39 protein-coding genes and 1 pseudogene (1 of these 40 running past the window's edge) are annotated in these 57,671 nt (G+C 68.3%); 19 read left to right on the top strand and 21 right to left on the bottom strand.

The genetic code is table 11. The features are described 5' to 3' along the window. The 4 genes in view from LLH23_11870 to LLH23_11855 are tightly spaced (at most 31 nt apart) and all read right to left on the bottom strand, a layout consistent with a single transcriptional unit that may run on beyond the window. On the bottom strand, positions 1 to 323 hold the start of the coding sequence (locus LLH23_11870; GenBank protein ID MCE5239171.1) for a metal ABC transporter ATP-binding protein. 490 nt of this gene lie to the left of the window's left edge; the window shows 323 of its 813 coding nt (coding positions 1-323); the start codon lies at positions 321 to 323; its stop codon lies beyond the left edge, outside the window. Next, positions 320 to 871: a hemerythrin domain-containing protein gene (locus tag LLH23_11865; protein MCE5239170.1), complete on the bottom strand. Its 552-nt coding sequence runs from the start codon at positions 869 to 871 to the stop codon at positions 320 to 322. The genes LLH23_11870 and LLH23_11865 overlap by 4 nt, the downstream gene beginning before the upstream one ends. A 14-nt stretch (positions 872 to 885) precedes the next feature. Beyond that, entirely contained in the window at positions 886 to 1,824 is a 939-nt protein-coding gene (locus tag LLH23_11860) for a DUF4349 domain-containing protein (protein MCE5239169.1), read from the bottom strand. A 31-nt stretch (positions 1,825 to 1,855) separates the two neighbouring features. Next, positions 1,856 to 2,587, bottom strand: coding sequence for a hypothetical protein (locus LLH23_11855; GenBank protein ID MCE5239168.1), 732 nt, complete (start codon positions 2,585 to 2,587; stop codon positions 1,856 to 1,858). 291 nt (positions 2,588 to 2,878) lie between these two features. Here LLH23_11855 and LLH23_11850 point away from each other — a divergent pair, with 291 nt between their 5' ends. The 5 genes from LLH23_11850 to LLH23_11830 all read left to right on the top strand — a co-directional run bounded on the left by LLH23_11850 (position 2,879) and on the right by LLH23_11830 (position 9,828). Further along, complete coding sequence (locus LLH23_11850; GenBank protein MCE5239167.1) at positions 2,879 to 3,442, top strand: hypothetical protein; 564 nt, start codon at positions 2,879 to 2,881, stop codon at positions 3,440 to 3,442. Positions 3,443 to 3,502: 60 nt separating this feature from the next. After that, complete coding sequence (locus tag LLH23_11845) at positions 3,503 to 4,468, top strand: hypothetical protein (protein MCE5239166.1); 966 nt, start codon at positions 3,503 to 3,505, stop codon at positions 4,466 to 4,468. Between the two features lie 21 nt (positions 4,469 to 4,489). Beyond that, positions 4,490 to 5,356 (top strand): copper amine oxidase N-terminal domain-containing protein, encoded by an 867-nt coding sequence (locus tag LLH23_11840; protein ID MCE5239165.1) that lies wholly within the window; start codon positions 4,490 to 4,492, stop codon positions 5,354 to 5,356. Between the two features lie 138 nt (positions 5,357 to 5,494). Next, positions 5,495 to 8,245, top strand: coding sequence for a hypothetical protein (locus LLH23_11835; protein MCE5239164.1), 2,751 nt, complete (start codon positions 5,495 to 5,497; stop codon positions 8,243 to 8,245). A gap of 161 nt (positions 8,246 to 8,406) precedes the next feature. Continuing rightward, positions 8,407 to 9,828 (top strand): hypothetical protein, encoded by a 1,422-nt coding sequence (locus tag LLH23_11830; protein MCE5239163.1) that lies wholly within the window; start codon positions 8,407 to 8,409, stop codon positions 9,826 to 9,828. 141 nt (positions 9,829 to 9,969) lie between these two features. Here LLH23_11830 and LLH23_11825 read toward each other — a convergent pair whose 3' ends face one another. The 5 genes from LLH23_11825 to LLH23_11805 form a co-directional block, all read right to left on the bottom strand. Next, positions 9,970 to 10,638: a prepilin-type N-terminal cleavage/methylation domain-containing protein gene (locus tag LLH23_11825; protein MCE5239162.1), complete on the bottom strand. Its 669-nt coding sequence runs from the start codon at positions 10,636 to 10,638 to the stop codon at positions 9,970 to 9,972. 91 nt (positions 10,639 to 10,729) lie between these two features. Then, positions 10,730 to 10,984, bottom strand: coding sequence for a GlsB/YeaQ/YmgE family stress response membrane protein (locus LLH23_11820; GenBank protein MCE5239161.1), 255 nt, complete (start codon positions 10,982 to 10,984; stop codon positions 10,730 to 10,732). Positions 10,985 to 11,043: 59 nt separating this feature from the next. Next, on the bottom strand, positions 11,044 to 12,942 hold the full coding sequence (locus LLH23_11815) for an acetylxylan esterase (GenBank protein MCE5239160.1): 1,899 nt from the start codon (positions 12,940 to 12,942) through the stop codon (positions 11,044 to 11,046). Positions 12,943 to 13,155: 213 nt separating this feature from the next. Next, positions 13,156 to 13,971 carry an MBL fold metallo-hydrolase gene (locus LLH23_11810; protein ID MCE5239159.1) on the bottom strand — a complete coding sequence of 272 codons (816 nt, stop codon included), beginning with the start codon at positions 13,969 to 13,971 and terminating at the stop codon, positions 13,156 to 13,158. A 40-nt stretch (positions 13,972 to 14,011) separates the two neighbouring features. Next, positions 14,012 to 16,762, bottom strand: coding sequence for a class I SAM-dependent DNA methyltransferase (locus tag LLH23_11805; protein ID MCE5239158.1), 2,751 nt, complete (start codon positions 16,760 to 16,762; stop codon positions 14,012 to 14,014). Positions 16,763 to 16,898: 136 nt separating this feature from the next. Here LLH23_11805 and LLH23_11800 point away from each other — a divergent pair, with 136 nt between their 5' ends. The 4 genes from LLH23_11800 to LLH23_11785 all read left to right on the top strand — a co-directional run bounded on the left by LLH23_11800 (position 16,899) and on the right by LLH23_11785 (position 26,887). Next, positions 16,899 to 20,024 carry a DUF6259 domain-containing protein gene (locus tag LLH23_11800; GenBank protein MCE5239157.1) on the top strand — a complete coding sequence of 1,042 codons (3,126 nt, stop codon included), beginning with the start codon at positions 16,899 to 16,901 and terminating at the stop codon, positions 20,022 to 20,024. 106 nt (positions 20,025 to 20,130) lie between these two features. Further along, positions 20,131 to 22,464, top strand: a complete 2,334-nt coding sequence (locus tag LLH23_11795) for a heparinase II/III family protein (GenBank protein ID MCE5239156.1) — start codon at positions 20,131 to 20,133, stop codon at positions 22,462 to 22,464. Between the two features lies 1 nt (position 22,465). After that, entirely contained in the window at positions 22,466 to 24,931 is a 2,466-nt protein-coding gene (locus LLH23_11790; GenBank protein ID MCE5239155.1) for a right-handed parallel beta-helix repeat-containing protein, read from the top strand. A gap of 3 nt (positions 24,932 to 24,934) precedes the next feature. Beyond that, entirely contained in the window at positions 24,935 to 26,887 is a 1,953-nt protein-coding gene (locus tag LLH23_11785) for a hypothetical protein (GenBank protein ID MCE5239154.1), read from the top strand. A gap of 1 nt (position 26,888) precedes the next feature. Here the strand turns inward: LLH23_11785 and LLH23_11780 are convergent, their stop codons facing one another. Next, the gene (locus LLH23_11780; protein MCE5239153.1) at positions 26,889 to 27,830 is read right to left on the bottom strand and encodes a hypothetical protein; all 942 of its coding nucleotides are present in this window, start codon (positions 27,828 to 27,830) and stop codon (positions 26,889 to 26,891) included. A gap of 8 nt (positions 27,831 to 27,838) precedes the next feature. After that, complete coding sequence (locus LLH23_11775; GenBank protein ID MCE5239152.1) at positions 27,839 to 28,315, bottom strand: hypothetical protein; 477 nt, start codon at positions 28,313 to 28,315, stop codon at positions 27,839 to 27,841. Between the two features lie 174 nt (positions 28,316 to 28,489). On the opposite strand from LLH23_11775, the gene LLH23_11770 reads away from it, so the two are divergent. Together LLH23_11770 and LLH23_11765 are read left to right on the top strand one after the other, a co-directional pair. After that, a complete protein-coding gene (locus tag LLH23_11770; protein MCE5239151.1) occupies positions 28,490 to 29,347 on the top strand; it encodes an HAD hydrolase-like protein in 858 nt (285 codons plus the stop codon). Between the two features lie 154 nt (positions 29,348 to 29,501). Then, positions 29,502 to 30,170 (top strand): annotated as a pseudogene (locus LLH23_11765) (bifunctional 4-hydroxy-2-oxoglutarate aldolase/2-dehydro-3-deoxy-phosphogluconate aldolase). Positions 30,171 to 30,658: 488 nt separating this feature from the next. Here the strand turns inward: LLH23_11765 and LLH23_11760 are convergent. Further along, positions 30,659 to 33,058, bottom strand: a complete 2,400-nt coding sequence (locus LLH23_11760; protein ID MCE5239150.1) for a family 10 glycosylhydrolase — start codon at positions 33,056 to 33,058, stop codon at positions 30,659 to 30,661. A 112-nt stretch (positions 33,059 to 33,170) separates the two neighbouring features. On the opposite strand from LLH23_11760, the gene LLH23_11755 reads away from it, so the two are divergent. Beyond that, a complete protein-coding gene (locus tag LLH23_11755) occupies positions 33,171 to 33,992 on the top strand; it encodes a sugar phosphate isomerase/epimerase (protein MCE5239149.1) in 822 nt (273 codons plus the stop codon). A gap of 156 nt (positions 33,993 to 34,148) precedes the next feature. Here the strand turns inward: LLH23_11755 and LLH23_11750 are convergent, their stop codons facing one another. From LLH23_11750 to LLH23_11710, 9 genes are all read right to left on the bottom strand, one after another. Beyond that, entirely contained in the window at positions 34,149 to 34,682 is a 534-nt protein-coding gene (locus tag LLH23_11750) for a sigma-70 family RNA polymerase sigma factor (GenBank protein MCE5239148.1), read from the bottom strand. Between the two features lie 431 nt (positions 34,683 to 35,113). Further along, positions 35,114 to 35,998 (bottom strand): cysteine hydrolase, encoded by an 885-nt coding sequence (locus LLH23_11745; GenBank protein ID MCE5239147.1) that lies wholly within the window; start codon positions 35,996 to 35,998, stop codon positions 35,114 to 35,116. Between the two features lie 141 nt (positions 35,999 to 36,139). Beyond that, positions 36,140 to 37,180, bottom strand: a complete 1,041-nt coding sequence (locus LLH23_11740) for a PfkB family carbohydrate kinase (GenBank protein MCE5239146.1) — start codon at positions 37,178 to 37,180, stop codon at positions 36,140 to 36,142. 239 nt (positions 37,181 to 37,419) lie between these two features. Beyond that, the gene (locus LLH23_11735; protein ID MCE5239145.1) at positions 37,420 to 38,376 is read right to left on the bottom strand and encodes a hypothetical protein; all 957 of its coding nucleotides are present in this window, start codon (positions 38,374 to 38,376) and stop codon (positions 37,420 to 37,422) included. Between the two features lie 65 nt (positions 38,377 to 38,441). Beyond that, positions 38,442 to 38,822: a DMP19 family protein gene (locus tag LLH23_11730; GenBank protein ID MCE5239144.1), complete on the bottom strand. Its 381-nt coding sequence runs from the start codon at positions 38,820 to 38,822 to the stop codon at positions 38,442 to 38,444. 183 nt (positions 38,823 to 39,005) lie between these two features. After that, entirely contained in the window at positions 39,006 to 41,738 is a 2,733-nt protein-coding gene (locus LLH23_11725) for a heparinase II/III-family protein (protein ID MCE5239143.1), read from the bottom strand. A 36-nt stretch (positions 41,739 to 41,774) separates the two neighbouring features. Further along, positions 41,775 to 42,779: a Gfo/Idh/MocA family oxidoreductase gene (locus tag LLH23_11720; GenBank protein ID MCE5239142.1), complete on the bottom strand. Its 1,005-nt coding sequence runs from the start codon at positions 42,777 to 42,779 to the stop codon at positions 41,775 to 41,777. 151 nt (positions 42,780 to 42,930) lie between these two features. Then, positions 42,931 to 43,947, bottom strand: coding sequence for a M56 family metallopeptidase (locus tag LLH23_11715; protein ID MCE5239141.1), 1,017 nt, complete (start codon positions 43,945 to 43,947; stop codon positions 42,931 to 42,933). A gap of 60 nt (positions 43,948 to 44,007) precedes the next feature. Further along, complete coding sequence (locus tag LLH23_11710; protein MCE5239140.1) at positions 44,008 to 44,454, bottom strand: BlaI/MecI/CopY family transcriptional regulator; 447 nt, start codon at positions 44,452 to 44,454, stop codon at positions 44,008 to 44,010. A 421-nt stretch (positions 44,455 to 44,875) separates the two neighbouring features. Here LLH23_11710 and LLH23_11705 point away from each other — a divergent pair, with 421 nt between their 5' ends. From LLH23_11705 to LLH23_11675, 7 genes are all read left to right on the top strand, one after another. After that, entirely contained in the window at positions 44,876 to 48,994 is a 4,119-nt protein-coding gene (locus LLH23_11705; protein MCE5239139.1) for a hypothetical protein, read from the top strand. Positions 48,995 to 49,170: 176 nt separating this feature from the next. After that, complete coding sequence (locus LLH23_11700; protein ID MCE5239138.1) at positions 49,171 to 52,692, top strand: hypothetical protein; 3,522 nt, start codon at positions 49,171 to 49,173, stop codon at positions 52,690 to 52,692. A gap of 368 nt (positions 52,693 to 53,060) precedes the next feature. Next, on the top strand, positions 53,061 to 53,660 hold the full coding sequence (locus LLH23_11695; protein MCE5239137.1) for an endonuclease domain-containing protein: 600 nt from the start codon (positions 53,061 to 53,063) through the stop codon (positions 53,658 to 53,660). A gap of 20 nt (positions 53,661 to 53,680) precedes the next feature. Next, entirely contained in the window at positions 53,681 to 54,586 is a 906-nt protein-coding gene (locus tag LLH23_11690; protein MCE5239136.1) for a fructose-bisphosphate aldolase, read from the top strand. A 57-nt stretch (positions 54,587 to 54,643) separates the two neighbouring features. Continuing rightward, positions 54,644 to 55,240: a flavodoxin family protein gene (locus LLH23_11685; GenBank protein ID MCE5239135.1), complete on the top strand. Its 597-nt coding sequence runs from the start codon at positions 54,644 to 54,646 to the stop codon at positions 55,238 to 55,240. A 183-nt stretch (positions 55,241 to 55,423) separates the two neighbouring features. After that, positions 55,424 to 56,332 carry a cation diffusion facilitator family transporter gene (locus tag LLH23_11680; GenBank protein MCE5239134.1) on the top strand — a complete coding sequence of 303 codons (909 nt, stop codon included), beginning with the start codon at positions 55,424 to 55,426 and terminating at the stop codon, positions 56,330 to 56,332. Between the two features lie 184 nt (positions 56,333 to 56,516). Continuing rightward, entirely contained in the window at positions 56,517 to 57,644 is a 1,128-nt protein-coding gene (locus LLH23_11675; protein MCE5239133.1) for a hypothetical protein, read from the top strand. The last annotated feature ends 27 nt before the right edge of the window (positions 57,645 to 57,671 follow it).

Below are 57,671 nucleotides of genomic sequence, written 5' to 3'. Positions count from 1 at the left end.
TCGCGCACCCGCACCGGCACTTGCCGGTTCACCGTGCGGTGCTGGGGCACGTAGCCGAAGCAGTGGTGGATGCCGCCCTGGGCATCGTACGCCGGGCGCCCGTGCAGCAGCACCTCGCCGTCCGTCGGCCGCAGCAGCCCCAGCAGGAGCTTGACGAAGGTGGTCTTGCCCGAGCCGTTGGGGCCGATGACGGCCACGAACTGCCCGCGCTGCACCTGCATGGTCACCCCGGACAGCGCCGACGTCGGCGGCTGGGGATAGGTGTATCCCAGGTCGCGGGCCGTAATGAGGGCGCCTTGCGGCGGGCACGGTTCGTGCGTCATGGCCGGTGTTGTGCTCCCTCCCACTGACCCACCAGATGGCGGTAGTGCTCGTGGAACAGTTGTCGGTCGAACTCCCCGAACTGGTCGAGCATGGCGGCCAGTTCGGGCTGACTGAAGCGCTGCTGGGCAGGCACGAAGAAGCGCTTGTCTTCCTTGGCGATGTGCTGAGGATAGAGCGACACGAGTTCCGCCAGGCGCTGCTCGATCTCGGCCAGCGCCCCCGCCTCGCCCTGTCGATAGCGCTCGCCGGCGTCGGCAAGCCGACCCGTCGCCCGGCGGCTGCGAACGTGCTCGTCAATCAGTTCCTGCAGGACGGTCTGCAGCGGCTCATCCAGCGGCTGTGCTGCCAGGGCCCGGAAGAGGATGTCCTCTTCCTTCCCGTGATGGCAGCGATCGGCATAGCTGCGAGTGAAGTCCACTGCGGCGCTGATGAAGTCCGGGTCGCAGTCATGCCGGCCCCGCACCCGCGCAAGTTGCTCTTCCATGAGCGCCACCATGCGCTCGATGAGGCGATGCTCGATCATCAGCGCTCCGGCAGGGGTCATCATGTTGTCCACCTCACCTACGCTGTCGTGTCGGGCGGCGGTGGTACCTGGGCGCGCCGCGCCCGGGCCCGCCGGCGCAGCCAGCGGATCAGCAACAACAGAGGCACCCACACGATGGCGCCGGGCAGGGCCACGTAGATCAGGGCGATGAGGACAGCCCGGACGGCGCTGACCAGGGCGTGCACGGCGTTCACGACGTGATAGCCCAGGTTCCACGGGCCCACCTTGCCGACGCCCGCCGGGACTTCCTCACGCAGCGTGACCGTCAGCGTCGCGAGCGTCACCTGGTCGCGCAGCACCCGCAACTCGCCCTGGGCCTGCTCGATCTGCTCGCGCACTTCCCACAGCCGCTTCTCCACCTCGAGCAAGTCAGCCAGGCGCCCCTGCCGTGCCATCAACCGCACCAGCGCCTGTTCCTCGGCCTGGCGGATCTTGATGCGGGCCTCCAGGTCCTGCCACTGCTTGGTGACGTCCTCGCCCTGCTGCTCGTCGCGCGTGACGGTCCCCAACGCGCGGGCACCGTCGTGGAGCTTGCCGAAGCTGTCGGCCGGGACGCGGATCGTCAGCTCGGCGTGCCGCCAGTCCTCTTCGACCGACACGGTCTTGTTCGCGAAGAAGCCGCCAGCCTGCGTCACCAGCCGGGTCAGCTCGCCCACGGCCCGGTCGAGGTCCCGCACCTCGATCGTCATGCTGCCGGTGGTGATGATCTTGCGGTTGGCGGCGGCGTTTGCGGTCGGAGCCGAGGCGCCGGAAGTCCCGGCAACCTGCTTCTCGTCCGAGGCGCCTCTCCCGGCGGCGTCGGCCTCACCGGCGGGGGTTGCTGCCATCTGGGCCGGCGCTGGCGGCGCTGCGCCCGGTTCAGACAAGCGCGCGGCCATCTTGGTCGCGCAGCCACAGCACCACACCAGCACCAGCAACACGACCAGCAGCAATGCGACAGTGCGCGTTCTCTTCATCGCCCATCACCCTTCCTGGCTTTCTGCCTGCTTAGGTGATGCCTGGACCGGCCTTTCTTCCTGCCCCCGGGGGCCGCAGCAGCTCGCCCGGGTTGGTCAGTGTCAGTGCCTCGAACAGCTCGGCGGACCGGAGCAGACTGCGCGCCCCGGACAGCAGCGGCTTGCGCCGCCTCGTGTCGTGGCCATCGCTGGCCAGGATGTCCACCAGGCCCTCTCGCAGCAGCCGTCGGGCATAGCGGCGCGTGGTGAAGCCCGACGAGAGGCTCGACACGTTCATCTGCAGGCGGTAGCCGCGCTCGTGGAAGTCGCGGAGCATGTTGGGCTGCACGCGGAAGATCGCGGCGCGCTCGACATGGGCGACGACGGGCGTGTAGCCCGCCAGTTGCAGGCGGAAGAACAGCTCGGGGGCGTAGGTGGCCGGGGCGTTGGTGGGCAGCTCCACCAGCACATGCCGCCCGCGGTCGCCGACGGTCAGTACCTGCCCGGCCTGCAGCGCCTCGAGCAGCTCCGGCTCAGCCGGGGCTTCGGCGCCGGGCAGCACGCGTAGCGGCAGCCCTTCGGCCCCCAGGGCCCGATTCAGGCTGACCACCAGCCGCCGCACCAGCTCCGGGTCCGGCTCCCGGAACTCCCGGTCCACGTGCGGCGTAGCGACGATGATGCGGACACCGTCGGCCGCGGCCATACGGGCCATGGCCAACGACTCCTCCATGGTGGCCGGGCCGTCATCCAGCCCCGGCAGGATGTGGCAATGCAGGTCAATCACAGGCGGCAACTCCGAACATGTACCGATTATAGGATGCGACAGCAGCGGAGGCAAGGAAGCGTGGGCAGACACAGGTCACCCGGGCGTGACCGCAGGTCGTCGGCAGTCTGTCAGGGATCATCAGGGCGGGGGCTGCTGTCAGGTCACACCCCGACAGACCACGAGCTTGACGGACCAACGCGTTGCTACTATACTCCGTAGTGGATCGTTGCCACGGCCATACGTCCCCACGTGTCTTCCGGCCTCTGGCTATCGCATTGCCGCGCATCTCTCCGCAGAGGGGTCACCACCATGTCGCGTCGAACCGCCACCGCCGCTGCCTTCGTCGGGGTCATGCTGGTTGGTCTCATCGCCTATGGACTGGCGCAGGATGGGGAGCGATCTCTGCCGCTCCATGAGTGTCCGACGCTGGAGAACTGCAGTTGGAGCGGCCCGGAGGAGTTCCAGGTGCGCGGGCGGATCATTGCCGACTCGTGGTCAGTGGCCTGGCCCACCGACCGCCAGGTGACGTTCCGTCTGGGCGGAGCCTGGGACCTGCTGCAGATGCGGCTGGCCCATGATTCCGAGCACCCTATCTGCTTCCTGGTCTACATGGACGGTCAGTATGACCGGAAGGTCACCATCAACCCCGGACAGGACCCACAGCTGCTGGGCCTGCGGGTGTCCGGGAAGTCGAGTCTGCAGTTCAAGATGCCCAACGATCTGTTCGGCCTCACGCAGATCAGGATGGTGTCTCCGCGCCTGATCAGCGGGAAGGCGGCGGAACGATCGACCCCGACTGAACTCAACGTGGTGGACGGGCAGATCATCTACATCGAGGCGCCGGGGGCGTACCGCATCCGCATACGCCACTGAGCGCCGCCCCCCTCAGTCATTCCCCGTACGCAACATGCCGGTCGCCCCGGGAGGCGAGTGATGCAGAAGTCTGCGCCGTACGCCATCGTAGCCCTGGTCGTAACCATGATCGCAGCCGCTCTGGTCGGCTGTGGCAGGCAGTCCGCGCCGGCAGCCACGGCCCCGGCGACTCTCCCCGCTCCTGTCGCCGCCAGGGCGCCGGCCCCGCCCGCACCAACGCCCCCTCCCGCGCCTCCGTCCGGGATTCCGCGGCAGCAGTTGCTGGCGATCATCACCGAGTACGAGACGCTCCGCGTCGGCTTCAACAGGGGCATGGACGCCGGCGTGCCGGATCGAGAGGCCTTCCTGACCGAGCAGGTCGCCCGCCGGCGGGCCCTCCTGGACCAGTTGCGGCAGGTATCGGCCACGGGAGACCTCGCGCGGGCCAAGAGCCTGATTGAGGCCGGCATCAGCCACGGCATCGAGGCGATCCAGACGAAGGTGCGCACCGGGAACGGCCGCTCCGCCGCCGCCGCTCAGGCGCGCCGCGAGTTCGACGAGGCCAAGGGGCTGCTCCAGCCGGCGGGCACGGGCCCGGCCCAGGTGGCGACCGCCGTGCTGCGGCAGTTCCTGGCCAGGACGCCGGGCTTCGAGCGATACCGGGGGCGCCGCATCGTCTGCTTCGACCCGAGCCGGACGGCCTGGCTGCGCAGTGCCGTCAAAGAGCACGGCACGCCCGTGATGAAGGGGAGCGGCGCTAGCGAGTGGCCGCTGAGCGACGCCCGTTTCCGCGCGTTTCTCCAGGGGCTGGGCTGGCGGAGTGGTGACTTCTGGTTCCCCTGTTCCGTGGACCACTCCGGCGCTGACGCAGCCTCCGTTTCATTCGCCGAGTGGAACGGCGGCTGGCGAGTGGTGCTGCGGCGCACCAGCAGCGGATGGCGCCCCACGCAGGTCAGGATAGATGGCGAGGGCGAAGCCGGGGGCTCTGCGCAGGTCTGGACGGTGTCGGGCGCGGGCAACACGTACCGGTTCACCACGAATCACTGAGCAGACGAAAGGACCAACCCCATGGAATCGCGAGTTGGACTGCGCCCCGTCGTGGGACTGTTGCCGGTGGTCCTGCTGGCCCTGGGCGGGCTGTCGCCGGCCCTGGCGGAGGCTCCCCCCGCCATCCTGATCGGCGATGAGGTGATGGTGCCGATGCGCACGGTCATGGACTGGCTGGGAGGCACGATGACGTACACGCAGGGGAAGGTCACAGCGGTGCGCGGCGAGGATGCCATCAGCCTGGCGGTGGGCAGCACGGAGGCCACGGTCAACGGCCGCCCCCAACCGGTCGTGGTGCCCCCGACGGTGCGTGGCGGAGTGCTCTACGTCGCACTCAAGTTCATGACGGGCAGCCTCGATGCCACCTCCCGGTACCGCCTGCGGGAGCGCGAGGTGACGATGCGTCACGAGGGCCTGGCGCCGCTGGTCCTGGCCATCACCCTCCCTACCCCCGCTGAACTGGCGGTGGCGGTGTTCAAGGCGTACCTACGCCAGGGGCCGATGGCCGAGAGGGAGGGCAAGAAGCTCTGCGTCTGCTTCGACCCGCTCCAGTACCCGTGGATGCGAGGCAAGGGCCCCGCGTTCATGACGGACGACAACGATCTGGCCCAGTGGCCCTATACCGACCGGCGGTTCCGCAAGCTCCTGCAGCAGCAAGGGTGGAAGAAGGGCGACCTGTGGTTCCCATACGAGGTGACAGACCGGACGGCAGACTGCGTGTCGATCCAGTTCAGCCATCGCTGGTGGGGAGCCACCGTGGACTTGCGGTACGATGGGGTGCGGTGGCGACCCGTGCTGCTGAGTGCCTTCGACGAAGGGGTGGACCGGGAGTACAACTGGGCCGTGGCGACTCGCGGCGCGGAGTACCGCCTGACGCAGCAGCAGTAGGCGGTACGTCGGCCCGGCTGCCCGGCTGCTTGGCCCTGAGCCCCTTCCCAACCGCGCTAGCGGTGGGGTATGATCCTCCCGTCGCGAGACAGACGCGGCGGGGCCCTGCCCCGCCAGTGCCACCTGGAGGCACACATCATGCGAGGTGCTCACTGCTGGGCGTTCATCGGGGCCCTTCTTCCGCTCTGCCCGCTCCACGCGCAGATCGTGGACGACTTCTCCCAGAGCGAGTGGAAGCTGTTCACCTCCACGCCGGGGAAGATCACCGCGCAGGCAGGGAGCCTGCACCTGGAGGATGCCGAGGGAGAGCCGGCCTGGGTCACTGCCAGCCGGGTCTTCCATGTGGATGTGGACAAGACCCCCTTCTTCCTGGTCGAGGTCGCGGCGGTTTCGGACGGGGGAACCGTCAAGCTGATCCAGCAGCAGCCCTTTGACAAGCGCGTCGCCATTGAGATTGATCGGCCCGGCCTGTATGCCGTGGACATGCGCAGCACGTTCGGCTGGAAGGGCACGGTGGACATCGAGGCCTGCCTGTACGCGATCGGCGAAGGCGAGAGCATCACCTACAAGCTCGTCAAGTTCGTGGACAAGCCCACGGCACAGGAACAGGCGCTGATAGACGAGCGCAACGCCGGGGGGAACATCAAGCTGACGGTGCCGCCCTTCTGCGCTGTGCCCCTGTTCAACGCCTGCTCCGTCTACTACACCAGCCCCAGGCTGGACGCCCTGCAGATGCGCTTCCGCCGCCAGGGGGGCCAGTGGCAGCGCGCGTTCCCGCCCGCCTACTTCGCCGAAGACAACATGTACCGGGGCAGCATCGTCCACCTCGAAGAGGGCACGACGTACGAGCTGGAACTGACCAGGGGCGAGGGCGAGGTGCTGGCCCGCACGGACTTCACCACCTGGAGCAGCGAGGTCCCCATCGCCCGGACAGTCGTACTCGACGAGAAGAGCTTCCCGGGGCGCCTCACGATCAGCGAGTCCGGCACGCCGGATGGCTGGATCCGGTACACGGCCCGCGAGGGCTTCGTGCTCCGCAACGACCGCCAGAGCGCGCTCATCGAGCTGCGGAAGGCGAAGTACGTTATCCTCGACGGGCTGACGCTGCGCGGCGGGCTGCGGGACGCGATCGCGGTCGAGAAGTGTGACCACGTCAGGATCATCAACTGCGACATCGCCGGCTGGGGGAGGATCGGGAAGCAGCGCTTCGATCTCGACGGCAAGTTCTACACCGACGATGGCGCGGCGATCAACTGGGACACCGGCATCCGCATCAGCCGGAGCACCGGGACCGTCGTGGAGCGCTGCTACATCCACGATCCGGTCGGCACGGCCAACTCGTGGTACTGTTCGCATCCCGCCGGCCCGCAGGCTGTGGGCCTGGATAAGCCCCAGTCCACCGTGCTGCGCTACAACGACTTCGTGGGCAGCGACCTGCACCGCTGGAACGACGCGGGGGAGGGAGCAGGCAACTACGACCTCGACGGCGGGTTCAACCGGGACGCGGACATCTACGGCAACTTCCACTGTTTCGCCAACGACGACGCCCTGGAGATTGACGGCGGGCAGACGAACGTCCGCGTCTTCCGCAACAAGTTCGAGGGCTGCCTGTGCGGGCTGAGCATCCAGGGCTGCATGTCCAGCCCGTCCTACGTCTTCGAGAACCTGCTGGTCAACATGGGGGACGAGCGCGGCATCGGGGGACAGACCATCAAGACCTCCTCCTATGCCAACGGTCGCAGCGCCACTTCGTTCATCTTCAACAACACCTGCTACGGGGACTCGGGCGACCTTGCCATCCCGCCGAACCTCCGCATCATCGCCACGAACAACATCTTCGCCGGGCGGGGTGCGGTTCGCGGGCGGGCAGCGTCACCGGGCTCCGAGTGCGACTACAACCTGCTATCCACCGCCGACACCGTTCCGGAGGCTCACGGCCTGCTCGCGGCGCCCGACTTCACCGACGCCGCCGCGGGGCTCTTCCAGCCGCTGGCTACCTCGAAGGCCATCGGTAACGGGACGCCGCTGGACAACTTCACGCCCGCCACGGGCGGCAAGGTGGACATGGGCGCCATCCCTGCCGGCTCCGGTCTGGTGCTGCCTGAGCGCCCGATCCCAGTCTTCCTGGATCGCTATCAGCTCGGGTTCTCTCCGGATGAGGTGAAGGCCGGCGGCAGCAAGTCGGTGGTGGCCACGGTGCAGGGCCAGGGCTTCTCCAGCGCCTACCGGATCGCGCAGAATGAGGCCTTCGACTGGTTCACCGTCACCCCCGGGCAGGGCACGCTGAAGTCCGGGCAGACGGTGCCGTTCACCGTGAGCGTCATCCCCGACCGGATGAAGACCCGGAAGGTGTATCGCGGCGTCTTCCTCGTCCGCCTGGGTAACGGCTACTCCCGGCCGGTCACCGTGTACGCCAGGACTGATCTCTTAGCGCCGGTGAAGCCCGCCGGCGATGGGAGCTTTGTGGCCTACCTGGAGGCGGAGGCACCCTCGGCGGGGCCCGCCTACGAAGTCACTGCCGATGAAGCTGCGTCGGGCGGGAAGTGTGTCCTCGTCGCCGGGGCGCGCGATAGCCAGCCCACGGAGTACCGCTTCACAGTCCCGGCCGATGGCAGCTACATCGTGCTCATGCGGGCGCGATCGGAGGCGCCGGTCGGGTCGCATGATGCGCTGCAGTTCGGCGTGGACGACTTGCCGCTGGCCGAGGCGACCCTCCGCAGCGACACCGCCTGGACCTGGTCCATGGTGGCCCAGAACCGGCAGCAGCGCCTGACCTGCCTGCAGCCCTTCAAGCTCAAGGCCGGCGAGCACGTCGTCAAGCTCGCACCGCGGGAGTCTCTGTATCTCGACCTGATCGCGGTAACGGCCGACCCGGCGCCGTTCAACTAGTGGCCGCCGGTGACCGCCATCGTCGCCCGGGGCGTGGGCCGCGGCTGTGGCCTTCTGCACCGCGCCCTTGCCTTGTCCCCTCCTCCGGGCTGTGCTATACTCCTCCCACTTGCGCGGCCACGGGCCGCGCACATTGACTATTCCGAACGGAGATGCCTCCCATGACCGATCGTGGCCTTCGCGTCCTGCAGCGTCTTGTCTTCTATACTGAACCCAGCGACCTGGCCGGAGAGTTGCAGGCTTTCCGCGCCGAGCAAAAGGCCGTTGCCGTGTCCTCGCCCTGCCCCGACGCCAAGCAGGAAGCGCTTGAGCTGCTCGCCGAGAACGCCATTGACCTGTGCTCGGTCCTGGCCGACTGGCACCTGAAGTGCCAGTGCCGGCATGGCGACCTGGCGCTGTGTGACGGCGCCCTGGCGCAGGAAGCTGAGACCAACCTGGCGCTGGTGGAGGAACTGGGGGGCAAGGACCTCGCCGCCGCGGCGCGCGAGAAGATCGCGGCCCTCGGCCGCAGCAACCTGGCCAAGCTCACCCGCATGAGCATGGCCGGCGAGTGCAACACCTGGTGGGGCAACGACTTCGCCTCCGGGCTGCGCGAGTCCATGCGCAAGGGTGGCGCCATGTGCACCACCAACCCGCAGCTGGTCAACATCGCCCGCGAGGAGGCGCCCGAGTACTGGACGCCCATCCGCGACGCCCTCCAGCAGCGCTATCCCGACTACAGCCCCACCCAGCTCGCGTATGCCATGACCATCGAGGTCGTGCTCTACAACGCGCGGATGCTGCGCCCCGTCTGGGAGCTGACCGGCGGCGCCATGGGCTATGTCTCCCTCCAACTCTCCCCCAAGATGGCCTTCAACGCCGAGGCCATGGTCAGCGAGGGCAAGTGGGTGTGGGATCAGTTGACAGCCGGCCTGGACGGCACCCCCAACTGCGTGTTCAAGCTGCCGGGCACGAAGGCCGGCATCGAAGCCTGCCAGGAACTGACCTCCGGCGCGCGCGGCGTCAACATCACCGTCAACTTCTCCCTGCCCCAGCAGATCGCGTTCGCCGGGGCCATCGAGAGCTATAGCACGGCCCAGGTGTCGTACCGCACGCAGATGGACGGCCGCATTGACGATCCCATCGGCGACGAGCTGAAGGCGGCCGGCGTGGCGGACTGGGAACAGGTCAAGACGTGGGCGACGACGGCCATCCGGCAGCGCGAGTACCGCATGCTCTGCCTGCCGCCGACTGAGGGCGGCCTGGGCTTCACCAAGTCCATTCCGCTGCCGGCTTCCGGGCGCGGTCCGTGGAACGTCACGCGCTCTATCACCAGCGGCCCCGTGCCGATCTTCCTGACGATCTTCCCGCCGCGGCAGGAGGAGTTCGACGCCGAGCCGCGCGAGATCAACCCCAACGGCATGTGGGAGCCGGCGCCCTGCGACACCATGGAGAAGCTCTACAAGAGCAAGCTCTTCCGCATGGCCTACGAGCCCGACGGCATGACCGTGGACGAGTTCGACACCTACCTGCCGGTCACCAAGACGCTCACGGGCTTCTCCGAGCAGTACGACAAGTTCGTGGAGTGGGTATCGGCGAAGTAGGGGAGGTCGTCACCAATCCCTACAGGGAGGGGTCGGCGCGCAGCGCCGGGGGTAGGAAGCCGTATCAGGCAATAGCCAGGAACTAACAGGGGCCACCTCAGATGAGGTGGCCCCCGTCGTGATCCGTGCAAGTGGGCTGGTCTACTGCATGGTGATGCCCAGGTACGGGCACCAGGTGCCGGCGGTCGCCGGGATGTTGCCCCTGATGGTGCTGCCCGACAGCCACTTGGCGTGGCCGTCGACGAAGCCCACATTGGCGCCCTCGTTGTGGCGTGCCAGGCCCGTTCCCATCTGCGAGAGGCACGTCGCCCGCGTATTCGTGCTAGAGATGACGAAGGTGTCCTGCATGTCCTGCATGATCATCTGCTCGGCCGGCGTATTGATGGCGCCCAGGGACCGACCGACGCACCCGTCGTAGTTGAGGCCGTAGGCGCTGTTCGTGTACGCCTCGCCCGTGCCACTGGTGCAGGTGCCGGGCGTCTGGCTGGGACAGCGGAAGATCTGGCTGTTCTTGATGTAGGGGACCAGGTGGTTGGCCCAGCCGCGGTAGTCATTGATGGCGGCAGGCGCAGCGTCCAGGTGAGTGTGTCCATACATGCACACGCCGGTGTAGCGGCCGGACAGGAACGTCTCATCGTAGTCCTGCGCATAGGATAGGTGCGCGAGCAGCACTTGCTTGACGTTCGACAGGCAACTGGTCTGGCGCGCCTTCTCACGGGCCTTGGCGAACACGGGGAAGAGAATGGCCGCCAGAATGGCGATGATCGCGATCACGACCAGCAACTCGATGAGCGTGAAACCTCTCCTCATGGTCACTAACCTCCTTGTGCTTGGTGGTGACGGCATGGTAGAGCTCTGAGGCGCTGCCAGCCCGGAGGGAGGGCCCCCTTCCTGGCGGCTGTTACCCGACCTGTGGGCCCCGAATCACCCGGAAGAACGCGATCAGGATGATCGCGCCCACCAGGGCCACGAAGAAGCTCCACAGGTTCAATCCCGTGATGGCGTCTTGGCCACAGAGGCTGAAGAGAAAGCCGCCCAGGATGGCGCCAATGACTCCCACCAGGACATTCATGACAAATCCCTGGCGCTCCCCCATCACTAGCGACCCCAGCCAACCGGCCAAGAGCCCCAAGATGATCCAAACATGTACAGGCATGACAGGCGCCCTCCGCTGTGACCCTCCCTGACGCAACAGGCCCAGCGGCTGCCCGAGGCCTACTCGGGTTGCCAGTCTGCCGCCCTCTGCACCGTACGAACAGTATTCCCCTGCCCCAGCCGCTCGTAAACCTCCCACGTCCACCTGTACGCCTCTGGCATGCTGCCGACAAACGTAACTGGTCTCGGGAACAGTAGCGCGAGGTTCTCAGGCAGGTCGCCCGTGCGCAGGATGTGGAGGTACTCCGGGGTCTCCGGGTCGCGGTGCGAGGCCGGCGGGTCGGCCAGGATCACCTCGGTGACCAGCTCATCCAGGAGGGCCGCGTAGAGGGCCAGCACGGCCGTGCGCCCCGCCCCGTAGACGCTCAGCGGCACGCCCGGGAACTGCTCGCGCACCGCCGCCATGGCCTGCACCAGGTCATAGGTCTGGCGCTCGGGGAGGGTGTGGCCGAGCAGGGGGTAGACGCGCCGCATTGTCCACGCATAGCCCGGGCCGACGGAGCTGGCGCCCGTGTTGCGCACCTCCACCCCCACCGTCCCGATGCGGGCCGGGAGATCCGGGCGGCTCCCCGAGGCGCCGAAGAAGCCGCTGCGGGCGTCCTCGGGCAGCGCGAAGACCACCAGGTGCTCCAGCGACTCGCCCGCCGGTGGCAGCGACAGCCGCAGCCGGATGACAGTGTCATCATCGGTGCGCACGACATACGTGCCGGCGCGCCGGCCGCCGCAGCCATCGTCGCGGTATTCCAGCACCTGCGGAGCCGGCAGGTCGGGATGACAGTGGAAGGTGGTAGCACACAGGCGGCTCAGCCGCTCGGCCTGCAGGTCGCCCCACTGGGCCTCGTCCACCACCTCCGGCCGCTCCGCGAGCCGCACCAGGTGCGTCTCGACCTCCGCCATCACATCATCGGTGGGCAACTGGCCCCCGAAGACCAGCAGGTTCTCCTCGGGCTCGACATGGTCCGTCACATCGTCGGTCACCGGCGTGTCGTCGCCCTTGAGGTGCTTGTTGAACCACTGGAAGATGGCGCGATTCAGCCGGGGAGTGTAGCCGTGGGGTGTGAGGTCCTCGACCAGTTGCACCCGCTCGGGGATCCCCAGCGCGGCGTACTGATGGTGGATGCGGTGCAGGGCGCGGCGGAAGCCGTGTGGCCGCCACAGCACATCCTCAGTGCCGGAAGCCACCAGCAGGGCACGTGGGGCGATCAGGCTCCCGATGTCAGCGGTGCACCAGCGGTACAGATTGACCCAGAAGGCGCAGTCGCAGTGGCCGTCGGTGGCGCGGTCGGTGACGATGTGCTCGATGGAGCCGGTCTGGCACACGGGGACGACGACCTTCACGCGCTCATCGGCGGCGCCCAGGAACCACGAGATAGCCCCGCCGCCGCTTAGCCCCGTTACGCCCATCCGCTCGGCGTCCACGTCGTCGCGGGCCGCCAGGATGTCCAGCGCCCGCATTCCGGCCCACACCTCCATCCCCGCCGGCGTGTAGCCCCGGCTGTGCCAGTCCCAGCGGCCGTGGCTGTAGGTCCCGTGGTGGTCGCCCTGGCATTCGCCCTGCTCGATGGTGTCGAGCACCAGCGCCACATACCCGTGCTGGCCGAAGTAGCGCGGGTGGGCCTGGTAGGTCGGGGCCACCTTGCCCTTGGTGTGGCCGCACAGGTACAGCACCGCGGGCAGAGGTTCGGTCACGTGCGCCGGGCGGTACAGGTTGCCGGCAATGTAGGCGTGCGGGACGGGCTGGAAGTGGATCTTCTCCACCACGTAGTCGCCCCGGTCAAGCGTCCCGGTCACGGTGGCCTCGTGCGGCGTGCGCTCGGGCAGCGGCCACAGGCCGAGCATCTCCAGCCACTGCCGGCGGCGCTGCTGTACGGTCGCTTCCCAGCGCTGCGGCGACAGCGGGTGGGCCAGCGAGTTGCTGGTGATGGCGCGGGCTTCCTGGCACAGGGCGTCGTAGAGCATGGGTGGCCTCTTGGGGGTCTTGGTCGGGGGTTGAAGCCCCCGCCTGCGATAGAAGCGTCCCTCCGGGACGCGGTCGGCTCCGTCCCGGAGGGACGGTTCTGGAAGCCGGGAGTTCCAACCCCCGGCACGTCCCGCGTAGGGCAGGCGGCCTCGCCTGCCCGGCCCCACCGTGCACGGGCGAGGTCGCCCGTGCTACTGGGCGGATGGCGCGGGTCACATCGTCACCCGCAACCCGTCATACGCCAGCACCACCGGCGGCACGGCCAATTGGCTCAACTCGTCGTGGATCGGCGCGTGGTGCAGGCTGACATGGGTGGCGAACGTGGGTGCGTCGGCGGACAGCAGCCCCCGGGCGATGAACTCCTCGCGCAGGCGCAGGAAGTTGGGCCAGTTCAGGTGCTGGGTGAGGTAGCCGGGGGGCAGGTCGTGCTCCGTGGCCAGGCCGAACGTCGCCTCCAGGACGGCCGCGCACAGCGGGTGCGAGGCCAGCAGGTCCCACGCCTGCGGCAGCGGCCAGCCGTTGTCGGTGCCGTACAGCAGCCAGCCGCGCGCGTCGCCGATTAGCCAGATCAGAGTCTCTTCCCCCGGCACGGAGTGGTTGGCCGGCAGCGCCACACACGGCCGCCCCAGCACGGTCACCTCGTCCCCGGGTGCCACCTCGATCAGCTCCAGCCGGTCCCGCAGCGGCTCCAGGAGAGCCACGGCGCCGCTGTTGCCATAGACAGGCAGCGGCCCGCGCTCGGGCGCCCGGGCCTGCAGCAGGTCGCCCACGGCCCGCAGGTCCAGATGATCATCATGCGAGTGGGTGATGACAAGGGCTTCGACCTGGGCGGGCGGGACATGCAGCTCGGCCAGCCGCCAGGGCACGGTCGGCCCGCAGTCCAGCAGCAGGCGCCCGTCCACGAGCAGGCTGGCGTAGTGGCGCAGGTTGCGCCCGCCCAGCCGGCGGATGGCGGAGCAGTGGGCACAATCACACTTCAGGGCGGTCTCGACGTCCGCCGCGCCCGTGCCGACGAAGAGCAGTTCCATGGGGGCACGGTTTCGCCCCCGGCAAGGTGGTGTCCTGCGTTCAGGGCCGCACGATCACGCCCTGCCTCTCCCCCTCGGCCCGCTCCAGGTTCAGGGCCAGCAGCCGCTCCAGCAAGTCGTCGTCGGACAGGTCGGCGGGCCAGCCGTAGGCCTCCAGTACGGCGCGGTCGAGGTCCTCATGCAGGTGCTGCAGCCACGTCGGACGCTTGTTGTACAGGGCGGTCAGGGTCAGCTTCGGGTCGTTGTCCAGGGCTGACTGGCGAGTCTCATGCAGGGCGCGCGCGGCGGCGGCGATGGCTTCCCGCCGGGCGTCGGTCGGGACGGGGAAGGGGAAGGTCTCGAAGCAGGTGGAGGGTGTGTAGCGCGGGTCGTTGCCTACGCCCATCCAGGAGCTGACTGCCGGTATCCACAGCCTGTGCACAACTGAGTGCAGGACGCCAAAGAAGTAGTCATCGTCGCGCGCAAAGACGATGAGTTGGTGGTCGGCGAGGACTTCCGACGGCAGCCATACGAAGGGGCGCTGCCTGCCAAGGATAGGTGTGCCCAAGTACCGCGACAGAGGTGCCAAGGCCTTGCGCATCGCGGGGCGCGGCTCTACGTGTATCCACCATTTCTCTCGGTACGATGCGCGGCGGTTGGTGGCACGGACGGGCAGGACGTGCTGCCTGACGTACTCGTACGGAACCTCGTAGAGCGCGGCTTCCCTTTCCGGCATGTCCACGCCGAAGTCAACGATCCACATGTCACGCGGCTTGCGGGTAATGTCGAGACCGTTGACCCATGGCCGTATGACATCCGCATTGCTGCGGCCCAAGGGGTTGGGCGCCGCGAGCATCTCGCCCGCGAGGTCGCCCGGTATGTCAAAGGCTCCACCCTTCGTGTCGCCCATGAACGACAGCCCTGCGTTCGCCGATAGCGTCTGGGCGCGAGTGAAGTCCAGACCCGCCGTCAGATTCGGGTTGACCGTCGATACTGGCTGGCCGTCAAGCACGCGCGTCTGTTGCCCTCCGTCATCAAAGCCCACGATTGAGACGCGTACTTGGGCGCCATCGAGGACCCAGTCCCTGTCAGACCAAGCAACGAAGATCCCGCCCGACGATTTGACGCGATCCAGGACGGCCCGGTTGCGCCCGTGACGGATGGAGTTCGTCGCCAGCAGCCCCGCCCTCCCTGCCCTCTTCCTCTCGATCTCGCTCCTCGCCCGCTCGAACCAGTAGCAGCACAGGTCCGCCTCGTGCGGCACCCGCCCCTCGTACAGGCGGAACATGCTCTCGACGTACTCGTCGTGGAGTTCGCTGCGCAGCCGCTTCCCACCCAGGAACGGTGGGTTGCCCACGATCACATCCGCCTCCGGCCACTGCGGTTCCGTGACCGTGCCGTCTTCGTTCACTTGCAGGATGGCGTCCTGCTCCACGATGTTGTGCAGAGGCTTGAGGATGGGCCGTTCGTCCTTGGTGAAGCCGTTGAAGTGCAGCCACTGCAGATAGCCGATCCAGACGGTCAGTTGCGCCAGTTCCGCCGCATAGGCGTCAATCTCGAGGCCGAAGAGCTGCGCGGGGTCCACATCGGGGAAGGGCGGGACCGCGCCCCACTCCCAGGCGGCGCGGATGACCTCCAACTCCAGGTCCTTGAGCGAGGTCAGCGCCACGTACAGGAAGTTGCCGCTGCCGCAGGCGGGGTCGAGCACGCGGACCTGCGTGAGGCGGTGCATGAAGTCGCGCACGAGCTTGGCCAGCTTCTTGCTGCTGGCTGAGCCGGCCTTACGGGCGTCGCGGTGGGCGGCGAGCGTGTCGCCCTCGGCCTTCACCTCGGCCCACTCGCGCCGCAGCGGCTCCATCAGCACCGGCTGGATGATGTCCTCGATGTCGTGGCGGGAGGTGTAGTGGGCGCCCAGTTGCGCGCGCTTGCGGAGGTCGAGGCTACGCTCAAAGAGCGTGCCGAAGACGGCGGGCTCAATCTGGCTCCAGTCCAGCTTCGCCAGTCGCGCCAGGGCCTGCAGTTCGCTTCCCTCCAGGCGGATGGTCGCCTCGTCATCGAACAGCCCGCCGTTGAAATGCTCGATCCGCTCGAAGGCGACCAGCCCACCGGTCCGCATGGCGCGGAAGAGGTCGCCGACGGCGGCGTCGAAGTCGTCGGGGCGGTCGCGGGTGGCGTCGAGCAGGCGGGTCATCAGGCCGTGGGGGAGCAAGGTGACGTCTTCGGCGAAGAGGCAGAAGACGAGCTTCATGAGGAAGTGCGCGGCGTCGTGGGCGTCCACGCCGCGGTCGCGCAGGCGCTCGGCCAGCTCGCCGATGCGCCCGGCGGCGTCCTCCGTGGCGCGTTCGAGCGTGGTGCCGGGGTGCAGGGCCTGCGGGTTGGTGAAGACGTTGCGGAGGAGCTGCAGGCCGTCGCGCGACTCGATGTCGGCGAGGGTGACGGTGTGGACGCGGCTGACGGTGCCGGTGAAGTTGGTGTGCACCTCGATGATGTCGGTGTCACACACCACCAGCAGCGGCGGGTTCTCCAGCGAGTCGCGGTACTGTTGCAGTTGGCGGTAGGCCGTGGCGAGGTCTGCCTTCGGTCCTTTGTACTCCCAGCCGAAGCACCCCTTCTTCCACACGTCAGCCCAGCCGTCGCCGCCGCCGAGCTTCTCGGCGCCCTTCTCAAAGCAGAACCATTCTCCCGCCGGGTCGGCCTCGGCGGGGGTCTTGTGGCCGATGAGGTGGCACAGGTCCAGAAAGTGCTCCTGCGCGGCGGAGCGCTCCTTGAGTTCGTGTCCGGTCCACTTCAGCCGGAATTCCGTTGCGGTCATGGGACCCCCTGTGTCTTCCGTGACGCGTTCGCCACCCCCCGCGCCACGTCCTCCTCGGGCCGCGCTCCACCGGCAGGCAGGTCCCGACGCCTCCGCGCATGAATCCTCTCTGCACAGCCGAGACAAGGAGCGTCCCATGCACCGGATCACCTTGCCCCTTGTTGCTCTGATCGCCGCCGCCGGCGCGCCGGCGCAGGTACTCGACGTGCCGCTTGAACGCTTTGGCGCGGCGCCGGGCTGGTGTGCCTACGAGAGGGCGGAGGCCTACGACTTCGCACGTCAGGACGGCGTCAGCTCCTTCACCGCATCCGGCGGCAAGGGCACGATGATCTGGACGCGCGACTTCGACCCACCGCTGGACCTCCAGGGCCGCCGCTACGTCACCTTCCGCTACCGCCTGCAGGGCACGGACCCCAAGCTCTACTCATACACGGTGTACTTCGCCGACCAGGCCGGCGGCGGGATGCTGGCGCGTAACCTCATCTTCGGCGCCGAGAACCTGATGCACGACGGCCAGTGGCACACGGCCCGCACGACGCTCCAGGACTTCGACACGTTGCAGACCGTGGCCCTGCGGATCCGGGCGCAGGAGGGCCAACAGGGGCGGCTGGATGTGGCTTGGCTGCGCTTGTCGGACAAGCCCCTGCCCTCGTCACTGACCGAGACGCTCCGCTGGCAGGCCGGCCACCAGGGCCAGGGACAGCCGCTGGCCCTCCCGCTACAGACCGACCTGGCCCGGCTCCAGAGCGACCTGAGCCTGGAGGACTGGTTCGCCGAAGCCGGCATCACCGCCTACGGTGTCAACTTCACCGTGCCCCTGAGCGGGGCGGCCGCCATCTCCACGCCGGGAGAAGCGCGCGGCGAGACGACCGTACCCCTCACGGGCTCCGGCGCGGCGCTGGGCCTGCTGATCGCCGCCAAGTTCCCCCCGCAGATGCTGGGCTACAGCGGGTGGGAGCCCGGCGACATGACCGACCGGCCCGAGCAGTTCGTCGTGCGCCTGGCCTATGCGGACGGAACCGTGGACGAGCATGTGCCCTTCTGCCTGGGGCAGAAGCGGCACGGGATGTGGCGCGGGCTGAACGCCTATGCGGTGCCGCTGCGGCCGGGCCAGGCGCTCAAGGAGCTGCGCCTGTACGACGGGATGCGCACCTCGACCTTCCATCTTGTGGCTGCGAGCATCTGCCCACAGGCGCTCACGCCCGCGGTCGCCGGGCCGCCGCTGCGCACGCCGCCGGATCGCCGCTCCACGTGGAACGGCGCGGTCGGCACCTTCCGCCTGGCCAATGGCAAGCTGACGCTCCCGGGGATCTACTCGCGCCTGGTGTTCGACCTGTCGCAGGGGATCAAGCTCTCCGAGGTCGTGCACGAGGCCAAGGCGGGCTGGCCGCTGCGTGCGGAGCCCGCGCCGTTCTTTGCCGTCAGCGAGGGCAACAAGCGCTGGACGAGCGACCAGTTCAAGCTCGTGGACGGTCAGTGCAAGACGATGGAGGCCGAGTTGCTCTTCCGCAGCGACGAGGCGCAGGCGGAGGTACGCCTGCGGTTCGACGGTCTCCTGCCGGTGCGGATCAGCGCCGCGGTCCGCAACCTCGCCGACCAGCCGCGCACGCTGGAGGTGACTTGCCCGCAGGTCCAACTCACCACCAGCCGGCCCGAGGACCTGTGGGTGTTCATCCCCTTCATGTCGGCGGTGTGGAGCAACCGCGATGCCGCGTACGAGACCGCCTACAGCGGGCACCTGCCGCTGCAGTTCCAGGACTGCTACGACCGCCGCACCGGCGGGGGCGTGTGCCTGGGCACGCGGAGCCTCGACTTGCGGCAGCGCTACTTCAAGCTGTCCAAGAGCGGTGGGCGCCTCATTCAGCGCCTGGAGTACCGCGACAACCCGCCCTACCCGCCCGGCGAGTGGGTGGAGTTGCCCGAGACCGTGCTGGATGTCCACGGCGGGGACTGGCGCGAGCCGTGGCGCGGCTACCTGGCCTGGAAGCGAGAGTGGTATAAGCCCGCGCAGGCGCGCTTGGACTGGTATCGGGATGTGTGGAACTTCCGCACCTGGTGGACGCACACCATGGGCGTGACCAAGGACCGCTGGAAGGACTGCAACCTGTTTGATGCCGACCGGCAGGAGTACCAGACGGACAAGTTCGTCGCGCGCGATCGCGAGCAGTTCGGCGATGTGGACATGGTCCACTTCTTCGACTGGCGCATCTCCAAGCAATACGGCCTGTGGGGGGACTACAGCCACTACGAGGACGTCGGCGGGCTGGACAAGTTCCGGGGCATGGTCAAGGACCTGCAGGGCCGTGGCATTCGCGTCGGGTTGTACCTGGACACGTACCTGTGCAGCCGCAAGTCGCTCATCGGCCAGGCGCACGGCGAGGAGTGGGCCATCCAGGACCAGACCGGCCGCTTCCGCACCGCCTACAGTCAGCCGGACGACCCGATGCTCAACATGTGCGTCAACCACCCGGGCTGGCAGGACTACCTGGCCCAGACCTGCGCCCGTGTGGCCCGCGAGACCGGCTGCGACGGCATCTACCTCGATGAGGGCATGAGCGACTACCCGGGCTACTGGTGCTGGCGCAAGAACCACGGGCACCCGGTGCCCGGCGTCAACCAGGTGGGGTTACTGGACCTGTGCAAGCAGGTGCGGGCGGCGCTCCCCGCCAATGTCGCCTTCTACACCGAGTGGGTGCCGCCCGACTGCCTCATCCCCTACCTCGACGGCGCCTACCAGGCCGGCCTGCGCTTCTCCGATCCACTGCTCTCGCCGGGCTTCGTGCAGACTACGCGCTTCGCCTTCCCGGACTTCCGTGTGCTGACCATCAGCAACGGCGGCAGCATGTACGACGGCATCTGGGAGGGCGTCAAGTACAGTCTCTTCTCCGGCGTGCCGCTGTACTCGCTCTCGTGGGGCCATGACGACGAGTGCCTGCCGATCTTCCGCAGGTACAGCCAGATCCTGCACGAGTACAGCGCGGAGTTCAACACGATGGCCCCGCAGTCGTTCGTGGACACCGAGCAGGCCGAGGTCTTCGCCAACGAGTTCCCCGGCGCGAAGCGGACAGTCTGGACGCTGTTTAACGGGCGCTACGACACCTTCACCGGCCCCGTGCTGAAGGTGAAGCACGTCGCGGGGGCGACGTACCGTGACGTGTGGAACGCGAGGGCACTGCAGCCGAAGATCGTGCAGGGCCAGGCCGTCCTGGAGACGACGCTGGGCCCGCGCGGCATCGGGGTGGTTGTGCAGACCAGGAAGTAGTGGTGTTGCCGCCGCCGTTGGCGTTGCCGTCGCTGTTCGTCCGCAGGACGCAACGACGACGGCAGGGACGACAACTTCGCATCATCCATCTGCCGGGAGGCATGGCATGTTCGCGTATTTCTTGCCCATCTGTGTGCTACTACTGCTGCTCCTATCCGCCGACGGCCTGATCGCCGACCCCCTCGACCCGGCGCGAGTGCAGGCCATTGCGGAGATGCTGCCCGACCAGCCTGCGGGCCTCGGCCAGCCCGTCTCCGACCGCGCCGGATGGGCCCGGCTCGGCAAGCCGACGGTAGCTGAGCAGTACCTGAACTCCCCGCTGCCCGAACAGCCCGACGACCTGTTCCTGGATTTCTCCCGCACCGGTAACCGTACCCACTGGCAGAACGTTGCCGGGCGGCGTCGCGGGCGGCTGGCGCCGCTGGTGTTCGCCGAGTGTGTCGAGAACCAGGGCCGCTTCCTGCCCGCCATCGAGCAGCTCATCCAGGCCCTCTGCGCCGAGAAGACGTGGGTCATGCCCGCCCACGACAGCAAGCTCACCAACTTCCGGGGCGAGGCTGTGGACATTGATCTGGCCTCCTCGGCGCTGGGCTGGAACCTGGCGACGACGGACTGGCTGCTGGGCGACAAGCTCACACCCGCCACGCGGCAACTGCTGCGCGAGCGCGTGGATCACTTCATCCTCACCCCCTATCGCGACATGTTCACCGGCAAGCGTCCGCCGAACTGGTGGATCCTGACGACGAACAACTGGAACGCTGTGTGTTTGGCGGGCGTGACAGGCACGGGTCTGGCGATGGTCGCGAGCAAGCAGGAGCGGGCGCAGTTCGTCGCGGCCGCCGAGCAGTTCTCACAGAACTTCCTGAAGGGCTTCACGCCCGACGGCTACTGCTCCGAGGGCCTCGGCTACTGGAACTACGGCTTCGGGCACTTCATCCTGCTGAGCGAGACCGTGCGGCAGGCCACCGGCGGCAAGCTCGACCTGCTCGCCCAGCCGCAGGCGAAGGCCCCCGCGCTGTTCCCGACGCGCATCATGGTGGACGACCACGTCGGCCCGGCCTTCGCCGATTGCGGGACCAACTCCCAGCCCGGCCTGGCTTCCATGTTCTACCTGAACCGCACCTTCCAACTCGGCTATGCCCGCTGGGACACACTGGGCGATGACGCGATGCGCGGCGACCTCTTCCAGTGGATGCTCTTCTGCTTCCCGAACAAGGCCTGGGACATGCCCGAGGCCACCGGCGACGCGCCCACGCGGCCGCTGCGCGACTGGTTCGGCGATGCGGGCATCCTCGTGTCCCGGCCCGCGGGCGACCCCGCCGACAAGCTCGCCATCGCGCTCAAGGGCGGCCACAACAACGAGCACCACAACCACAACGACGTGGGCTCATACACGGTCTTCCTCAACAGCCGCATGCCGCTGCTGGACCCGGGGGCCGAGGTGTACACCCGTCGGACGTTCAGCAGCCATCGCTATGACAGCAACCTGCTGAACTCCTTCGGCCATCCGGTGCCGCTCGTAGCCGGGAAGATGCAACGCCCCGGCGCTGACGCGAAGGCCGAGATCCTCTCCACCGACTTCACCGACGCACGCGACACGGTCCGCATGAGCCTGAGGGCGGCCTACGCCGTGCCGGAGTTGAAGACGCTGGAGCGCACCTTTGTCTTCTCGCGCGCCGAGCAGGGCAGTCTCACGGTCACGGACACGGTGGAGCTGACCGCAGCGCAAACCTTCGAGACCGCCCTGATTGTGCGCAAGGGTTGGCGGCAGTTGCCTGACGGCACGCTAATGATCTACGACATGGACCAGGCCGTGCAGGTCGCGGTCAAGGCCACCGGCGGCGAGGTTGAGATCGTGCCCGAGCAGATCAGCGAGGACGCCTCCGAGCACCCGATCCGCCTGGGCCTGCGCCTCAAGGCGCCGGTCACGACGGCGACCATCGAGATGGCCATCAAGCCCCTCGCCATGCCCCCGGGGAGCGGCGTGCTGCGCAACGGCGACTTCGAACTGGGCAGCTTCGCCTGGGACCTGCGCGACCAGATCAGTTCCCTGTCCACGGAACGGGCCGCGAGCGGCACGACCTCGCTGAAGATCGCCGACGACCAGAAGGACAACGGCTCCAACGTCAGCTCGGCGATGATGCCCGCCAGACCCGAGGCGGACTACGCGCTCAGCGGCAAGGTCTGGCATGTCTCCGGCAACGGGATCGGGATGTACATCAAGACCTATGACGCGGACGGCAAGCCACTCAACCAGGCGGACGAGAAGGGGAACATCGCGCCGGTGGGCAGCCTCACCGGCGCAGCCGGGCAGTGGGTGGACTTCCGCTTCCCCTTCCGCACGCCTGCGGGAACGGCCAGGATGCAGCTGTGGATTCACAGCTACAGCAGCGCGGTGGTCGAGGCTTACCTGGATGACCTCAAAGTGGAGGCACAATAGGATGGAACGGCTGATCTGGACCGTCGTTGCTCTGGCAGCCTGCGCGGCGGCGGCCGCCGCCGATGTCAACCTCTACGTGGCGCCGGGCGGCAACGACGCCTGGTCGGGGAGGCTGGAGAAAGCCAACGCCGCCAGGACCGACGGCCCGCTGCAGACGCTACAGGCTGCGCGGGACAGGGTGCGCCAACTCCGCCTCGCCAGCCCCCACGAGCCGCTCCATGTCATCTTGCGCGGCGGGACCTACTTCCTGCCCGAGACCCTCGCCCTCGGCCTCGAGGACAGCGGCACGGCCGCCGCGCCCGTCACGTGGCAGGCCTACCCGGGCGAGACGGTGCTCATCAGCGGGGGCCGTCCCGTCACGGACCTCAAGGAGACGAAGCTGGGCGGTCTGCGCGCGTGGCAGACGACGCTGCCGGCGGTGAAGTCGGGCGAGTGGAACTTCCGCCAGCTCTTCGTCCGCAAGCAGGGGGAGAGCTTCTTCACCCGGCGCTTTCGGCCCCACAAGGGCATGCTGGCCGTCGCGGGGCTGACGTACTCGCCCCAACGCAAGACCATCGCCCACCGCGCGGCCCAGCAGGACTTCATCTTCTTCCCCGGTGACCTGCAGCAGTTCGGCAACCTGCCCGAGGTCGAGGTCGTGGCGCTGCACTCCTGGAGCGCCTCGCGGCTGAAGATCAAGGCCCTGGACCTGCAGACCAATGTCGTCACCTTCACCTCAGTCCCGACGTTCCGCATCGGCAGCTGGTACAAGAACGAGCAGAACCCCTACTACGTGGAGAACGTGCGTGAGGAGTTGAACCAGCCGGGCCAGTGGTATCTCGACCGCTCCACCGGCGTGCTCACCTATCTGCCCCTTCCGGACGAGAAGCTCACCAACGTGACGCTCGTCGCGCCACTACTGGAGAAGCTGGTCGTCCTCCAGGGCGACCCGGAGAAGGGCCCGTTCGTCGAGCACATCCGCTTCGAGGGCCTGCGCTTCGGGCAGAATGAGTGGCCCGTGCCGGACGCGGGCTACGACACCTCACAAGGCCAGCCGCAGCTCCCGGCCGCCATCGAGATGATCGGGGCCCGCTTCTGCGGGCTGGAGCGTTGCGTCGTGGCCGACACCGGGGCCTATGGCGTGTCGCTGGGGCTCGGCTGCGAGCAGTGCTATGTGCGCGGGTGTTTCCTGTACGACCTGGGCGGGGGCGGGGTGAAGGTCGGCGACTACCGCATGAACCAGCAGGCCCAGCCGCCGCTGCTGCCGGTCGGCAACATGGTCGAGAACAACCTCATCACCCACTACGGCGTGGTGCACTACTCGTCCAACGGCGTATGGGCCGGGATCGTGCGGGACACGAAGATCCGCCACAACGAGGTGAGCCATGGCCCGTACACCGGGATCGCGTGCGGCTGGAACTGGTCGCCCACACCGACCTCGGCCGGCGGGAACGTCATCGAGGCGAACCACGTGCATGACGTGATGGACCTCGTGCAGGACGGTGGCGGCATCTACACCCTCGGCCGCCAGCTGGGCAACATCATCCGTGGCAACCTGATCCACGACAACCACCGCGGCACGTTCGCCTGCGCCGACGGCCAGTGCGGCCTGTACTTCGACGAGGGCAGCACGGGCTTCCTCGTCGAGGACAACATTGTCTACGATGTGGACTGGAACAACTCGCAGATCGCCCAGAACCGCAACACCGCCAACGACCACACGATCCGCAACAACAGCCTCGGGGTCAAGCCGGACGACCCGCGGTTCCCGAAGGACATCGCGGCGCGCGCCGGGGTGGAGAAGGACTGGGCTGGCGTCGCCTTCCCGGTGCGCCTCACGCCCAACCCCGTCTACGCCATGCAGTGGCCCAAGCTGCCCAAGGTGCCCCAGAGCCTGAACCTGACCTTCGAGGACGTGCCGGTGGGGATGATGCCGCGGCGTTGGGGCCTGGCGGGGGCGACTGAGGGTGCCACCTTCGCTGTCACTGACGAGCTGGCCGCCGGCGGGCAGCGCAGCCTCAAGGTCACCGACAAGCCGGGCCTGGGCAAGTCGTTCTACCCGTACGTCACATATGGGTTCAAGACCACGCAGGGCGCCGTGGCGCTGGAGTTGGACTTCCGCCAGGGCGAGCCGGGCGGCGACGCCTGCCTGGAGTTCCGCGACTACCAGGACAAGGCCCCCGGCGCCTTCAGCGTCGGCCCGAGCCTCACCATCACCCCCGACGGCAAGGTCAACGCCGGCGGCAAGACGCAGGCCGAGCTGCCCGCCGGGCAGTGGAGCCACCTCAAGGTTGCGTTCAGCGTCGGGGAGGGTGCGCCCAAGGAGTACGAACTGACGGTCACGCCCGGCTCCGGCCAGCCCGTCACGGCCACGCTGCCCTTCGTCAAGCCGGACTTCGCCGTCGTGACCGACCTGTATGTCATCTCCGGCGGCGAGACTGCCGCCGCGTTCTACCTGGACAACCTCAAGCTCACCGTACCGGAGTAAGCCATGCGTCTGACACTGCCCGCGATCGTCGCACTCACCGCCCTGCTCGTGGGCACGACGGCCCTGCCCGCCGCCGAGCCCGAGGTCGTGGGGCCGAACCTCGTCGCCAACGGCGGCTTCGAGCAGGGCCTGACCGGGTGGGGAGGCACGGGCAAGCTGGCGACCGACCGGAAGGCCGAGGGCCAGCAGGCCGCCCGCATTGACGGCGACGGCGGCAGCAAGATCCCGTACGTCGCCCAGACGTCCGTGCCGCTGGAGAGCGGCAAGTACTACTGCGTCTCGCTGTCGCTGTACCGGACGACCGGGCGGGGCTATGTATACGTCCACTGCAACTGGCGCGACCGGCAGGGCGGCCGGCTGATGATCTCCAAGACGTGGGCCATGCCCCGCGCGATGCCGATCACCTCGCGCACGGGCGAGCAGACTGGCCGCTGGTGCCGGCTGGCGGGGATCATCCGCAATCAGCATCCCGACCTGGGCGCCATGCAACTGGTCATCCTGCTGCGCGACGGGGCCGACAGCGTCTATGTGGATGACGTGCGGGTCGAGGAGGTGCGCTACCCGGAGGCGCCGGCCTGGCAGTTCCCCGCCGCCGTCACCTTCCCCGGCCAGCCCTCGCGCATGGGCATGAAGGTCGAGCAGGCCCGCCAGGAGGGGCAGCGCTTCACGATCACGACGACGGGCGCTGTCTGGACCTTCGACGCGACGGCGGGGACGCTCGCGGCCCGCCAGCGAATCGGCACGCAGCGCCCCGTGTGCGCGGCCACGCTCACCGGCCTGCGCGGCCCGTGGCGCTTCAGCACCCGCAGCGACGACGTGGCGGTCGTGCAGGGCGCCAACGCCGCGCTAGGCTTCCAGGGCGATTCACTGGTCACGCTGGCGACCAACGCGCCGGTGACCGTGCGCGTGCAGGCCCGGATCGGGGCACAACACTTCCGGCGCGTGGACCCGTACCTGCTGGCTGTGGATGAGGCCGGCGGCTTCTGCGTCATGCCGCACTCGCGGCCGAACCTCTCCTCCCCCGGCACCGTCCTGCAGATGCCCGAGCAGGATGTGAAGCAGCCCGGCTGGACGGTGGAGTTCCGCGTCGGCGCGCGTGAGATGCTCGGCTTCGCTATCTTCCCCGGCCGCCCCTTCAACTGGGAGCAGTCGTTCACCAAGCGGATCGTCAACACCAGCGCCTGCCCGTCGGTCGAGGAGCTGAAGGCCTACCGCCAGTATGCCAACATCCTGTTCATGTTCGCCGGCATCTACGCCGAGTACGCGCAGGGGAACTGCCATGCCCCGTATGAGGCCAAGGACCCGGCCCTGCTGCGCGAGACCATCAAGCAGGCGCACGGCCTGGGCTTCGAGGTCATCATCTACCGCCACCCGACCAGCTACGAGTGGGCGGGCATATCGCTCGATGACATGCTCGCGGACATGAAGCGCTGGCGGGACGACTACGGTTTCGATGGGTGGTATCTGGACGGCTACCCGGCGTGGACCGACTGGTTCGACTCGTACCTGACCATCCGCCGGCTGCGCGAGGAGATCGGCAGCAGGACGCTCTACGTGCACTGCACGCTCAACCCCCCGGCCGGCACGACAGAGCTGTACTGCCCGTTCATTGACTCGTACTGTGACTTCCTGCTGCGCGGCGAAGCCCAGTTCATCAACGGCCCGGCCGACCCGTACTTCCGCTACGTCATCGGCACGCAGAACATCTCCAACGCCATCGCGACTCTCAAGGGCGACCAGATGCGGGCGGTGGCGGACGGGGAGCAGAAGGCGGACCTGCGGCTGCAACTGGAGACGATGCTGAAGCTCAACGGGCGCTGCCGCTGGGCGTACCCGCGGTTCCCGTTGGGTGAGGTGGACAAGGACCCGTACCGGGGGTTCTACTTCCCGCAACTGGATCGGCAGGAGGCGGAGTGGCGGAAGACCGGGCAGCCGCCCGCGATGCGCTGGCCGTGAGCTACCCGGAGGCCGCCGCCACCTCGTCCGCCGGGCGGACGGTCGCGGCGGGCGGGTACTTGCGGTAGGCCGCTACCAGGATGGTCGCCGTGACGAACACCGCGAGCACATCCGCGATCGGCTGCGCCCCATAGGCCCACAGCACGCCGCCGAAGTGCGCCAGGAGCAGCAGCGCCGGGACGACCAGCAGCGCCTGCTGCACCATCGTTACCATCATGGCCTGCAGCCCCCGGCCCATCCCCTGTAGCGAAGCAACGCCCATCATCTGCGGCTCGACGATGAACAGCGTGATGATCCGTAGGCGGAAGGCGAGCACGCCCAGCCTCATCAGTTCGGGATCGCGCGTGAACAGCCCCACGATCTGGGGGGTCAGGCTGATGGTCAGGGCCGCCAGGCCCACGGCGATGGCCGAGGTGCCCATCGCTGCCGCCCGGTAGGCCCGCCACATGCGCCGGTAATTCTGCGCCCCGAAGTTGTAGGCCACGATGGGCAGCAGCCCCTGGTACACCCCGCCGCCGATGAACGAGATGATGAGCATCATGATGCGCAGAGCCAGCCCCTGCGCCGCCACGGCCTGCGTGCCGAACCCGGCCAGCACCGTGTTGAAGGTGAGGCCGACGACGCTGCTCACACAGCCCTGCGCCGCCGCCGGCAGCCCCACCCGCCCGATGTCGGCCAGAATCCCCGTGCGCAGCCGCAGGTGGCGCAGCGCGATCCGATAGCCGGCCTTGCCGCCCCACAGGCAGACACTCGCCAGCGCGGCGCCGCCGAACTGCGCGCACGCCGTCGCCAGCCCGGCCCCCTGCATCCCCAGCGCCGGGAACCCCCACCAGCCGAAGATCAGCAGCGGCGCCAGGATCGCGTTGATGACCGCCGACACGATCATCACGACCATCGGCAGGACCGTGTTCGCCGCGCCGCGGAACAGGCCGCTCAGGGTCATCACCGACATCAGGAACGGCGTGCCAGCGCGAGGGCCCGCAGGTACTCGATGGCCAGTGGCGCCACATCCGGCGGGGCGCCGAAGAAGCGCACCAGCGGCCCGGGCCAGGTGAGGCAGATGAGCCCGATCAGCACGCCGAAGATCAGCGGCAGCAGCACCGCGTGGCCGGCGACTTGCCCCACTTCTTCCAGCCGCCGCGCCCCGAAGCGGCGCGCCGCCAGCGACGCCACCCCCACTCCGGTCCCCATGCCCAGCGACCCCGTCACCATCTGCAGCGGGAACAGCACCGTCAGCGCCGCCATGGCCGCCGTGCCGTGCGGCAGCCGCCCCACCCAGAAGGTGTCAATCAGGTTGTACAGGCTCATCACGACCATGCCGGCGATGCTGGGCAGGCTAAGCCGGATCAGCAGTCGGCCCAGCGGCACCGTCCCCAGGTCGGCGGTGCGCTGGCTCATCTCCCCTGCGGCTGGTGCGGCGCCTGCCATGACGACATCCTTCTCCCGTGCGGTCACGCGCCCGTCGGGATAACATTACGCTTCACAAACTATTGGATGAGCAAAAGATTATGACCAGTAGCCCCGGGACTGTCAAGAGCGCCACCGGCAGGTGCCGGCCGCGCCCAGAGCGAAGGACTCCATGCTTGCCTATGGAGGTTGCCTGTGGACACGACGAGCTTCCCCGCTTACCCGCCTGCTGAGTTTCTGCCCGGCACCCACATCGAGGTGCGCAGCCCCGACCTGGTGCGTGGGCGCCTGCGGTTTGCCTTGTTCGACTTCGATGGCACCATCTCCCTCATCCGCGAGGGTTGGCAGCAGGTCATGATCCCGATGATGGTCGAGCTGCTCCAGCAGACTGGCACCGACGAGAGCGCCGAGCAACTGGAGGCCATCGTCAGCGAGTTCGTCACTCGCCTGACCGGCAAGCAGACCATCTACCAGATGATCGCGCTGGCCGATGAGATCAAGCTGCGCGGCCTCGAGCCCGAGGAACCGCTGGTCTACAAGAACATGTACCTGGACCTGCTGTGGGAGCGCATCTGCCACCGCGTCGAGGGCCTGCAGCGGGGGGAGATTGACCCCGAGGCGATGCTGGTGCCCGGCGCCCGGCACATGCTCCAGCGCCTCGCCGACGCCGGGATCACCATGTACCTCGCCAGCGGCACCGACCACCGCTTCGTGGTCTCCGAGGCCCAGGCCCTGAAAGTGGACCACTTCTTCGGCGAGTACATCTACGGCGCCCAGGACAACTACCAGAACTTCTCCAAGAAGATGGTCATTGACCGGATCATCGCCGAGAACAGCCTGCACGGCCCGGAGTTCTGCGCCTTCGGCGATGGGTTCGTCGAGGTCGAGGACGCCAAGGACTCCGGGGGCCTCGCGGTGGGTGTGGCGACGAATGAGGAGACGCGCGAGGGCATCAACGAGTGGAAGCGCAACCGGCTGATCCAGGCCGGGGCCGACCTCATCATCGGCGACTTCGCCGAGGCGGACAAGCTGCTGGACTACCTGGGCGTCTAGCCCGCGTGGGGCCGCGTGTCCTCACGCGGCCAAGCCGCACGACACGCGCGCCCACGCGAACTCTGGCGTCCACGCGGACTTCCCCGCTCCACGCGCAGGTTCCCGACCCTCAACTCACGAACCATCCACCCACTGTCATACAGGAGGACGCACCATGGCCAAGTTCACACGCATGCAGGTTCTGAATGCCATCACCGACACGGGGCTCGTGCCCGTGTTCTACAACAAGGATGTTGAGGTCGCCAAGCAGATCGTGGACGCCTGCGCCGCGGGCGGCGCGAAGGCCATCGAGTTCACCAACCGCGGCGACTTCGCCTACGAGGTCTTCGCCGAGCTGGTGAAGTACTGCCAGGAGAGCCGACCCGAGATCATCATGGGCGTGGGCTCGGTCATTGACGCTCCCACCGCCGCGCTGTACCTCGCCAATGGCGCCAACTTCATCGTCGGCCCGATCCTCAACCCCGAGGTGGCGCGCGTCTGCAACCGGCGCAAGGTGTCCTACTCGCCCGGCTGCGGCAGCGCCAGCGAGATCTCGCAGGCCGAGGAACTCGGGGTCGAGATCGTCAAGGTCTTCCCCGGCGGCGAAGTGGGTGGGCCCAAGTTCGTCAAGGCGGTCCTGGGGCCGATGCCGTGGACCTCGATCATGCCCACCGGCGGCGTGGACGCCACGGAGGAGAGCATCACCGCCTGGATCAAGGCCGGCGCGGCGGCCCTGGGCATCGGCAGCAACCTCATCACTAAGGACCTGGTCGCAGCCGGCGACTGGGAGACGCTCAGCAGGAACGTCGCCCAGTGCCTGGCGTGGGTCAAGCAGGCGCGCGGCGTGCCGGTCTTCCTGGGCATTGAGCACCCCGGCCTCTACCCCAACGCCGACGGCGAGGGCGAGGCGCTGGCCCAGTGGTATGGCGACACCTTCGGCTTCAGCGTCAAGGTCGGCAACAGCTCGGTGTTCGTGTCGGGCCAGGGGAAGGGGCGGCTGGAGGTCGCCAAGAACGCGACCCAACCCAAGGCGCATGTCTGCGTCCTGGTGAGCAACTTCGAGGCGGCGCTGGCCGAGCTGCGCGCCAAGGGCTTCGACTTCGAGGAGTTCGGCGAGAAGCCGGGCCTGAAGGCGGCTTACCTGCAGGGAACCGACCCCGCCGGCCACCGCGTCCACTTGCTGTGGAACCCGAGCGTGACGTAGGCCGTAGGAGCGCCGGCTTCCAGCCGGCAGCCGTGAGCCGTTCACGATGGGAGCGCGGGCCACATGGCCCGCGCTCCGTTGCCTTCCGTCGTGTGGGCGCGCGTGTCCCCACGCGCGCACTGCCCCCGCTACTTCCGGTGCGGCACCGCTGCCGGCGCCGAGGTCACGCCCTTCACGAGGTTCGGCAGCGTCTGCTCGGCCAGCCCCAGGCCCATGTTGAACAGGATGAACCCGTCGGCCCCTAGCTCGCGCGTCATCTCGATCTGCCCCACCACCTGATCGTCCGGGGTGATGAACTGGCCGATGCCCGCGTACAGGGGCACGGCGTGGTTCACGGCTGCAACCTGATTGGTCACCAGGTTGCGGAAGCGCGTGTCGCTGTCGGTGTAGTCCATCGGGCAGACGAAGTCCAGATAGTGCTGCTGGCACCAGTACACCCAGTCCTGCCCGACGCCGTACTTGCAGCCGGGGTAGTCGCCGAAGACCGCCGCCGAGACCTTCAGGTTCGGCTTCAGCTTGTGGGCCTGCTCGGAGACCGTCCGCACGACGGTTGTGATGTTGTCACAGCGGAACTGCATCCACTCTTCCTTGAGCACCGTGCCGCAGTCGCGGGGCCAGTTCTCGACCTGCTTGCCGATCCGCTTCTCGAACCGCTCGCGGCAGCCGTCGCAGAAGCAGCCGTCGCCGCCGGGGTAGCGGATGTAGTCGAAGTGGATGCCGTCCACGTCGTAGTTGCGCGCGACCTCCAGCATCGTGTCAATCTCGAGCTGCTGGTTGGCCGGGTTGGAGGCGCAGAGCCACTTGCCCTCCTCGCCCTTGCTGTTGATCAGCAGGCGCTTCTCGGCGCGCATCTTCTCGATGAAGTCGGCGGGCGCGTTGCCGAGGTTCCAGTTCACCTTCCAGGGGTGCACCTCGATCCCGTACTTCTTGCCGGCCGCGACGCACTGGGCGATCTGGTCGCCGTACTTCTCGAAGGTCGCCCCGTGCGGCAGCAGCTTGCTGTCGTAGTAGGCGACGCCGCCCCACCACATGTTGGGCACCACGGCGTTGAAGTTGGCGGCCTTCAGCCGCTTCATGGCCTCCTCCCAACTGCCGCAGTCGCCCGTGCCCGAGTGGTTCCACACCGCGCGCCACTCGGGCGTGCGGGACTTGTGAGCCAGGAAGTACGCCTCCTGCAGCGACGCGTGGTATCGCCCGGCCGCGACCAGCACCTGTGGGTACTGCTTGGCCGCCAGCAGCTTCCGGGCCTCGGCGGCCGCCCCGTCGGCCTGCTGCAGCGCCGCGCGGACTTTGGCGGCAAACGGCGCGCCGGCACTGGCGCTGTCCAGGAACTTCCGCAGCTCGTCGGTGCCGGGGAAGGGGCCCACCCGCTGGGAGCGTTGGAGGGCGACCTCCGCCGCGGTCTGCCAGGCGCCGGGAACGAGGTTCCCGACGAGGGCCATCATGAAGGCTTGCTTGGCGGGCGTATCGCCCTCCATCAGCACGTGGCCCATGTATGCGCCGCTGTCGCTGACCAGCACCGCGTTCCCCTGCTCGTTGCCGTTGCCGTCGCGCCACTTGGCGATGACCCGGGCGTTGTGGCCGGCGGGCTCGAACAGGTTGACGTTCCACGAGTTCTGTGGCATCGAGGCGGGCAGGCCGGGCAGGCTGCCATCGAAGGCCACGTGCGCGAACTTCCCGGGCGGGTCGGCCTTCTGCCACTGGATGCTGCCGACGCCCAGCAGGTCCGCCACGGGCTTGGGCAGCGAGTAGAACACGATGATCTTGCCGCCGGCGGCGACGTACTCCTGGACCTTCTGGATGACCTCGGGGGTCATCGCCGGGCTGTAGGCGAAGATCGCCAGCTTCTGCTGGGCCAGCGCCCCGCCAGCGACATCGGTATCGGTCAGAGCGCCCACGGGCAGGCCGGATCCGCCCAGCAGGTCGCAGATCCGTTGGGCGTAGCGGTTTAGTTCCTTGCCCTCGGCGCCCTTGGCCACCCCGGCGATGACCGCAATGTCCTCGGTGCGGGCCTGGATGTTGGCCACGGCGCAGTACGTGTCCACCGGCTTGCTCTTCCAGGCGCTCACGCGCACGGTGTCCACCTTGTCCCACCCGGCGGGTTCCCCCTCGACGCGGAAGGCGCCCTTGGGCAGAACCAGGTGCTGCCAGCCCTTCACCAGGCTGAAGCTATGGCAATACCAGCCATCGCCGCTGTGGAAGTAGATCGAGGGGTAGCTGATGAGCGAGGCGTCGTCACAGTAGAAGTCAAAGGTGATGGCCCCGGCGGTCATCAGGTTCAGGGCGCCCATGCGGTCATAGGACCCGCGCTCGATGTTGGGCGCCGTGGCGAAGGGGCAGGGAATCCTCAGCGCTTGCTTGTCGCCGTACTTGACGAACTCCGCCGGGGGAGTGCCCTCCATCGGCTGCCAGACGGCTTGCAGGGCCGCGGGGTTGGCGTACGTGGCGAAATCGTCAATGGTCTGGACCTCGGCGGCCGTGGCCGCCACGGTCAGCAACAGGCAGAGGACAGGCAGAAGCAGGCGCATGTCGGGGTACCTCCGTGTAGTGCGGGAAGGTTCGCTCCGGCGGCGCGGGGAACCTCCCGAAGGCCGGGCCGCACGGCCTGGCTCCATCTCCCACCAACCGTGAGGCAATCCGATGTCCTGCAAACTGATGATTGGCGTAATGCTACACCTGCGTGAGGGCGATCCGCAGGCAGCCGTGGACAAGGTCAAGTCGCTGGGCCTGCCGTCGTGCCAGCTCGGCTGGCCCCCGAACACGGCGCTCGAGGTCGGCCAGGCGCTCCAGGCCGCCGCCCAGGCCGCGGGGGTCACCGTGACGACGCTCTGGGCATCGCTGCCCGGCCCGGCGGTGTGGAACTTCACCGAGGGGCCGTCCACCATCGGCCTCGTCCCCGACGAATGGCGCCCCGAGCGCGTCAAGGCTCTCCAGGCCGCCGCCGTCATGGCCGGCAAGATCGGCATCCAGTCCATCACCACCCACTGCGGCTTCATCCCCTCGTGGCCCGGCGACCGCCAGTACCAGGAGACCGTGGCGGCCCTCAAGGACGTCCTGGCCGCCTGCACCGACAGCGGCGTGCAGTTCTGGTATGAGACCGGCCAGGAGACGCCCATCACGCTCCTGCGCACCATCCAGGACGTGGGTTACGAGAACCAGGGCATCAACCTGGACCCCGCCAACCTGCTGATGTACGGCAATGGCAACCCGGTGGACGCCCTGGATGTCTTTGGCACCTGGGTGCGCGGCGTGCACGCCAAGGACGGGGAGTACCCCACCGGCGGCGAGAAGCTGGGCGTGGAGAAGCCGATGGGCGAGGGCCGGGTGAACTTCCCGGTGCTGGTGCCCAAGCTCAAGAGCCTGGGCTACTGCGGGGCGCTGACCATCGAGCGCGAGATCAGCGGCGACAAGCAGGTCGAGGACATCCAGCGGGCGATGGCGATCCTCGAGCCGCTGTGCTGAGAGCGTACTGAGGGGTCTGTCCCCGCCGGGGTCGGCGCAGCCGGCCCCAGAGGGGGCTGACCCCGCCGTGGGGCCGGAGGACCTGACGCGCTGCAATCGCGTCAGGCCCCCGGCCCCTTACCTTCCCCCGTGCGGCTCGGGAGCGCCGCGCTCCCACTAGGTCGCCGGGACGGCCTCTTCGGCGAACAGACCCTGCATCTGCCGCCGGACCTGCCCCAGGTGGTACGAGACGTTCGCCGTGGTGCAGCCCAGCCGGTCGGCCGCGCTGGTGCAGCTCTCGCCGGCGATCAGCATGTCCAGGACGCTCTGCTGCATCGGGGTCATCGTGTCGGCCAGCTTGTCCACCGCCAGGCGCAGCACCGTCTCGGCCTCCGTGTTCGCCCGCTCGTCCTCGCCCTGGTAGTCTTCCAGGGGCGCCATCTGGCGGCGCAGGGACCACTTCAGGTAGTCCAGGACCGCCCAGCGGGCCCGGCGCAGCAGGTACTCCTGCGGCGACCCGATGTGCAGGCGTGTCTCGGGGAGGGCCTCGAAGACCGCGCACCACGCCTCTTGCAGCAGATCATCATAGTCGAGATTGCCGCGTCGCGCGTAGTACCGCGCCATCGAGGCCAGCCGGGGCCGCAACGCTGCCGCCAGTTGCGCCCTCGCCCTGGTACAACCTGTCTGTGCCGCCGCGATCAAAGCTCTCATCGGTCTCACTTCTTCTCCCGCTCTCCCGGCGGGTGGTGCGGGCCTCTATCCCGCATAAGTTGCGGCCGACAAAACAAAACGGCCGCGAGCTGTCTTTGCTCGCGGCCGTTCTGATGACAGGTAAGGACCTAGGGTCTATCCATCAGGTGAGCGTCGTGGCCGCGAGCCGGGCGCCGCGTGGGGGGCATTAACGCCCGTAATGTCCACGTGGAGGCCAAGCAGCAGGGAGCAGACATGAAGGGACGCGCTCAACAGCGCGCCGTTCACATTCATGTTGTCCCTGACCAGACGCGTCTTCACTGAACTCAACTCTGTATGCGACACGTTTGCCCCCCGCGCAAGCGGGAGGTACACACCTATGCGAGGCTGCTACGGCTACATTATAGTCCAAACCGGGGTACTTGTTAAGGAGAACCGAACGGTCGTGGCAACTATTTTCGCGCGACCCGCCCGGTGAGGCGCCGGACGAATTCGCCGTTGGCCACGGAGGTGCCGCCGCTGCCGCCCTGACTGTCGGGGGCCTCGGGGCCCAGGCAGCGCCGGATGGCCGCCCGCAGGTCCTGCGAGTCGGCCGTGAAGTCCAGCAGCATTTCCGCTTCGAGGACCGCCGCCCGGGTCAGCGCCTGTGCGCCGACGGTATCGTGCGCCTCGATCCCGGTGGTGCAGTCGCGCAGCAGGATGGTGTTGTAGCCGCGGTGGTGCATGGCCCTCATGCCGTAGTCGCGGGCCAGGACGCACATGTTGGCGGCGAAGCCGGCGTACAGCAGGTGCAGAATCTTGCGGTGGCGCAGCAGGCGGTGCAGTTGCCGCCCGGTGGCGATCACGAACTCCCCGTCCTGCGGCTCGAGTTCCGGCGCGATGCGGCGCTGGTCCGCCTCGACGACCCGCCAGGCCTGCACGACCGCGCCGGGCTGCTTGGCGAACTGCTGGTACTCGCCACTGCGGCTGCGGAAGCCCGGGGGCGGCCAGTCGGGAACGGAGGTCGCCTGCCGGCTGAATAGCTCCTCATCGCCGGCGTACTGCAGCCACTGCGGGTACCTCTTGGCCTGTGCGGGCGAGGGAGCGTGGACGACGGTGATGCCGATCTCATGGCACGCGTCGCGGAGGGGGACGATGCACTCGCGGATGATCTGGTCGCTGCGCGCCAGGAAGCTCTTGAGGTAATGGCGGTCCCAGCAGTCTACGAGGATCAGGGCCATCTCCTGGGGCTTGAACGACCGCACGCTCTCGACGGCGCGCGTGTTCTCCTCCAGCCAGAGTTGGCCTTCACCGAAGTCGAAGTGGTAGTGCCGCAGCTTGAGGTCCAGTTCCGCCATGCGCCTACTCCGGGGTTCTGTCGGTGCCGGGCCGCGCCGCCAGAAGCTGTTCTGAGACAAGCACCCCCATTGTAGCACATCCGTGACTGCTGCGTTGCGAATTCGTTGCACGACACGCGGAGCGGGCCCGAGAGCCGGCGGTCAGGAAGCGCACGTGTCAATGAACCGTTGCAGCACCTCGGTCGGGGTGGCCGTGCCGGTCGTGCCGACCTGCTGGACGGTGATGCTGGCCACGAGGTTACCCATCAAGGCGGCCTCCTCGACCGTGGCGCCGGCGCACAGGGCCGACACGATGCCCGCGGTGGCACTGTCGCCCGCGCCACAGATGTCCAAGGGGCCGGTGACCGGGATGCCCGGCACGTGTGTCGCTCCCTCGTCCCGGCACACGAGCATGCCATCGGGACCGAGGGTGATGTAAACCGGCCGGCCGTTGCGGCGGGCGAGTTCGCGTCCGACACGCTCCAGCGCGGCCCGCGCGTCCTCGCCCCCCGTGGGCTCCGGCTCGCCCATGATTCCCGCTGCCTCGCGGGCATTGGGCTTGATGATGGCGTTGCGGAAGTCGCCGGCGTTCGCCCGTGAGTCGGCGAAGAAGATCACGTCCTCATGCGCCGCGGCCAGCTCGGCCACCCGGTCGCGCATGAAGGGCGTGATGACTCCCAGTTGCTCCTCGGCCACCTGATCGGCGATGATGACGGCCTGCACTTCCGGCAGGACCGCCTCCAGCTCGGCCAGGAGGCGCTCCTGCACTGCCTCGGTCAGCGGCCGGCGGTTCTTGAGGTCCAGGCGGTGGCTCTCTTGCTCGCTGCCATCGGGCTGGATGACCATGGGCTTGGTGTAGGTGGGAGTGAAGATCTCCTCCAGCACGAGCAGGTGCGTCATGTCCACGCCGGTGCGCTGCAGGCCCTGGCGCAACTCGTAGCCCTGCCCGTCGTCGCCGATGGCGCCGACTGCATGGATGCTGCCGATCTGCAGCGCGGCCAGGTTCGAGGTCACCGTGCCCGCGGCGCCGGGGCTATGGCGGATGCTCACCACCTGGAAGGCGTCCAGGCCCGTCTCCAGCGAGGGCTCGTTGAGGGCCGGGTCAATGACGAGGTACTTGTCCAGGAAGAAATCGCCGCAGACCGCCAGCCGCACGGTGGGGAAGCGGTCGAGGATATCGAGGAAGCGGTCGGAGTCAATCATGCGTAAACGACCTTGAACAGGATAGGCAGGATGAGGGCAACGTTAGGCAGGACGCCCGTGGGAGCGGTCACCGACCGCGACCGGCACATGGCAGGACGCCTGTGGGAGCGGTCACCGACCGCGACCGGCACATGGCAGGACGCCTGTGGGAGCGGTCACCGACCGCGACCGGTAGAACGACTGTCGCGGTCGGTGACCGCTCCCACGCCCTTGTCACCGCTCCCACGCCCTTTTCTGGCTTACCCAGTTAGCCTTCTCCACAGGTTCGGGATGCTCTGCCGGTGGTCCGCCTGGATGTAGATGCTCTGGCCGCCGTCAGCCACGGTGCGGACCAGGATCGTTTTCCAGGGCCGGTAGTAGTACATCGGGTGAGATTTCGGCGCCTGCTTGTGACAGTCCTCTCCCAGGTCGTGCAGATCGAAGTTGGCGGTCAGGAAGCGCCGGATCTCCTGCCCGTCCTGCCGGGCCACGTTGCGGGCCATGCTCAGGGCCTTCAGGTACACTTCGGGCCCCATGACGGCGCTGCCGAAGTTCAGGAAGACCCCGCCCTCCAGGCTCCGGATGGCCTCGGCGAAGACCAGGAAGTCGGCATACGAGGCCGCGCCCAGCGCCGCGCCGTCGCAGTTGGGGTGCTCGTGGGTGATGTCGTAGCCGATGCCCAGGTGCACGGTGGCGGGCACACTCAGCTCATGCGCGGTGGCGACGATGCTGACCTGCAGGTGGGGCGGGTTGGCCTGGCGGATCATCCGCCCGATGGCCTCCCCCAGGCCGATCCCCTCGGCCGCCGCGGCCTTCGCCGCCTCATTCACGGCCCCGGTCTCCTGCCACAGGCCGAACTCCCCGACGCGGATGTAGTCGGCCACACTCTCGGTCGTGGCGCCGATGAGCGCCAGCTCCCAGTCGTGGATGGTGCAGGCGCCGTTCATCGCGACATGGGTGATGACGCCGCGCCGCAGCAGGTCCACGACGAAGCGCGACAGGCCCTGCTTGATGACATGAGCGCCCATCATCCAGATGACCGGGCAGCCCTGGGCGCGGGCGCTGCGCATGGCGGCAGCGATGGTGTCGAGGTCGGGGTTATCCAGCGGCGCGACAGGGGCGTCGAGTTGCAGGACATCATCCAGCGTCATGTCATGCCGCCGCTCGCGCAACGGGCGGAGGATCAGGCGGGAACGGTCGAACTGTGGGTAAGGCACCTGTGACTCCTTGTCCGTGCCGTGGGTGTCGCGCTGTGTACTCGTGGGCCGGCAACAGTGCTGCGTCAGCTATCTATGCCGTAGTTGTCCAGGGCCATTATCTCATCGTCAAGGGCCGCGAGGATACCCTCTGGGTCATACTGCGCCAGCACATCGCCCCAGGTCGACGGCTGCTCGGGATCTTTGTAGTCACGGAACAGGTCGAGGCCCTTCCGGAGTATCTTGGCCATGTCCGTCAGGCCGACGGTCTCCAGGGCCTCCCCCTGTGCTTGCACTGCAGCGAGATCCGGGAGTGTGTTGTAGAAGTAGCCTGCAAGCATCCCCATTTCCCAGTCGAGAATGAACTTCCACGCAAGATAGAACGGAACAACCTCAGGCGGCAGTGAGGCCCCGTCGTCATTGACCCCACGATCGAAGGCATCTTGTAGCCGTTCCGCTAGGCCCACGTGTCTCGACCTCCTGTCGCTGTTACAGCCTCTGCCTGCCCTTCTGGTTCACCATCTCAACTGGCGCCAGGTCGCACCCCATGCCGCCACCCGCGCAGCGGGCGGAGGATCAGTCGGGAACGGTCGAACTGTGGGTAAGGCATACTCACCTCTCCAGGAAGACCTCCAGCGCCATGGACGGCCTCATGGGGTCGGCTGGGTCGCCGGTCCTACGGACGCCGCGAGCGAGATGGCGAAGGTGTTCGGCCCCTCAAAAGTGCGCTGGGGGAAGTATACCTCTCGGGTATTGCCTTCCGCCAGTCGCAGGCCGTGGTCCATGTTCAGCACCACGACGGACTTCCCGTCGCGCTTCGCGACATGGTCAATCGGGTAGCCGTGGGTGACGCCGCCGGCATGGGTGACGATCGCCCAGGCGCCTCGCAGGGCCTCCCCCGCCGGCAGGTCGGCGGTCGTGACGAAGGCGTCCTCAGGCGCGCCGTCGGCCTGTCGGGTCGCGCTCTCCATGGTCCCCTCGTAGCGAGCGGCAGGCTGCGTCAGCTTCATCGGGCCGGCCGCCACCTCCTCCCCGTCAAAGAGCCACAGGCCCTGCGGCTGCCCGGCGACACGGCGGATGAGGGCGAGGCGTCCGCGCAGCCGTACGCCCGAGGTCGGCTCCCAGGCGGCGAAGGGCGGCTCCTGGGTCGTGCTGAGGATGAGGTCCTCGGTCTGCCCGTGGCGGACGCGCAGGGCCACGGCGCCCGGCGGGGCGTCCGTCAGCGGGAGGCGTTCGACGGACTGGATGCAGGGCTCCCCGGCGAAGGGTTCGAGCACACTGGCGAACGCCGACTCCAGGGGGCCGGTCGCGCTCTGGCGGCGCACCACGAGGTGGGGCATCCAGTAGTCATAGATCTTGCGGTTGTCGGCCTGGGTGCCCGTGCCGGTGCGGCGGACGGAGGGGCTGCGGCCCAGAAAGACGCTGACCGACCCGGGTGGGGCGACATGCAGGCGCACGCCCCGTGTGGCCTCGGCGGCATAGCGGAAGGTCGTCACGAAGCCGCCGTCGGCCGGGGCCGAGCGCAGGTCGCGCAGCATCCCGTAGGAGGCCGATGGCTTCACGGACGGCGCTTCCGCCGGCGGCGCGGTCAGCTCCGTCGTCGCCGTCAGCGGGAGGCTGCACTCGGCCGTCATGTCCTCATCGGCGTCGCCGTGCATCAGCCAGTCATGCACCTGCCCGCCGCGCACGCGGAACAGGTCCACCACATAGGCGTCCTGGGCGGACACGGGTACGAGCACCAGCAGGCGCTGGTAGCAGTCCACACCCGGGAGACGCCCGTAGGCGCGCCGGCCGTCGGCCTCGACCGCGCTGACGCCGCCGGTGCCGGGGAAGAACGCCAGCAGGTCGCCGTCGGAGGGCCGTCCGGTCTGGTCCTGGCCGTCCACGGCGACGAGGTTGTGGCTGATGGTGCTGGTGTTCCAGGCGCGGATGTCGGACCAGGTGTAGCCGAGGTCCGACAGCATCTCGCGCCCCTTGGCCCAGAGCTGGAAGCTCAGGGTGTCGAGGTGGTTGTGCCCGTAGGCGCCGGAGAAGTGCAGGAGGGCCTGCATCTGGTGGTCGCCCGCGCCACGGCCCAGGGAGGCCTGGCCGAACCCCGGCAGCAGCGCCGAGGCCGTGGCCTCCCGCGGCGCTGAGCGGCGCTCCCCGGCCCAGACATCATGCACCGGCGGCGAGCAGCCGTTGGGGAAGTCCACGATCTCCGGGGCGTGCTGCACCCGCGCCCAGAAGGGCAACTCCTGCTCGGGGTTCAGGTTCTCGAAGTGCCGGCCATCGGTGGCATCGGTATATCCGGGCGGGTCGGAGTAACCCCGGACGCAGTTGAAGCAGCTACGCAGGCCGCCGGTGGTCATGTAGTGATACGAGGCCGATTCGTGCCACATGCCGTCATAGAAGCAGCCGGCGTTCACGTTCCGGGCGATCCAGCCGAAGGCCCAGTGCACCCACGCGGGCTCGTTGAGGACCCGGCCCATCTTGGCCGCCGTGCCCAGGTAGGCCACGTAGTTGTCTATGTGCTTGGGGTTGGCGCGGACGGACTCGAAGACGGGGATGAGGAAGTCCTGCTCCAGGCGCTCGCGTACGTCGTAGCCCCGCTCGGCCGAAAGGCGGTCGAACTCGGGGCTGGCGTAGACCATGTCGTAGGCCTCGATGACGCCCGCGGGCAACTCGCCGCCCGGGTAGTGCCACCCCCACTTGCCCGCGTCCCAGGTGTACGGCGGCTGCTGCGAGGGGGCGAACTCGAACACGCGGCGCGGGATGCCGCCCACCCGGATGACCGGCAGGTGCGGGTAGACCTGCGCCATGCGGTCGAGGATCAGGGCCACGCGGCGGGCATACTCGGGCTTGCCGGTGGCCAGATGGGCCTGCGCCAGCGCCGTCATCTGCCCCTGGAGCCAGTTGCGCTTGTACATCGCGATGTTGAGCGTGAAGAAGTGCCGCGTCTGATGCTTCTCGTCGTTGTAGTAGTGGTACCGTACCGTCTCCCCCAGGGAGTTCTTGCCCTCCAGCACCTCGGTCTCGCGGTACTTGCCCTCCGCGGTCCACACGAAGCCGCAGTACCGGCACTTCAGCTCCTCAGGCCGGTCCACGCTCCAACTGAACACATGGTCGGCATCCACCCCGCCGAAGCACTCGGGGCAATGGCAGAAGCGGGTGAAGTGCTCGGCCGGGACGAAGGCGAGCATCTGCGCCTCGGTCAGGGCCATCACGGGTGCGGCCGCCCGCTCGTATTCGGCGGTCTTGGCTGGGTCCAGACCAGGGTCGAGGACGGGGTGCTTGAGGCCCAGGGCGCGCCCGCCGGCATGGGCCGGCACGCACAGGCACAGCAGCCAGGCCAGCAGCGTCGCCGGTGCCACGAGACGCTCGAGGGGTAGGGGCGTCATCATCTGGTCAGGCCTCCGGGTGCGTCTGGCCGGTGCGTGCTACAGCCCGACCGGCGGGGGCAACTCCACGACCTGGCGCGTGCGTGAGGACTGGTACATCGCCTGCGCCACCTCGACCACCCGCCGCCCCCACGCGCCGCCGATAGAGGGGTCGCGGTCCTGCTCGACGCAGTCAATGAACTCCTGCCACTCGGCGGTCCACGCGGGCGGGAAGTCCCCCGGCTGCAGCTCCTCCGCCTGCCCGTCGCGGTAGAGCGTCAGCGGGCCGGACGTGTCGCACGCCAGCGCCGCGTCAGTGCCGGTCAGCTCCAGGCGGCCGAGGTTGCGCCGACCGTAGGCGTCCTGCCAGAGCGTGATCGTGGCCCCGCCCGACAGGTGCAGCATCCCCAGCGTGTGCAGCTCGATGTCAATGTGGGTCAGGTCCGGCCGCTCGTTGCCGCAGGTGGCGTAGACGGCCACGACGTGCTGGCCCGTCAGCCACATCAGGCGGCCGATGCTGTGCGAGCCGTTGTTCATCACCGTGCCGCCGCCGGCCATGTCCTTGCGCAGCAGCCACTTGATCTTCCGCTCGCTCTCCGGCTCCACCTGACCATACGACATCTGGTCCAGCCCCAGGACGAGATGGCCCAGACGCCCGGCCTGGATGATCTCACGGGCCGTGCGCAGCGTGGGCATGAAGTGGTGCGTGTAGCCGACCATCAGCTTGCGCCCGGTCCGCTGCTGGGCGGCGATGATCTGATCACACTCCGCGACCGAGCAGGCCATGGGCTTCTCCAGCAGCACATGCTTGCCGGCCTCCAGCGCGGCGATGGCCACTTCGCGGTGCAAGCAGTGCGGCACGCCCACGACGACGGCGTCGCAGTCGCAGCGGTCGAGCATGTCGCGGTAGTCGCCGTACGCCTCGCCCCCGTAGCGCTCGGCCATGAGGCGGGCCTGCTCCTCGTTGGGGTCCACGAACGCGGCGATGGGATGGTCCGGGAAGTTGGCGAGGGCGTCGGCATGGTGGCCGCCGACGCGGCCGGCGCCGATGATGGCAGTGCGCATGGTAGGGCTCCGTGGGTTGGTGTGGAGCGTCTTCGTCGGGGCAGCGGGGAAGACCTGCCGCGTGGGCGCGCGTGTCCTCACGCGCGCAACGTGAGCGGAACGGACTGCGCGCGTGAGGACACGCGCGCCCACGCGACTCCCCTCCCCCCGGCTACGGCTGCAGGACCTGGAGTAGCGACTTGGCGGCACAGTAGAGGGTGTCGTGCAGCGGGTCGGCCAGCCAGGCCACGGCCGCGAGGGCCAGCGCAGCTTCTAGGCCCAGGATGACCGGGAGGGGCAGGGCCAGGGAGACATAGCCCTCGCTCGCCAGGGCCGCCAGCCGGGCGCGGGGGTGGGAGTGGTCGGGGAAGGTGGGCCGCAGCGGCGCCAGGTCGCCCTGCAGCTGGACCTGCCGCGCCTGCTTGAGGTCCGCGAGCTTCCGCAGGGCCGAGGCCAGGGCCGGACGCGAGGTGTGCGCGGCCGCCACCTCATCACACCGGCGCTCGATGATACCCCGGGCCATGTAGAGGAAGTAGTGCGTGGTGGGCAGCCAGATGAGGGCATCACTGACGGCCCGGAGCAGCAACGCGACGGGCAGGTCCCCATGGGTCACATGGCACTGCTCATGGGCCAGGACGGCCTCCAGTTCCTCGGCCGTCAGAGCCCGGGCCAGCCCGTCGGTCACGACGATTGCCGGCCGGGTGAGGCCCAGGGAGAAGCAGTCCGCCTCGGGGCTGTCCGCCGGCAGCACCCGCGCCTCCCCCGGCACCGCTACGTCGGCGAGGCGGTCCGCCAGGGCCTGGGCGCGCAGCGATGACTGCAGCCCCCAGGCGAGCCGCACCAGCGCAAAGAGCACGAGGCCCAGCGCCACCGTGGCATAGATGTGGAACCGGAAGGGGGCATCGGGCAGCTCGGTCACCCGGCGCAGGCATAGATGAGAGCGGGTGAGGATCTCCGCATGGTGGGGATCGGCGGCGATGTTGCCGCCCAGGAAGAGAAAGCCGGCGACGGTGGCGATGGCCCCGGCGGCCACCGGGGCCGCGTTGGCGATCAGCCAGAAGCGGCGGGCCAGGCGCAGCGGGGCATGGGGGAGCGACTCGGCGGCCACTACAGCAGGCAGTAGGAGAATCAGACTGGCCGCCGCGCTGGTGGAGACAAACATCAGGGCGGCGGCCAGGATGACAGACAAACGTATCGCCTCGCGATGGACGGCCGGACCGGCTGCCCGGCAGGCCGGGGCGTGCGACTGCTAGCGCTGCTTGCCGGTCTTCTTCCGGCGCTGGATCATGTCGGCGAGGGCATCCAGCTTCTCGGGGTGATCGGCGCCCAGCGCCTCGACGAAGTACGCCATGGCCGGCTCGGCGATGGTGGTCAGCAGACTGTCAATGACCTGCTTGGTCACGCCGCTGGTGAGTTCCCGGCGGCTGACCCGGGGGGTGTAGTAGTACGCCTTGCCCTGCTGCTCGCGGGCCAGCAGACCCTTGCTGTACAGGCGGCTCAGGGTCGTCATGATGGTGGTGTAGGCGGCGTCCTTGCCGCCGGCGGCCAGAGCCTCGCGCACGTCATCCACGCACACCGGGCCCGCTGCCCCCCACACGGCCTCCATCACCTGCGCCTCCAGCTTGCCCAGCATCTTCTCCAGGCCTTCGCCGCCGGGACGGAAGACCGGCAGGTTCGGTTGAGTGCTCTGTTTCATGTGACGCCTCCACGGCAGGATGGGAACTCCAGTCCCTCGACCCGCTCGTACTATTTATAGTAGTAGTTACGACGCCCCCTGTCAAGACCCATTCCCGCCGAATCTTGTGGAACCGCCAGTGCGCTGTGGGTGCTATGATACAGTATGATCGCCGCGAGTCCGCCGGGGCCGGCGTCTGCGGCTCGACGCGGAAGCCACCCGCCGCGCTCTCGGCAAGCCTGCCGGAACTCACTGGCGGGCCGCAAGGTCGAACTGACGGCTCCCTGGTCGTCGAGGCGATCCGGGAGAGGCCGGCCAGGGCGCCGGCCGGTTTGCCTTGAGGCGAAAGCGGCGCGGGCCCCCGTGGGCGCGCGCCGTGTCGGCAGGTGGGGGCACCGATGGTTGCGAACCCCTCCATGATCCCCGCATGATGGAGAACCCGATGATGAAGCTGCGTTGGCCGCCCCTGTTCCTGCTGGCCTGGGCCCTGGCCGTTGTCGTGCCAGCCCTGGGCCAGAGCGCCTTCGACCCGAGCACGATGCTGGACGCCTCGCAGGTCAAGCGCGGGGACAGGGCCGTGGGCAGGACCGTCTTCTCGGGCGTGAAGATCACCGAGTTCCACCTCGAGATCATCGACATCCTCAAGCAGGCGAACCTGGGCCAGGACATGATCCTGGCGCGAATTCTCGACGGCCCGGTCGTAGACCGGCAGTCCGGCATTGTCGGTGGCATGAGCGGCAGCCCGGTGTACGTGGACGGCAAGCTCATCGGCGCCGTCGCCTGGGGCTGGCCCTTCGAGAAGGAGCCGATCACCGGCATCACGCCGATCCGCGCCATGCTGGAGGCGCTGAGCGTCATGGAGAGCCCCCAGGCGCAGGCCGCCCCGGCGGCACGCTCCTGGACGGCCAGCCGTCCCTTCGTCGTGGGCGGAACACGGTACAACTCCGCCGCTGTCGTCGCGGCCGGCGTCAAGCCCGCCCCCGGCGTGCTCCCCCTGCGGCCGGTCATGACGCCGGTCAATTGCAGCGGCTTCGGCCCCCAGACGCTCAAGCTGGTGGAGCAGAAGCTGGGTCCGCTGGGCCTCCAGCCGCTGGCCGGCGGCGGCGCCAAGGCTGATCCGGTGCCGGTGGAGCTCGAGCCCGGGGCTGCCGTGGGTGTGCGCCTGATGGAGGGCGACTTCGACATGACCGGCATCGGCACGGTGACCTGGCGCCAGGGGGACCGCCTCCTGGCCTTCGGCCACCCTATGATGCAGCTCGGGCGGGTCAACATGCCGCTGGCGACCGCCTGGATCCATGACTTCATTCCCAGCTACATGCGCGCCGACAAGATGGGGTCGGCGATGGCCGACGTAGGGAGCCTGCAGGCGGACACGGCCTGGTCCATCGGCGGCCGGGTCGGGCCGCGGGCGCCGCTCATCCCGGCGCGCCTGGAGATCGTGGACGAGTCGCGCCACTACACCCGCGTCTTCAATGTGAAGGTGTTCGACCAGCCGCGGCTGACGCCGATCGTGCTGAGCGTGGCGATCTCACAGGCCCTGGAGGCGGTCTACAACCCGGGCTATGAGGGTACCGTCCGCACGCATTTCCAGGTCCGGGGCAAGCGGGGGGCGTCGCTGGCGCATGACAACCAGTATGCAGTGCAGGGGTCGCCCGCCGACATGGCCATCGGCGAAGTGGCGGCCATCATGCAGGTCCTGGAGGACAACCGCTGGGAGCCACAGGGCGTCTCCGAGCTGGTCTACCGGGCCGAGTTGACCAGTCGCGACGAGACCCTGATGATCGAGAAGGCCTATACCGAGGAGAACGTGGCCCGCGCCGGCAAGCCCCTCCACCTGCACGTGCTGCTGCGGCCCGACGGCGGGGAACTCCAGGACCGGGTGTTCACCCTGAACATGCCGCCGGACTTGCCCAAGGGCAGCATCCGCATCGGCATCGGTCCTGGTGATGATGCTCTGTACTTCCGCGCCCGCCTGGGCATCATGCTGCCCCGGTTCGAGAGCCTGCCTGAAGTGGCCAGCTTCGTGGACCGCATGGAGCAGAACAAGCAACTGTGCGTGGTGGCCGCGCTGCCCGATGAGGGCGTGATGGCCGGCAGCACGCGCCTGATGCGCGTGCCGCCCTCCATCGCGGCGGTGCTTGAAGAGTCCACCCGCACCGACATGGACTCCGGCAAGGGCGAGTTGTTCGCCTGGCAGGACACGGACGCCGTCGTCGCCGGCCGCGAGGCCATCATCCTGGCGACCGAGGACAAGGCGGGCACACGAGGGACAGTCACCAGAGAGACTGCCAAGACCCCTGCGGCTGCCGGCAGCAAGTCGAGTTCCAGCAGCAAGGACTCCGAGGAGTCGGTGGGGCCCCAACTGGCGGCGCCGCGCGCGCTGTGGTGGGCGGAGAGCGCGCTGAAGCCGGCCGTGGCGCAACGCCTCCGGGCCGAGGCTGCCGCGGCGGGCACCCCCTGGCCGGTCGCTACTCCTCCGCCGCCCCCGCCGCCTCCCTCCGACACGAAGAAGGACGAGGACGGCAAGGCCAAGCCTGCCGCCAAGGATGAGGCCAAGCCCGATGCCAAGGAGGTCTCGAAGGACGAGGAGGAAGTGGAGGACGAGGACGCCACTGGAGAGGCCGAGGACAAGGCACTCTTGCGCCAGCCGACGGTGTGGCTCGAGCAGAAGGCTGAGGACTTCGCCAAGGGCGAGGCCAACGGGGTCAGTCTGTGCAGCGGGGGCGGGCTGGCGCTGGCCCCTGGGAGGGCGGATCTGGGCCGCCGGGCCGAGGGCTACATCTGGAACGCTGTCTCCCAGGGCGGAACCACGTACCTGGCCACCGGCATGCCCGGACGGGTCTACCGCATGGGCGCGGACGGCAAGGCCAACCTGCTTTGCGACCCGGGTGTGTTCGCCATTCGCGGCCTGGCCGTGAACGCCAAGGGAGAGGTCTTCATCGGCACCTGGCCCGGCGGCAAGGTCTTCCGCCTCGGCGCCGACGGCAAAGCCAAGCTGCTGTGCGAGCTGCCGTGCGACTATGTGTGGGCGCTGGCGTTCGACCAGGCGGGGCGGCTGCTGGCGGGCACCGGCCCGGCGGGCAAGCTGTTCGCCGTGGATGCCTCGGGCCGCGCGGAGCAGGTGGTCCAGGTCCCGCAGGCTCACATCATGGCGGTGCTCGTGCAGGGCGACCGGGTGCTGCTGGGTAGCGGGGCCAGCGGCGTGGTCTATGAGTGGACAGCGGACCGGCGGCTGCGCGCCCTGCTCACCGCCGCGAAAGATGAAGATGTCACCAGTCTGGTGGCAGCCGCGGACGGCACGGTCTACGCTGCCAGTGCCGGCGACGACGGCGCGGTCTACCGCGTGCCGTCGCCGTCGGCCGCCGCCCAGCCGCGCGCGGGGGTGTACCTGCAGGCCAAGGACCTGCCGATCTACGCCCTGGCGCTGTGCAACGACCGCCTGTACGCGGCGACGGGCAAAGACGGGAAGCTGCTGGTCGTGACCGGCGAGGGCCAGTACGAGACCGCAGCCGATACGGATGTGACCCACCTGCTGTGCCTGGCGCCGGGCGCCGACGGATTCGTAGTCGGCACCGGCAACGCCGCCGAGGTCATCCGCTTCCAGACGGCCGCGCCCACCACGGGCGCCTTCACCTCCTCGGTCTTGGACGCCACGCGCCAGTCGCGCTGGTGCCGCATTGACTGGCAGGCCACAGTGCCCCAGGGCTCCGAACTGGCAGTCCAGACGCGCTCGGGGCAGAGCCCCGACCCCGAGGACGGAAGCTGGAGCGTCTGGTCCGCCCCCTACACACAGCCGGGACAGGACACGATCGCCAGCCCGGCGGGGCGGTACCTGCAGTACCGGGTGCAGATGAAGTCCCCGGCCGGGCAGACCGCCGCACCGCAGGTGCGCTGGCTGAGCCTGGCCTATCTGCCCGCCAATCAGAGGCCGACGGTCGAGTTCGATGACGACACGTCGGTGGAGAAGCCCTGGAAGGGCAAGGTGGAGGTCAACTGGACGAGCGAGGACCCCGACAAGGACGCGCTCACGAAGGTCCTGCAGTATCGCCCGGCCGGCACCGAGCTTTGGCAGACTGCCAAGGAGCTGGGTGCCGACGACGACAGCTACGAGTGGCCGACGGCGACCCTCAAGGACGGCCGCTATGATGTGCGGCTGGTCGTCAGCGACGAAGTCGCCAACCCCGGCGCCGGCCTGAGCGCCACCGCGGCGCTCTACGCCGTGCAGATTGACAACACGCAGCCCGTCTATGTGCTCCAGAGCAAGGTGGCCAAGGACGGGGTGCTGACCGTGGAGGGCATTGCCTCCGACGACGGGGGGGTGGCCGAGGTCGCCTACAAGCCGGGCGAGCAGTGGTATGGCGCGCTCCCGGTGGATGGCCTGTTTGGTGGACCGTACGAGCAGTTCCGCTTCACCGTGCCGCTCGACAAGGACGGGAAGGCCAAGGTCAGCATCCGCTGCCGCGACGCGGCTGGGAACGTCGGCAGCGGGGAGTTGGTGTGGCCGGTGCCCGAGGCCTCATCCACCCCCAAGAAGGCAGAGAAGGGCGACAAGAAGGAGTAGGCCGAGCGGCCGCCCCGCCCTGGCTGACCTACGTGAAGGCCCGACGCCGCGGTCGGGCCTTTGTGCTTGTCCAGGGGGACGGTCAGACGGCGGTGCAAGAGGCTTCAAGGCGCCGGGCGACGAATAGAGGCAGCCTTGAGCAGGGCTTCCCCGCCTGCGGTTGGAGCTGATCCGCCATGAGGCATGCTTGGACACTGCTGCTGATGCTGCCGGCCCTGATGGCGCCGGTGTGCGCCCAGGAGGCGAAGATGGACCCCCGCATCGCGTACGCACCGGACATCGTGGGCATTGACCGGCTGTTCATGATCGCGATCAAGGCCCCGCCGGGGGCCACGCCGATCGCGGTGCAAGTCCCGACGCAGGTGAAGCTGCTGGACCAGACGCGCATGCCGACCACCGCGGACATGCGGCGCTACTACTTCCGCTCCCAGCAGCCGGGCAAGGACATCAAGATCGTCTTCGCCCACCCGGACGGACCGCTGACGGTTACGATCGAGGTGTGGTCGCTCGACGACCTGCACGCCTTCCGCAAGCTCAAGAACGTGCAGTTGCCGCGCCGCTGGCCGCTGGGGGAGACGCTGCCGGAGTTGAAGCAGCAGCAGACGCTCACCACCCAGGCGCAGAAGGATGCGGCCCGCAAGGCGGGCGGCGGGGCTGACGGCTGGCTGAAGACGCCGGACGACGACATCTGGAACATGCAGCCCGACAGCACGATCCCGCGCTGGCACTGGGTCAACGTCCAGTACGGCTGCCCCACCCACGGCCAGCAGATCTACGAGAAGCGGGCCTACTATCCGTGGCTCAAGGACGGCACGCATCCGTACAAGTGGAAGATTGAGTGCCCGGTCGGCCACGAGCTGTACCCCTCCAACGACTTCGGCAAGGACGACTTCACCAGTGGCCCGTTCCCCGATGACGGCATCGGCGGCGGCTACGTGGCGCCTGACGGCAAGCACTACGGCTTCATCGCCGAGATCTGCCAGCTCTACTGCCACCGGATGCTGAGCGTGGCCCCGGCGTGCGCGCAGGCGTACCTGGGCACCGGGGACATCAAGTACGTCCACAAGGCGCTGGTGGCGCTGTCGCGGGTCGCCGTCGAGCACGCCTACCTGGCCACCATGACCCAACACCGCCACCGCAATCGCGCCTCGCAGGTCGAGCGCCTCGGTCAGGGCCGCTTCGACGAGGGCCCCATCCTGGGCGCCACGGGCTTGACCGTCTACCCGATTGACCAGCCGAGCTACCAGATCTCGCACGCCGAGGCGTACGACAAGATCTTCGACGCCATTGACAAGGACCCCGACATCGTGCCCTTCCTGCAGAAGAAGGGGATCGCCGTCAAGACCGGCGAGGACGTGCGGCGGTTCATCGAAGAGAACGCCATGGCCACGTGGATGCAGGGGGCGATGGACGGGGCCACCAGCTCCAACGAGCCCTACTCCCAGTGGGGCCTGGTCAAGATGGCCGAGATGCTCAACTACCAGCGGGGCAATGAGTTCTTCGACTGGCTCTACAACGGCGCGGGGCACATGCGCATCTTTGTGCCCAACGGGTACTTCCGCGATGGAGCGCCCTACGAGTCCACCAACGGCTACAACGGGATGCACGTCGTGGCCCTCGGACCGATCATCGACTCGATCGAGCACCTCAAGGAGCTGCGCCCCGAGGTCTACCCGGACGAGAAGTACCCCTCGCTGTCCAAGTCGCGGCGCTACCGCAGTGTCTTCGACTTCTGCATGGATACGGTCATCATAGACCGCACCTGCCCGATGATCGGCGACAGCGGCTCGCACCCGAAGTTCGACAAGCTGAGCGAGATCAACTGGCATGACGCTAGCGACGCCGCCTTCGAGCACGCCTACCGGCTGTTCAAGACGCCGAAGTTCGCCTGGGCCCTGACCCACAAGCACGGCTGGAAGCCCTCGCTCGACTTCCCCTACACGCGCGAGCAGATCGAGAAGGAAGCCGCCAAGTGGCCGGACGACTGGAACGACGCCAGCTCGCTGCACGACGGCTATGGCATCGCCATCCTGCGCGACGGCAAGGGCGAGGACAAGCGGGCGCTGTGGATGATGTACGGCCGGGCGCGCGGTCACGTGCAAGACAACATCCTCGACATCGGCCTGGCCTCGCACAAGGGCGTCGTGCTCCAGCACATGGGCTACCCGCGCAACTGGGGCTACTGGGAGTACTCGTGGAGCAGCCATGAGGTCTGCCGACAGTTCCCGTACCTGAACCTCGTGGCCCAGGCCCAGCTCTTCGCCGATGCCGGCGTGGCCCAGGTGTGCGAGGCCCGCGCCCACGCTCACAACGAGTACGCCGATGACGGCACTCAGACCCCCGACCCGCAGGACTACTGGCAGCGCCGCATGCTCGCGATGGTCAACGTCTCGCCCGACCAGTCCTACTGCGTGGACCTGTACCGCATCCTGGGCGGCAAGGACCACTGGTGGGCTTTCCACTGCCAGGAGGGCGACTTCCAGAGCACCGGGCTGAACCTGACCAGGCAAGCCACCGGCACGCTGGCCGGCCCGGACGTGAAGTACGGCGACGCGGACTGGATGAAGGCCAACGGCTGCAACTACGGCGGCTACGGCTGGGGCGGGCTGAACTTCGTCTTCCCCCACCTGTACAACGTCGAGAAGGCGACCAGCGATGGCGGCTGGTCGGCCAACTGGAAGCTGGCCACCGGCGAAGGGTTGCAGTTCCGCCTCAACGTCGTGTCCAGCCCGGGCATGGAAGTGAACCTCACGGACGGCACCTCCCCGGCCGGCGGTAAGCCGTATGAGATGAAGTGGCTGATGCTCCACAAGCAAGCGGAGGAACCGGCCAAGAGTGAAGTGTTTACCATCATGGAGTCCTACCGGGACGCGCCGGCGGTGCAGAGCGTGGCGAAGCTGCCGCTGAGCGGGGAGGAAGAGGCGGGCTTCGCGCCGGCGGGCTGCGTGGTGAACCTGGGCGCGCGCACGGACTACCTGATGGCCGCCACGGACCCGAAGGTCGTGCGCACCGCCCCGGGTGACCTCAAGTTCGCGGGACGGTTCGGGCTCTATGCCGAGGAGAACGGCCAGCCCGTGGCCATCAGCCTCGTCGGCGGCACGGAGATCAGCAAGGGCAAGTTCGGCCTCAAGATCGACCAGCCGGAGTTCCGCGGCAAGATCGTGAAGGTGGACCGCAAGCGCGAGGTAGCGACGGTAGCGCCCGCGCCGCCGGTCGTCAATGCCATCGTGGGCCAGTACGTGTTCCTCGTCAGCGGGGGGCGGCGGCAGGCCTACAAGGTGACCGCCGCCAAGGCCGTGCCGGCCGGGGCGGAGCTGACGCTGGACATGGATTCCCGCATTGGCACCGGCCAGGTCAGCGGCACGGCCGACTTCATGGTCAAGACCGAGACACCCTTCACGCTGCAGCGCTGGGCGTACTATGAGGGCGCGCGGCTCGTCAACGCCAAGGGGGATGCCGAGTACCGCATCAATGAGATCCGGGGCGGTGTCGGCGCCTTCATTGACCGCGAGACGCACAAGGACGCCACGGCGGCCAAGCTCGCCGAGCAGTTCCCCCAGGGCTCGTGGTTTGAGGTCTATGACTACGGCGTGGGCGATGAGGTCGTGTGGCCATATGCAGTCAGCGTCAAGCGCGTGGGGCCGGGGGCCTACCAGGTGAAGTCGCCGGTGCCCGTGGTGCTCAACCTGCCGCAGTAGCCCTCACCCCGGCGCTGCGCGCCACCCCTCTCCCATCGCGGTCCTGCGGATCGCGGGGAGAGGGGAGTGAGGCATGACGCATAGTGGCTTCCATGACAGCACGGACTACCCGTGTGGAAGGCCGACAGCAACGACCGCGGCGTGCAGGCCGCGGGCGGGGCCCATCGCACCGGTGAGACCGCAAGCGATCTCGCCAACAGCGGCTGGCTTGCTTCCAGTGATTGCACGAACTGATCTAGCCCGTTTACGGTGGCTTCCATCGCGTTAGCCACCACCCAGACGGGGAAGCCGCCGCCATTGACGGATGAGACTCCCCTCTCCCTGCGATCCGTAGGATCGCAGGGAGAGGGGGCACGGGGTGAGGGCCGGTGAGTCACCACGGCTACGACAGCCTTGGGCGGCCGATCCTGAAGCTGCCCGGCTATCTCCTGGAGCTATGCCGCCAGCTACGCCAGGACGAGACGCCGCCTGAGGAGGCCCTCTGGAGATGCCTGCGCGCCCGGCGGCTGTTTGGGCTGAAGTTCCGCCGCCAACACGGTCTGGGACGCTACATCGCCGACTTCTACTGCCACGAGGCAGGGCTGGTAGTCGAGCTGGATGGCGCGGTGCATCTTGAGCAACGGCAACGCGAGTACGACGCGGTCCGAGACCGGGAACTGACAGCGGCCGGGGCGCGGGTGGCGCGGTTCGCGAATCGGGAAGTGCGCGAGGACCTGCCGCGAGTGCTCAGGACGATTGCGGAGCACGCCGGCAAAGGCCCCTCACCCCGGCGCTGCGCGCCACCCCTCTCCCATCGCGATCCTGCGGATCGCCAGGGAGAGGGCAGTGGCGGAAGACGCGACGTGGCTACCATGCCGTTCTGTCGGGCCCCCACAGCAGACGAAGAGGCCACGACAGATGCGGACGACACTCCCCTCGCCCGCCGCTGCGCAGCAGCGCTGGGAGAGGGGTGCCCGCAGGCGGGGTGAGGGGGAATCGGAGGACACACATGGCGAGCTTCGTCACTCTCGACGACATGACGCTCTCGACGGGCAAGCGCGGGCGGCTGTACCGGCTGCTGTACGGGCATGGGCCGGCCAACGGCACCGCGCTGTTCCTGCCCATCGACCAGGGCCTCGAACACGGGCCCGTGGACTTCTTCCCCAACCCGTCCAGCAAGGACCCCGCGTTCCAGTGCGAGCTGGCCCTGCGCGGTGGCTACACCGGGCTCGTGTTCCAGATCGGGTTGGCCGAAAAGTACATGCACGCCTACGCCGGGCGCGTGCCGCTGGTGCTCAAGCTTAACGGCAAGACCGTCATCCCGCCTGATGACGAGGCCTTCTCGCCCCAGTGCGCCACCGTCGAGGACGCCCTGCGCCTTGGGGCCGACGCCGTGGGCTACACGCTGTACGTCGGCTCCCCGGCGCAGGCCGAGGACTTCCGGCAGTTCGCTCGGATCCGCGCCGAGGCCGAAGCCCTCGGCATGCCGGTGATCGTCTGGGCCTACCCGCGCGGTACGGCCATCGAGGCCAAGGGCGGGCGCGACTCGATCTACGCGGTGGACTACGCCGCGCGCGTGGCGTGCGAACTCGGGGCCGATGTCGTGAAGATCAACCTGCCGAAGCTGGACAATCTAGTAGACCTGCCCAAGCCGTACAACACGCTGGCCGACGATCAGGCGGCGGCCGTGCGGCGGGTGGTGGAGTCGGCCGGGCGGACGCTCGTGCTGTTCTCGGGCGGGTCGAAACTTGGGGATGATGACCTGATGGCCAAGGCGCACCTGTGTATGGCCACCGGGGCCACCGGGCTGATCTTCGGCCGCAACATGTGGCAGCGCCCCATGGACGAGGCCCTCGCCATCACCGCCCGCATCAAGAAGGAAGGCATGGCGCAGTCCCCGCGACCGTTGAAGTAGCGGCGCGACTCGTCGCGCCGACATGGCCGGACCAACTCGCACGACAAGGAGCGATTGATGGCAGACAAACACCAACCGCTGATCGTTGGCTTGCAGGGCAGTCCACGCAATGAGGGCAACACGGCGATGTTGCTGGAGGCGGCGCTGCAGGGCGCGGCCGAGGCCGGGGCCCGCGTGGTCACGTTCAAGCCCAATGAGATGAGCATCCGTCCCTGCCAGGGCTGCGGGGGATGCTACCAGACCGGCAAGTGCGTCATCCGCGACGACATGGACCAGATCGTCGCGGCGCTCGAGCGCATGGATGCCCTCGTGGTCGCCTCGCCGGTGTACTTCGGCGGCGTCACCGCCCAACTGAAGGCGGTCATTGACCGCTGCCAGCCCTTCTGGGCCCGCAAGTACATCACCAAGACGCCCGTGTCGGCCGACAACCGCCGCCGCGACCTGCTCTTCCTGTCGGTGCTGGGCGCCGACAAGCAGAGCTTCGTCGAGGGCGTCCGCATCAACGTCAAGACCTTCCATGATGTCCTGACCCTCGACGGCACATACGAGGAGCTGATCTTCCCGAAGGTGGACCGCGCCGGTGAGATCGGCGACCACTGGGAGGCGCTGGCCCAGGCCCGCGAGGCCGGGGCGCGGCTGGCGAAGGCACACTGACGGCAACGGCGACGACTTGAGCAGGATGGAAGGATGGCAGGGATATCAGGGATGACAGCAACGGCGAGGGTTGGGGTCGCACGTGAAGCCGCTCATCCTTCCCATCCCTGACATCCTCTCCATCCTGTTTGCGTTGTCACCGCTGATCTGACTATGGGTCATAACCACGGCGTAGAGCTTGGGGTGACGGATGCTGACAAGTCGCGGCGGCTGGTCTTCGCGACGGCCGTGACGGTCGGCATCCTGCTGGTGGAGATCGTCGGGTCGTGGCTCAGCCATAGCCTGGCGCTGTTGTCGGACGCCGCGCATGTCTTTGCCGATGTCGTGTCCCTCGCCCTCAGCCTGTTGGCTCTGCGGCTGGCCTGCCGCCTCCCCACCGAGACGCGCACCTACGGTCTGCACCGCGCCGAGGTCCTCGCAGCGCTGCTCAACGGCCTGACGCTGCTGGTGATGGCGGCGCTGATCGGGCGGGAGGCCTGGCACCGGTTCTGGCAGCCGCCGGAGATCAAGACCACTCAGATGCTCGTGGTGGCCGTCGTCGGCCTGCTGGCCAACTGGCTGGTGCTAACGAAGCTGTCGGGCCATCACCATGACCTCAACGTGCGTAGTGCCTATCTGCACGTCCTGGGCGACATGCTGGCCTCGGTGGGGGTGGTCATCGCCGCCCTCGTCATGGCCTTCACTGGCTGGTACCTGGCCGACCCGATCATCTCGGTGTGCATCGGCCTGCTGCTCGTGGTCGGGGCGGTGCGCGTGCTGGATGAGGCCGTCCACATCCTCCTGCTGGGCGTCCCGCGACATCTGAACGTCCGCGCCATCGCCGAGGCGATGGGGCGCGTCGCGGACGTCGCGGAGGTCCACAACCTGCGCGTCTGGGCTCCCTGCTCGAACGTGACCATCCTCAGCGCCCATGTGGTGACCTGCGCCGCGGCCGAGGCGGAGCGCGTACGGGTCCGCGAGGAACTCAGGCGCCTGCTGGCCCATGACTTCGGTGTGACGGAAGTGACGCTGGAACTGGAGGAGCAGGCCTGCCCGGCCAATGGGCTGATCGAGCCGGTCGCCCACCCGGACCCTGAGGAGCACGGCCACTAACGCGGTACGCCGGACACTCTTGTCGGGCCGCCGTCGCGGTGGTACGCCCGACACTCCTGTCGGGCGTTTCCGTCATGCCGCCCGACAAGAGTGTCGGGCGTACCGGGGCGGGCGCAGGTAACCCTTCCCGCGCGAGGAATGTCCGGTGGTCGTCCGCGCCCTATCGCCGCCACGGGAGCCCCTCATGCCCCTCAGATCCCTTAGCCCGCGTCACTGGGAGGTCGTGGTCTTCGAGGACCATCCCCTCCACGACACGATCTGGACCATCACCCTCGGCACCGATGCGCATGTGTACATCGGCCTGTGCCTGGAGGGCAAGGGCGGGCAGGTGGCCCACCTGTACCGGTACCACACCGGCGAGCGGCGGCTGCAGCACCTGGCCGACATGGGCGAGGTGACAGGTGAGCCGGCCGACAGCGGCCACGCCACCCAGGGCAAGATACACTTCTCGCTCTGCCAGGCCAGCGACGGCAAGATCTACGGGGCCACGCACTGCACGACCCCGCCGCTGGGCCACACCATCTGGAGCCCGCTCTCCATGTGGGGCGACCCGGAGATGAGCTTCCCCGGTGGGCACATCTTCCGCCACGACCCCGCCACCGGCGAGACCGTGGACTTCGGGGTCATCACCCCCCATGACGGCATCCCGTACCTGATGCTCGACGAGCAGCGCGGCTGCCTGTACGGCGCCACGTACCCCAAAGCCCACTTCTTCCGCACGAACCTGCAGGGCCGGGACTTCAAGGACTATGGCCGCCTCGGCGCCCAGTACCCCATCTCGATGGTCTTCGACGCCGCGGGGAACCTGTATACCTCCGACACGCAGGCCCAGCTCATCAGGTACGACGTCGCGGCCGACGAGCTGGTGTTCCTGGGCACCAGGCCCTACACGCACCCGTGGAACACCGACAGCCGCTACGAGTGGATTACGGACATGGTGCTGGCCGAGGATGGGTGGATCTACGGGGTCACGTACTCCAGCGACCACCTGTTCCGCTTCGACCCGCGCCAGGAGCGGCCGGTGATCGAGGACCTCGGGCCGGGCCTGGATGAGCCCTGCAGCATGTTGCGCTGCCTCGTCCCGGACCGGCGGGGCGGGCTGTACTACCTGGCGACGCCCACCGGTCGCCAGCGCAAGGGCTCGGTGCTGGCCCGCCATGACCTCGCCACCGGCGCGCGCGAGGGTCTGTCGGTCATGGAGTTCAAGAAGCAGCAGTACTTCACATGGCGCGGCGTGTGCGGGCTCGATGGGACGGTGTACTTTGCCACCATCGGCCGCATCCCGTGCTGCCTGCTCATCTACCGGCCGTAGGCCGTGGGTGGCGCGTCGTGTGCGCCG

The sequence above is a fragment of the bacterium genome, assembly GCA_021372615.1.
Lineage (GTDB): Bacteria > Armatimonadota > Zipacnadia > Zipacnadales > UBA11051 > JAJFUB01.
Note: the sequence above shows the minus strand (reverse complement) of the source record. Positions and strands in the feature narration are given on the sequence as shown.

Bases quoted from the DNA above. Each gene is read 5' to 3' on its own strand.
- LLH23_11865 (MCE5239170.1), bottom strand. From the start codon at position 871: ATGATGACCCCTGCCGGAGCGCTGATGATCGAGCATCGCCTCATCGAG.
- LLH23_11860 (MCE5239169.1), bottom strand. From the start codon at position 1,824: ATGAAGAGAACGCGCACTGTCGCATTGCTGCTGGTCGTGTTGCTGGTG.
- LLH23_11850 (MCE5239167.1), top strand. From the start codon at position 2,879: ATGTCGCGTCGAACCGCCACCGCCGCTGCCTTCGTCGGGGTCATGCTG.
- LLH23_11845 (MCE5239166.1), top strand. From the start codon at position 3,503: ATGCAGAAGTCTGCGCCGTACGCCATCGTAGCCCTGGTCGTAACCATG.
- LLH23_11840 (MCE5239165.1), top strand. From the start codon at position 4,490: ATGGAATCGCGAGTTGGACTGCGCCCCGTCGTGGGACTGTTGCCGGTG.
- LLH23_11835 (MCE5239164.1), top strand. From the start codon at position 5,495: ATGCGAGGTGCTCACTGCTGGGCGTTCATCGGGGCCCTTCTTCCGCTC.
- LLH23_11830 (MCE5239163.1), top strand. From the start codon at position 8,407: ATGACCGATCGTGGCCTTCGCGTCCTGCAGCGTCTTGTCTTCTATACT.
- LLH23_11825 (MCE5239162.1), bottom strand. From the start codon at position 10,638: ATGAGGAGAGGTTTCACGCTCATCGAGTTGCTGGTCGTGATCGCGATC.
- LLH23_11820 (MCE5239161.1), bottom strand. From the start codon at position 10,984: ATGCCTGTACATGTTTGGATCATCTTGGGGCTCTTGGCCGGTTGGCTG.
- LLH23_11815 (MCE5239160.1), bottom strand. From the start codon at position 12,942: ATGCTCTACGACGCCCTGTGCCAGGAAGCCCGCGCCATCACCAGCAAC.
- LLH23_11810 (MCE5239159.1), bottom strand. From the start codon at position 13,971: ATGGAACTGCTCTTCGTCGGCACGGGCGCGGCGGACGTCGAGACCGCC.
- LLH23_11805 (MCE5239158.1), bottom strand. From the start codon at position 16,762: ATGACCGCAACGGAATTCCGGCTGAAGTGGACCGGACACGAACTCAAG.
- LLH23_11800 (MCE5239157.1), top strand. From the start codon at position 16,899: ATGCACCGGATCACCTTGCCCCTTGTTGCTCTGATCGCCGCCGCCGGC.
- LLH23_11795 (MCE5239156.1), top strand. From the start codon at position 20,131: ATGTTCGCGTATTTCTTGCCCATCTGTGTGCTACTACTGCTGCTCCTA.
- LLH23_11790 (MCE5239155.1), top strand. From the start codon at position 22,466: ATGGAACGGCTGATCTGGACCGTCGTTGCTCTGGCAGCCTGCGCGGCG.
- LLH23_11785 (MCE5239154.1), top strand. From the start codon at position 24,935: ATGCGTCTGACACTGCCCGCGATCGTCGCACTCACCGCCCTGCTCGTG.
- LLH23_11780 (MCE5239153.1), bottom strand. From the start codon at position 27,830: ATGACCCTGAGCGGCCTGTTCCGCGGCGCGGCGAACACGGTCCTGCCG.
- LLH23_11775 (MCE5239152.1), bottom strand. From the start codon at position 28,315: ATGGCAGGCGCCGCACCAGCCGCAGGGGAGATGAGCCAGCGCACCGCC.
- LLH23_11760 (MCE5239150.1), bottom strand. From the start codon at position 33,058: ATGCGCCTGCTTCTGCCTGTCCTCTGCCTGTTGCTGACCGTGGCGGCC.
- LLH23_11755 (MCE5239149.1), top strand. From the start codon at position 33,171: ATGTCCTGCAAACTGATGATTGGCGTAATGCTACACCTGCGTGAGGGC.
- LLH23_11750 (MCE5239148.1), bottom strand. From the start codon at position 34,682: ATGAGAGCTTTGATCGCGGCGGCACAGACAGGTTGTACCAGGGCGAGG.
- LLH23_11745 (MCE5239147.1), bottom strand. From the start codon at position 35,998: ATGGCGGAACTGGACCTCAAGCTGCGGCACTACCACTTCGACTTCGGT.
- LLH23_11740 (MCE5239146.1), bottom strand. From the start codon at position 37,180: ATGATTGACTCCGACCGCTTCCTCGATATCCTCGACCGCTTCCCCACC.
- LLH23_11725 (MCE5239143.1), bottom strand. From the start codon at position 41,738: ATGATGACGCCCCTACCCCTCGAGCGTCTCGTGGCACCGGCGACGCTG.
- LLH23_11720 (MCE5239142.1), bottom strand. From the start codon at position 42,779: ATGCGCACTGCCATCATCGGCGCCGGCCGCGTCGGCGGCCACCATGCC.
- LLH23_11710 (MCE5239140.1), bottom strand. From the start codon at position 44,454: ATGAAACAGAGCACTCAACCGAACCTGCCGGTCTTCCGTCCCGGCGGC.
- LLH23_11705 (MCE5239139.1), top strand. From the start codon at position 44,876: ATGATGAAGCTGCGTTGGCCGCCCCTGTTCCTGCTGGCCTGGGCCCTG.
- LLH23_11700 (MCE5239138.1), top strand. From the start codon at position 49,171: ATGAGGCATGCTTGGACACTGCTGCTGATGCTGCCGGCCCTGATGGCG.
- LLH23_11690 (MCE5239136.1), top strand. From the start codon at position 53,681: ATGGCGAGCTTCGTCACTCTCGACGACATGACGCTCTCGACGGGCAAG.
- LLH23_11685 (MCE5239135.1), top strand. From the start codon at position 54,644: ATGGCAGACAAACACCAACCGCTGATCGTTGGCTTGCAGGGCAGTCCA.
- LLH23_11675 (MCE5239133.1), top strand. From the start codon at position 56,517: ATGCCCCTCAGATCCCTTAGCCCGCGTCACTGGGAGGTCGTGGTCTTC.